This is a genomic window from Streptomyces sp. NPDC004126 (assembly GCF_050275515.1).
Taxonomy (GTDB): Bacteria; Actinomycetota; Actinomycetes; order Streptomycetales; family Streptomycetaceae; genus Streptomyces.
In genome coordinates this window covers 1-41,590 of record NZ_JBNNPF010000036.1, presented here as the reverse complement: position 1 = coordinate 41,590, position 41,590 = coordinate 1, and the positions used below count along the sequence as shown (strand labels likewise).

At 73.7% G+C, this 41,590-nt stretch carries 33 protein-coding genes and 1 pseudogene; 18 read left to right on the top strand and 16 right to left on the bottom strand.

Going from position 1 to position 41,590, the window contains the following annotated elements; translation table 11 throughout:
- Positions 1-135: 135 nt before the first annotated feature.
- From ACQKM2_RS28545 to ACQKM2_RS28535, 3 genes are all read left to right on the top strand, one after another.
- Positions 136-1,173 carry a WxL protein peptidoglycan domain-containing protein gene (locus ACQKM2_RS28545; RefSeq protein WP_427714717.1) on the top strand — a complete coding sequence of 346 codons (1,038 nt, stop codon included), beginning with the start codon at positions 136-138 and terminating at the stop codon, positions 1,171-1,173.
- Between the two features lie 63 nt (positions 1,174-1,236).
- The gene (locus tag ACQKM2_RS28540; protein ID WP_427714715.1) at positions 1,237-2,427 is read left to right on the top strand and encodes a hypothetical protein; all 1,191 of its coding nucleotides are present in this window, start codon (positions 1,237-1,239) and stop codon (positions 2,425-2,427) included.
- Between the two features lie 74 nt (positions 2,428-2,501).
- Positions 2,502-2,735: a hypothetical protein gene (locus ACQKM2_RS28535; RefSeq protein WP_427714714.1), complete on the top strand. Its 234-nt coding sequence runs from the start codon at positions 2,502-2,504 to the stop codon at positions 2,733-2,735.
- A gap of 100 nt (positions 2,736-2,835) precedes the next feature.
- Here ACQKM2_RS28535 and ACQKM2_RS28530 read toward each other — a convergent pair whose 3' ends face one another.
- From ACQKM2_RS28530 to iolC, 4 genes are read right to left on the bottom strand one after another with little or no spacing between them, the layout of a single operon-like run.
- Positions 2,836-4,335: a CoA-acylating methylmalonate-semialdehyde dehydrogenase gene (locus ACQKM2_RS28530; RefSeq protein ID WP_405980625.1), complete on the bottom strand. Its 1,500-nt coding sequence runs from the start codon at positions 4,333-4,335 to the stop codon at positions 2,836-2,838.
- 12 nt (positions 4,336-4,347) lie between these two features.
- Entirely contained in the window at positions 4,348-6,234 is a 1,887-nt protein-coding gene (iolD, locus tag ACQKM2_RS28525) for a 3D-(3,5/4)-trihydroxycyclohexane-1,2-dione acylhydrolase (decyclizing) (RefSeq protein ID WP_427714713.1), read from the bottom strand.
- Positions 6,231-7,181 carry a 5-deoxy-glucuronate isomerase gene (gene iolB, locus ACQKM2_RS28520; protein WP_427714770.1) on the bottom strand — a complete coding sequence of 317 codons (951 nt, stop codon included), beginning with the start codon at positions 7,179-7,181 and terminating at the stop codon, positions 6,231-6,233. The genes iolD and iolB overlap by 4 nt, the downstream gene beginning before the upstream one ends.
- Before the next feature lie 7 nt (positions 7,182-7,188).
- Entirely contained in the window at positions 7,189-8,112 is a 924-nt protein-coding gene (gene iolC, locus ACQKM2_RS28515) for a 5-dehydro-2-deoxygluconokinase (protein ID WP_427714769.1), read from the bottom strand.
- Positions 8,113-8,240: 128 nt separating this feature from the next.
- Between iolC and ACQKM2_RS28510 the strand changes: the two genes are divergently transcribed.
- From ACQKM2_RS28510 to ACQKM2_RS28500, 3 genes are all read left to right on the top strand, one after another.
- Positions 8,241-9,155 (top strand): sugar phosphate isomerase/epimerase family protein, encoded by a 915-nt coding sequence (locus ACQKM2_RS28510; RefSeq protein ID WP_427714712.1) that lies wholly within the window; start codon positions 8,241-8,243, stop codon positions 9,153-9,155.
- A gap of 25 nt (positions 9,156-9,180) precedes the next feature.
- Complete coding sequence (locus tag ACQKM2_RS28505) at positions 9,181-10,194, top strand: Gfo/Idh/MocA family protein (RefSeq protein ID WP_427714710.1); 1,014 nt, start codon at positions 9,181-9,183, stop codon at positions 10,192-10,194.
- A gap of 261 nt (positions 10,195-10,455) precedes the next feature.
- A complete protein-coding gene (locus ACQKM2_RS28500) occupies positions 10,456-10,656 on the top strand; it encodes a helix-turn-helix transcriptional regulator (protein ID WP_042800909.1) in 201 nt (66 codons plus the stop codon).
- 37 nt (positions 10,657-10,693) lie between these two features.
- Here the strand turns inward: ACQKM2_RS28500 and ACQKM2_RS28495 are convergent, their stop codons facing one another.
- Positions 10,694-11,899, bottom strand: a complete 1,206-nt coding sequence (locus ACQKM2_RS28495; protein ID WP_427714709.1) for a cation:proton antiporter — start codon at positions 11,897-11,899, stop codon at positions 10,694-10,696.
- 143 nt (positions 11,900-12,042) lie between these two features.
- On the opposite strand from ACQKM2_RS28495, the gene ACQKM2_RS28490 reads away from it, so the two are divergent.
- Together ACQKM2_RS28490 and ACQKM2_RS28485 are read left to right on the top strand one after the other, a co-directional pair.
- The gene (locus ACQKM2_RS28490; RefSeq protein ID WP_405980620.1) at positions 12,043-12,267 is read left to right on the top strand and encodes a heavy-metal-associated domain-containing protein; all 225 of its coding nucleotides are present in this window, start codon (positions 12,043-12,045) and stop codon (positions 12,265-12,267) included.
- Positions 12,268-12,364: 97 nt separating this feature from the next.
- Positions 12,365-14,644 carry a heavy metal translocating P-type ATPase gene (locus ACQKM2_RS28485; RefSeq protein ID WP_427714707.1) on the top strand — a complete coding sequence of 760 codons (2,280 nt, stop codon included), beginning with the start codon at positions 12,365-12,367 and terminating at the stop codon, positions 14,642-14,644.
- A 355-nt stretch (positions 14,645-14,999) separates the two neighbouring features.
- On the opposite strand, the gene ACQKM2_RS28480 is transcribed toward ACQKM2_RS28485, so the two are convergent.
- Entirely contained in the window at positions 15,000-16,289 is a 1,290-nt protein-coding gene (locus ACQKM2_RS28480; protein WP_125817233.1) for a citrate synthase, read from the bottom strand.
- 183 nt (positions 16,290-16,472) lie between these two features.
- Positions 16,473-18,719, bottom strand: coding sequence for an SF1B family DNA helicase RecD2 (recD2, locus tag ACQKM2_RS28475; RefSeq protein ID WP_427714705.1), 2,247 nt, complete (start codon positions 18,717-18,719; stop codon positions 16,473-16,475).
- A 277-nt stretch (positions 18,720-18,996) separates the two neighbouring features.
- Between recD2 and ACQKM2_RS28470 the strand changes: the two genes are divergently transcribed.
- Positions 18,997-19,503 carry a DUF937 domain-containing protein gene (locus tag ACQKM2_RS28470; RefSeq protein ID WP_427714704.1) on the top strand — a complete coding sequence of 169 codons (507 nt, stop codon included), beginning with the start codon at positions 18,997-18,999 and terminating at the stop codon, positions 19,501-19,503.
- A 61-nt stretch (positions 19,504-19,564) separates the two neighbouring features.
- Positions 19,565-20,062 (top strand): annotated as a pseudogene (locus ACQKM2_RS28465) (GNAT family N-acetyltransferase); the annotation flags it as partial.
- Here ACQKM2_RS28465 and ACQKM2_RS28460 read toward each other — a convergent pair.
- Complete coding sequence (locus ACQKM2_RS28460) at positions 20,013-20,969, bottom strand: EamA family transporter (RefSeq protein ID WP_427714703.1); 957 nt, start codon at positions 20,967-20,969, stop codon at positions 20,013-20,015. The pseudogene ACQKM2_RS28465 and the gene ACQKM2_RS28460 sit on opposite strands and share 50 nt — an antisense overlap.
- Positions 20,970-21,051: 82 nt before the next feature.
- Between ACQKM2_RS28460 and ACQKM2_RS28455 the strand changes: the two genes are divergently transcribed.
- Positions 21,052-21,963 (top strand): LysR substrate-binding domain-containing protein, encoded by a 912-nt coding sequence (locus ACQKM2_RS28455; protein WP_427714702.1) that lies wholly within the window; start codon positions 21,052-21,054, stop codon positions 21,961-21,963.
- A 59-nt stretch (positions 21,964-22,022) separates the two neighbouring features.
- Entirely contained in the window at positions 22,023-23,843 is a 1,821-nt protein-coding gene (locus ACQKM2_RS28450; RefSeq protein WP_427714700.1) for a glycoside hydrolase family 3 protein, read from the top strand.
- A gap of 33 nt (positions 23,844-23,876) precedes the next feature.
- Here ACQKM2_RS28450 and ACQKM2_RS28445 read toward each other — a convergent pair whose 3' ends face one another.
- Entirely contained in the window at positions 23,877-25,352 is a 1,476-nt protein-coding gene (locus ACQKM2_RS28445) for an aminopeptidase (protein WP_427714698.1), read from the bottom strand.
- 85 nt (positions 25,353-25,437) lie between these two features.
- Positions 25,438-25,803 carry a hypothetical protein gene (locus ACQKM2_RS28440; RefSeq protein WP_427714697.1) on the bottom strand — a complete coding sequence of 122 codons (366 nt, stop codon included), beginning with the start codon at positions 25,801-25,803 and terminating at the stop codon, positions 25,438-25,440.
- Positions 25,804-25,957: 154 nt separating this feature from the next.
- On the opposite strand from ACQKM2_RS28440, the gene ACQKM2_RS28435 reads away from it, so the two are divergent.
- A complete protein-coding gene (locus ACQKM2_RS28435) occupies positions 25,958-26,512 on the top strand; it encodes an EF-hand domain-containing protein (RefSeq protein ID WP_427714695.1) in 555 nt (184 codons plus the stop codon).
- Between the two features lie 39 nt (positions 26,513-26,551).
- Here the strand turns inward: ACQKM2_RS28435 and ACQKM2_RS28430 are convergent, their stop codons facing one another.
- From ACQKM2_RS28430 to speB, 3 genes are all read right to left on the bottom strand, one after another.
- The gene (locus tag ACQKM2_RS28430) at positions 26,552-30,322 is read right to left on the bottom strand and encodes an ABC transporter ATP-binding protein (protein ID WP_427714694.1); all 3,771 of its coding nucleotides are present in this window, start codon (positions 30,320-30,322) and stop codon (positions 26,552-26,554) included.
- Between the two features lie 122 nt (positions 30,323-30,444).
- Positions 30,445-32,130 (bottom strand): thiamine pyrophosphate-binding protein, encoded by a 1,686-nt coding sequence (locus ACQKM2_RS28425; RefSeq protein ID WP_427714692.1) that lies wholly within the window; start codon positions 32,128-32,130, stop codon positions 30,445-30,447.
- Positions 32,131-32,174: 44 nt separating this feature from the next.
- On the bottom strand, positions 32,175-33,137 hold the full coding sequence (gene speB, locus ACQKM2_RS28420; RefSeq protein WP_427714690.1) for an agmatinase: 963 nt from the start codon (positions 33,135-33,137) through the stop codon (positions 32,175-32,177).
- 116 nt (positions 33,138-33,253) lie between these two features.
- Here speB and ACQKM2_RS28415 point away from each other — a divergent pair, with 116 nt between their 5' ends.
- On the top strand, positions 33,254-34,714 hold the full coding sequence (locus ACQKM2_RS28415) for a helix-turn-helix domain-containing protein (RefSeq protein ID WP_427714689.1): 1,461 nt from the start codon (positions 33,254-33,256) through the stop codon (positions 34,712-34,714).
- 47 nt (positions 34,715-34,761) lie between these two features.
- On the opposite strand, the gene ACQKM2_RS28410 is transcribed toward ACQKM2_RS28415, so the two are convergent.
- Entirely contained in the window at positions 34,762-36,549 is a 1,788-nt protein-coding gene (locus tag ACQKM2_RS28410) for a caspase family protein (protein ID WP_427714687.1), read from the bottom strand.
- Complete coding sequence (locus ACQKM2_RS28405) at positions 36,546-36,947, bottom strand: effector-associated constant component EACC1 (RefSeq protein ID WP_427714685.1); 402 nt, start codon at positions 36,945-36,947, stop codon at positions 36,546-36,548. Before ACQKM2_RS28405 ends, ACQKM2_RS28410 begins: the two co-directional genes overlap by 4 nt.
- Before the next feature lie 188 nt (positions 36,948-37,135).
- On the opposite strand from ACQKM2_RS28405, the gene ACQKM2_RS28400 reads away from it, so the two are divergent.
- From ACQKM2_RS28400 to ACQKM2_RS28385, 4 genes are read left to right on the top strand one after another with little or no spacing between them, the layout of a single operon-like run.
- A complete protein-coding gene (locus ACQKM2_RS28400; RefSeq protein WP_427714684.1) occupies positions 37,136-38,293 on the top strand; it encodes an acyl-CoA dehydrogenase family protein in 1,158 nt (385 codons plus the stop codon).
- 5 nt (positions 38,294-38,298) lie between these two features.
- On the top strand, positions 38,299-39,189 hold the full coding sequence (gene tesB, locus ACQKM2_RS28395) for an acyl-CoA thioesterase II (RefSeq protein WP_427714682.1): 891 nt from the start codon (positions 38,299-38,301) through the stop codon (positions 39,187-39,189).
- A gap of 19 nt (positions 39,190-39,208) precedes the next feature.
- Positions 39,209-40,216, top strand: coding sequence for a cation diffusion facilitator family transporter (locus ACQKM2_RS28390; protein ID WP_427714680.1), 1,008 nt, complete (start codon positions 39,209-39,211; stop codon positions 40,214-40,216).
- Between the two features lie 4 nt (positions 40,217-40,220).
- A complete protein-coding gene (locus tag ACQKM2_RS28385; RefSeq protein ID WP_385761584.1) occupies positions 40,221-40,628 on the top strand; it encodes a helix-turn-helix domain-containing protein in 408 nt (135 codons plus the stop codon).
- A 3-nt stretch (positions 40,629-40,631) separates the two neighbouring features.
- Here ACQKM2_RS28385 and ACQKM2_RS28380 read toward each other — a convergent pair.
- A partial coding sequence (locus ACQKM2_RS28380) for a DUF4253 domain-containing protein (RefSeq protein ID WP_427714678.1) occupies positions 40,632-41,590 on the bottom strand: 959 nt, incomplete at its 5' end.

The following is a 41,590-nucleotide window of genomic DNA, read 5'->3' as shown; positions in this document are numbered from 1 at the left end:
TCCTCGCTCGCACAAACAACCGCGGGGTCTGTCACATACACACCCCCGCCCCGCCCCCCCCCCCGGGGGGGGGGGGGCCCCCCCCCCCCCCACCACCTTCCCGCATTCCCGCCGCGACCCTGGAGACCGACGCCCATGCGCATCCGCACCGTTGTCCGCCCCCTCCTCCCCGCCCTGTCCGGCGCGCTGGTGCTGCTGGTGCTGCTGCTCCCCGCCGCCCCCGCGAGGGCCGCGGACAACGGCACGTGGGGGGTCTTCCCGACGCCGCCGGCCGGCGCGTCGGTGACCGACCGGGCGTACTTCTTCCACCAGGGCACCGCCGGGACCACCGTCAGCGACAGCGCGACGATCGTGAACTCCTCCGACAGGGAGCTGACCTTCCGGGTCTTCGCCACCGACGCGGTGAACACCCCGTCGGGCGGGGCCTTCGCGCTGCTGCCCGTGCAGACCAAGCCGAAGGACGTCGGCGCCTGGGTCGCGCTGGCGCCGGAGGCGGCGGCCACCGTCACCGTCCCGCCCCGGGGCCGCAAGGACGTCCCCTTCACGGTCAAGGTCCCCCGGGACGCCGTGCCGGGCGACCACGTCGGCGGGATCGTCGCGCTGAACACCGAGGTCGAGGGGGTGCGCAAGGAGGGCAAGGTACAGGTCGGGGTGCAGCGCCAGGTGGGCGCCCGGCTGTACTTCAGGGTGCCCGGCCCGCTGACGCCGGGACTGACCGTGGAGGACGTACGGGTCAACCGGGGCGCCCCGCTGGTGCCGTGGGTCAAGGACGCCCGGGCGACCGTCACGTACACGCTGGTCAACCGGGGCAACGTGGTCGTCGAGCCGAGGGTGGCGGTGTCCGCCGAGGGGCTGTTCGGGCGGCGGGTGCTGAACCGGCCCGCCCGGGACCTGAAGCTCGTGCTGCTGCCCGGCCAGCGCGTCGAGCTGACCGAACCGTGGCCGGACGCGCCGCAGTTGGACTGGGTGTCCGTCAAGGTCCGGGCGGGTGCGGCCGCCTACCCGGACCTCGCTCCGGAAGCCGGCGCGGACTTCGTCGCCGTCCCGTGGCCGGCGGCGGGCGTGCTCCTGGTCCTGGCGGGCGCCGGCACCACCCTCCTGGTGCTGCGCCGGCGGCGCCGCGGAACTCCGGAAGAAGCGCTGAGCGAACCGGACTTGGCGCGGGCCCGCTGACCGGCAAGGGTGTCCCCGGGGTGACGGCATTCGGCCATCACCCGTGACGGGGAGGCAAGACGGATGGAACGAGAGCACAGCGAGCCCGGGTCCGCCGCGCACGCCGCCCGGCCGGTCAGGGGTGTGGGCCTGCTGACCCGCATCGAACGGGCACTGGGCACCGGGACCGCCGCCTACCTGCCCGGGGACGGCTGGATACGGCTCACCCTCCCGCTCGACGACGGCGGCCCGGCGCCCGTCACGGTGGACGTGGTCGCCGACACCGTGCGGGCCCCGCGCGGGATCGCGTACCTGCTGCCGGGCGGTGGCCTGAACTTCGCGGCGGACTTCTTCACCCCGGGCCACGACAACCTGGCCCACCACCTGCTCCGCCGGGGCCTGCTGGTGGTCGGGGTGACCCCGCGCGAGGACGCCGCCCGCCCCGAGGAGGTCACCGCGGACTCCGGACTGGCCGCGCACCGCCGGGACCTGGCGGCCGTGGTGGCCGCGCTGGACTCCGTACTGGGCCTGCCGTACGAGTACGCGGGCCACTCGGCGGGCGCCGTCCTGGCCCTGGACGCGGCCTCGCACGACCCCTCGGAGCGGCTGCGCCGGGTACTGGCCCTGGACACGACGGGCCCGTACGCGGGGGCCCCGGCCGACCGGGCCGCCGAGACCCGGGAGGCGTACGAGGAGCAGCTCGCGCGGGGTGTCCACGCGGCCGACCCGGGCCTCAAGGCGCTGGTCGCCCGGGCGGTCGCGGACCCGGCGGGCGTGTCGGAGGCGCCCTGGCCGCCGGACCCGGCCCGCCGCTTCACGCACGCGGGCCTCGCCCACTTCGCGCTGCTCCGCACCGCCGGCCTGCCCGGTCCGGCGAACTGGATCCACCGGCAGGGCCACGCCGCGGGCGAGTACGCCTTCGGCGCCACCCCGGCCGAGGACCGCTTCACCCTGGCCCACACCCCGCTGGCCGCCTGGCACGCGGCCACGTCGGCGCTGGGCAGCGGGCTGGTCCCGACGGCCCTGATGCGGGACCTCGCGGCGGTGTGGGCGGGCGACGGCAAGGCGTACGGGATCGCGTGGGAGCGGATCCGCTGCGAGGTGGTGTGGGTCAACACCGAGCTGGGCCGGGGGGACGAGCCGCGCGGGGCGGAGCTGATCCGGGCGGCGGGCAACGACCGGGTCCGCTTCGCCGTGGTCCCGGGCTACGGGCACGCCGACGCGGTCTGGTCGCGGACGGCGTCGGCGGACGTCTGGCCGCTCTTCGACGCCTGACGGGTGAGGGGCCCCCGACAGGGCCTCCCCCGAAGGGGCCTCCCCCGGCGGCAGGGTCCGCCGGGGGAGGTTCCGTGACGGTGTGGCACCCGCCGCCCGCCCGGGGCAAGGACGAGGACAAGGGCAGGGCGAAGGGCGGGGCGAAGGAACCCGACCGGAGCAAACGGCTCTCCGACAACCCCGTCAACGAGGTGGCGTTCAGCCCCGACGGCAGGACCCTGGCGGTCGGCACGTCGAAGGGGAGCCCCAAGAACCGCCGCTTCGGCTCCCCGTACGACGACGGCTGCCGGCTGTGGCGGGTGCCCTGACGGCAACGGCGCAGCCCCCGGCCGGTGAGGGTTGGCCGGGGGCTGCTGGTACTGCGGGCGCCGGGCCCGGGCCGGTACCGGCCCGGGGGACGGCCGGGAATCAGTGGTTGCGGGGGAAGCCCAGGTCGACGCCGGCGGGGGCGTCGGCCGGGTCGGGCCAGCGGGTGGTGACGACCTTGCCGCGCGTGTAGAAGTGGATGCCGTCGTTGCCGTAGATGTGGTGGTCGCCGAAGAGCGAGTCCTTCCAGCCGCCGAAGGAGTGGTAGCCCACCGGCACCGGGATCGGCACGTTGACGCCGACCATGCCCGCCTGGATCTCCAGCTGGAAGCGGCGGGCGGCGCCGCCGTCGCGGGTGAAGATCGCGGTGCCGTTGCCGAACGGCGAGGCGTTGATGAGGGCCACGCCCTCCTCGTAGGTCTCGGTGCGCAGCACGCACAGCACCGGGCCGAAGATCTCGTCGCGGTAGGCGTCGGAGTCGGTCTTGACGTTGTCGAGGAGCGAGAGGCCGATCCAGTGGCCGTTCTCGTTGCCCTCGACCGTGTAGCCGGTGCCGTCGAGGACGACGTCGGCGCCCTGGGCGGCGGCGCCCTTGACGTACGAGGCGACCTTGTCGCGGTGGGCGGCGGTGATCAGCGGGCCCATCTCGGAGGTCGGGTCGTTGCCGGGGCCGATCTTGATCTTCTCGGCGCGCTCGCGGATCTTCTCGACCAGCTCGTCGGCGATGGAGCCGACGGCGACGACCGCCGAGATGGCCATGCAGCGCTCGCCTGCCGAACCGTACGCGGCGGACACGGCCGCGTCGGCGGCGGCGTCCAGGTCGGCGTCCGGGAGCACCAGCATGTGGTTCTTGGCGCCGCCCAGCGCCTGCACGCGCTTGCCGTTGGCGGAGGCGGTGGTGTGGATGTGGCGGGCGATCGGCGTGGAGCCGACGAAGGAGACGGCGGAGATGCCGGGGTGGGCGAGGAGGGCGTCGACGGCCACCTTGTCGCCGTGGACGACGTTGAGGACGCCCGCCGGCAGGCCGGCCTCGGTCATCAGCTCGGCCAGCTTGTTGGAGGCCGACGGGTCCTTCTCGCTCGGCTTGAGGATGAAGGTGTTGCCGCAGGCGACGGCCAGCGGGAACATCCACATCGGGACCATCGCCGGGAAGTTGAACGGGGTGATGCCCGCGACCACGCCGAGCGGCTGGCGGATGGCGGAGACGTCCACCCGGTTGGAGACGGACGTGGACAGCTCGCCCTTGAGCTGCGTGGTGATCCCGCAGGCCAGCTCGACGATCTCCAGGCCGCGCGCGACCTCGCCCAGCGCGTCGGAGTGCACCTTGCCGTGCTCGGCGACGATCAGCTCGGCGATGGCGTCGCGGTTGGCGTCCAGCAGGGCGCGGTAGGCGAAGAGCACCTTGGTGCGGGCGGCCAGCGAGGACTGCCCCCAGGACAGGAAGGCCTCCTGGGCGACCTTGACGGCCGCGTCGACCTCCTCGGCGGAGGCCAGGGCGACCTGCGTGGTGACCTCGCCGGTGGCCGGGTCGGTGACCGGGCCGTAGTTGCCCGACGCGCCCTCGACGGTCTTGCCACCGATCCAGTGGTTGACGGTCTTCATTGTGCTGCTCCTTCACAGATGGCGACGTCGCTGCGCGGCTTGCCGGTCGTACTCTTCACGGGCCTGGGCCGCCGACGCACGGGTCGCGGTCTCGGCCACAGGAACATCCCACCACGCCTGTGCCGGGGGCGGGCCCGACACAGTGTCGGGTGTTCGGGTCTGTGCGTAGACACATGTGGGCCGGTCCGACAGGCGGGCCTCGGCCAGGGCTTTTCGCAGGTCACCGATGGTGCGGGTGTGGATCACGGCCATCCCGAGGGAGGCCGCGTTCGCTGCCAGGTCCACCGGAAGGGGGTCCCCGGTGTACGCCCCGCCGGGCGCCCGGAAGCGGTAGGCCGTGCCGAAGCCCTCGCCGCCGACCGCCCCGGAGAGGCCTCCGATGGAGGCGTAGCCGTGGTTGTCGAGGATGACCACCTTGAGGGGGATCCCCTCCTGGACGGCGGTGACGATCTCGGTGGGGTTCATCAGGTACGAGCCGTCGCCGACGAGCGCCCACACCGGCCGGTCCGGGGCGGCGAGGGCCACGCCGAGGGCGCCGGGGATCTCGTAGCCCATGCAGGAGTAGCCGTACTCCACGTGGTACTGGTACGCGGAGCGGGCCCGCCAGAGCCGGTGCAGGTCGCCGGGGAGCGAGCCGGCCGCGTTGACGATCACGTCGGTGTCGTCGACGACGGCGTCGAGGGCGCCGAGCACCTGGGCCTGGGTGGGGACGGCGTTCTCGTCGGAGGCGTGGAAGGCCTGGTCCACCAGGGCCTCCCAGTAGAGCTTGGCCTTCTGGTACGTCCGCTCGTACGCCGGGTCCACGCGGTGGCCCGCGAGCTCCGCGCGCAGCGCGTCCAGGCCCTCGCGGGCGTCGGCGACGAGCGGCAGCGCGGCCTGCTTGTGGGCGTCGTACGGGTCGAGGTTGAGGCCGAGGAAACGGACGCCGGGGTCCTGGAAGAGGGTCGAGGAGGCGGTGGTGAAGTCGGTCAGCCGGGTCCCGGCCGCGATGACCAGGTCGGCGGCGCGGGCCAGGTCGTCGGCGGTGGCGGTGCCGGTGTGTCCGACGGCGCCGACCTCGGCGGGGTGGTCGTGGCGCAGGGCGCCCTTGCCGGCCTGGGTGGCGGCGACGGGGATGCCGGTGGCGTCGGCGAAGGCCCGCAGGGCGTCCTCGGCGCCGCTGTGGCGGATGCCGCCGCCGACGACGAGGAGGGGCCGGCGGGCCGCGCGTACGGCCTCGGCGGCGGTCCGCAGCTCGTCGTTGTCGGGCCGGGGGCGGCGCACCCGCCACACCCGCTCGGCGAAGAACTCCTCGGGCCAGTCGTACGCCTCGGCCTGCACGTCCTGCGGGAGCGCGAGGGTGACGGCGCCGGTCTGCACGGGGTCGGTGAGCACCCGCACCGCCTGGAGGGCGGCCGGGACCAGGGCCTCGGGGCGGGTGATCCGGTCGAAGTGGCGGGACACCGGCCGCAGGGTGTCGTTGACGGAGACGTCGCCGGCCCAGGGCACCTCCAGCTGCTGGAGCACGGGGTCGGCGGGCCGGGTCGCGAAGGTGTCCCCGGGCAGCAGGAGCACCGGGATCCGGTTGATCGTGGCGAGGGCGGCGCCGGTGACGAGGTTGGTGGCGCCGGGCCCGATGGAGGTGGTCACGGCGTGCGCGGAGAGCCGCCCGCGCTGGCGGGCGTACCCGACGGCCGCGTGCACCATGGCCTGCTCGTTGCGCCCCTGGAGGAAGGGCATGGCCTCGGGCCCGCTCTCCAGCAGGGCCTGCCCGATCCCGGCGACGTTCCCGTGCCCGAAGATCCCCCAGGTGGCGGCGATCAGCCGGTGGCGCCGCCCGTCGCGCTCGGTGTACTGCGCGGCGAGGAAGCGCACGAGCGCCTGCGCGGTGGTGAGCCGGACGCTGCGCTGCGCGGTCACGGGGTCTCCTCGGGTCGGGGGAACGGGAGGCGGGGGTCCACGGCCTGGGCGGGCCAGGTGTCGCGGATCCAGGCGTGGTCGGGGTGGTCCCGGATCAGCCACTGGCGCTGCGCGTCCGGGCCGGCCATCACGTTCAGGTAGTACATGTCGTGCCCGGGTGCCGCGATGGAGGGGCCGTGCCAGCCGTCGGGGATCAGGACGACGTCACCGGACCGCACCTCGGCGAGGACGTCGGTCTTCCCGGCGGGCGAGGGCGTCACGCGCTGGTAGCCGACGCCGGGGGTGCCGCCGTGCGGGGCGATCTCGTAGAAGTAGATCTCCTCCAGGCGGGACTCCTCGCCGGGGTGGTGCTCGTCGTGCTTGTGGGGCGGGTACGAGGACCAGTTCCCGCCGGGGGTGAGCACCTCGACGGCGATGAGCCGGTCGCAGTCGAAGGCGTCGGCGGCGGCGAAGTTGTGCACCTGCCGCGAGCACCGGCCGGCGCCGCGCAGCTCGACGGGTACGGCGTCGGCGGGGCCGTAGCGGGGCTCCAGGCGGCGCTCGCAGCGTGCGCCGACGAGCGCGAACCGGCCGCCGGCGGCGGAGGCGATGTCGGCGCGGGCGTCCCGGGGCAGGTACGCGAAGTCGGTGGGCCCGTCGAACACGCTCGCGCGCCCGCGCAGCCGGAAGGTCCCCGCGGGGCCCTCCCCCACCCCGCCCCTTCCCGAAACCATGGCTCCGCTCCCGAACCCCCGCGCCTCAAACGCCGGCGGGGCTGAAAGACCGGGCGCTGCGCGCCCGGTGCGCTCAAACGCCGCGCGGCCCGGGGCCGGATCCGGGGGAGCGTCCGCGCAGTGGACCTCGCAGGAGCCTGCCAGGGGCAGGACGATCCATTCGGCGTCGCCGCAGGCGTGCGCGTACGACTCGCCCGGTGCCAGCTCCAGCACCACCAGCCGGGTGAGTTCCATCCCCGTCTCAGACCGCACCGGCACGCCCCAGCACCTCCTCCACCTCGTGCGGGAACGGCATCGCCGACGAGCACGCCAGCCGCGAGGCCACGATCGCCCCGGCGGCGTTCGCGTACCGCAGCGCCCGCTCCAGGTCCCAGCCGGCGAGCAGCCCGTGGCACAGGGCGCCCCCGAAGGCGTCCCCGGCGCCGAGTCCGTTCACCACCGTCACCGGTACCGGCGGCACCTCCACCCTCGTGCCGTCGCGGTGGACGGCCAGCACCCCTTCCGGCCCCCGCTTGACCACCGCCAGTTCCACCCCGGCCGCGAGCAGCGCCTCCGCGGCCGCGTACGGCTCGCGGAAGCCGGTGGCGACCTCGCACTCCTCGGTGTTGCCCACGGCCACCGTCGCCAGCCCGAGGGCCCGCTCGTACCAGGGCTGCGGCGGTCCGTCCCAGAGCATCGGCCTCCAGTCGAGGTCGAAGACGGTGGTCCCGGACTTCGAGCGGGCCTCCAGCGCGGCCAGGGTCGCGGCGCGGCTCGGCTCGGCGCTCAGACCCGTCCCGGTCATCCAGAACACCCGCGCCGCCCGCACCGCCGCCCGGTCGATCTCGTCCGGCCGGATCTCCAGATCGGGCGCCTTCGGGAGCCGGTAGAAGTAGAGCGGGAAGTGGTCGGGCGGGAAGACCTCGCAGAAGGTGACGGGCGTCGGGTGGGCGGCGACCTCCGCCACCCACCGGTCGTCGACCCCGAACGCCCGCAGTTCGGCGCGCAGATAGGCGCCGAAGGGGTCGGCCCCGGTCCGGGTGATGACGGCCGTGTGCCGCCCCAGCCGGGCGGCGGCGACGGCGACGTTGGTCGGGGAGCCGCCGAGGAACTTGCCGAAGGTGTCGGCCTCGGCGAGCGGTACACCGGTCTTCAGCGGGTAGAGATCCACCCCGATCCGCCCCATCGTGACCAGGTCGTGGACGGCTCCCCCGTCCGACGTCTCCACAGCCGGTTCTCCTCCCGCTCGTTCACCCGCTCGTCCGCCCACTCGTCCTCCCTCTTCGTCGAAGCCCGCACCCTAAGGTGGCCGTCATGACCTCCTCCCCACCCGCGTTGACGCGTATCCGTGTCGGTTCGGCTCCGGACTCCTGGGGTGTCTGGTTTCCGGAGGATCCCCTGCAGATCCCCTGGGAACGGTTCCTCGACGAGGTCGCGGACGCCGGGTACGAGTGGATCGAGCTGGGCCCGTACGGCTATCTGCCCACCGATCCGGCCCGGCTCGCCGACGAGACCGCCAAGCGTGGGCTGCGGGTGTCCGCCGGCACCGTCTTCACCGGACTCCATCACGGCCCCGGCGTCTGGGAGCAGACCTGGGCGCACGTGTCGCGGATCGCCGCGCTGGCCCGGGACACGGGGGCGGAGCACCTCGTCGTGATCCCGTCCTTCTGGCGCGACGACAAGACCGGCGGAATGCTGGAGGACCCGGTCCTGAGCCCCGCCCAGTGGCGTGAACTGACCTCCCAGACCGAGCGCCTGGGCCGGGAGGTGCGGGAGCGGTACGGGCTGCGGATCGTGGTCCACCCGCACGCGGACACGCACATCGACACCCCGCAGAACGTGGCCCGGTTCCTGGACGCCACCGATCCGGCGCTGGTCTCCCTGTGCCTGGACACGGGCCACTACGCGTACTGCGGCGGGGACAGCGTCGAGGCGATCGAGACGTTCGGCGAGCGGATCGGCTACCTGCACCTGAAGCAGGTCGACCCGCGGGTCCTCGCCGAAGTGCGGGCGCAGGGGACGCCCTTCGGCCCGGCGGTGGCGCGCGGGGTGATGTGCGAGCCGCCGTCCGGGGTGCCCGCGCTGGAGCCCGTGCTGGCGGCGGCGCAGCGGCTCGGGGTGGAGCTGTTCGCGATCGTGGAGCAGGACATGTACCCGTGTCCGCCGGAGCGTCCGCTGCCGGTCGCCCGGCGGACCCGCGCCTACCTGCGCTCCTGCGGCGCCCGTTGACGACCCCGAACCTCCAAGGAGAGACATGAGCACGCTCGGCATCGCCGTCATCGGCACCGGCAGGATGGGCGCCGACCACGTCCGCAGGATCGGCGAGGCGGTCGGCGGGGCGCGGGTGGTGGCCCTGGCCGACCCGGACGGGGACCGGGTCAAGGAGGTCGCGGCGGGCCTTGACGGGGTGGGCGCGTACACCGATCCGGCGGCGGCGGTGGCGGCGCCCGGGGTGGACGCCGTACTGATCGCCTCGCCGGGGCCGGCCCACGAGGAAGCGATTCTGCACGCCCTGGGGCGGGAGTTGCCGGTGCTCTGCGAGAAGCCGCTGACGCCGGATCCGGAGGGGGCCCTGCGGGTGCTGGAGGCGGAGCGGCGGCTCGGCCGGCGGCTGGTGCAGGTGGGGTTCATGCGGCGGTTCGACGCCGAGTACGAGCGGCTCAAGGCGCTGCTGGACGCGGGCGGGATCGGCCGGCCGCTGTTCCTGCACTGCCGTCACCGCAACGCCGCCTCGCCGTCCTTCTTCACCAGCGACATGCTGATCAGCGACTCGGTGGTGCACGAGGTGGACGCGGCCCGCTGGCTGCTGGGCCAGGAGGTGACGGCGGTGACGGTGCTGTCGCCCACGCCGTCATCGGCCGCGCCGGAGGGGCTGCGCGATCCCCGGCTGGTGCTGCTGGAGACCTCGGGCGGGGCGGTGGTCGACGTGGAGATCTTCGTGAACTGCGGGTTCGGCTACCAGGTGCAGTGCGAGGCCGTCGGCGAGTCGGGCAGCGCCCGGATCGGCGACGGGCACGCGATGGTCGTCCAGTCGGGCGGCCGCTGGGGCGGTGAGATCACCCAGGACTTCACCACGCGCTTCGCCGACGCCTACGACCGCCAGGTGCGGCGCTGGGTGGCGGCGGCCGCGCGGGGGCGGGTGGACGGCCCCGACGCCTGGGACGGGTACGCGGCCGCCGCCGTGTCGGAGGCCGGGCTGGCGGCCGCGCGCAGTGGCGTACGGACCCCGGTGCGGCTGGCGGAGCGGCCGGAGCTGTACGCCCGCTGATGCCCGGCGGGCCCCGCCGGTGGCGGCCGCGGCGTCGGCCGCCACCGGCGGCTCCTGTGTCACGTACGTCACGGGAGTCGCCGCCGTGTCACACATGTCCGTACTACGCGGGTTTTCCGTCACAGGGAGTCCACAGACGCTCCCCCGCACTCACCGAGCGTCGTTCTCCGGGCACAACCCGAGTGATCGTCAGTGTCCACGCGCCGGCTCCCCCGACGGCCTCCCGGCCGGCCCCGCGCCGTGGACCAGGAGGTGGCGCGCATGAGCGACCGACAGCTGTGGTCCTACAAGGAGATCGCCGCCCATATCCGGGTCCAGCCGGACACCGTGCGCTCCTACCGCAAGCACGGGCTGCTGCCCGCCCCCGACCACGTGGAGGGCGGCAAGCCCTACTGGTACGCCGACACCATCCGGACCTGGGTCTCGCGCCGCCCCGGCAACCGCGGCCGCCGCGAGGAGTGATCCGGCGGTACGGGGGCGGGGCCGGGCCCCGCCCCGGTCACCAGGACTCCTCCCCGGCCCGCCGGCCGCCGCCCGCGGCGTGCCCCCGCAGCCGCAGGGCGACCAGCGGGAAGACCAGCACCGAGACCATGCCGGCCCCGACCAGGGCGGCCGCCTCCCCGGCGCCGAGTTCGCCGTCCTGCACCCCGAGGGTGGTGATCGCCACCACCAGCGGCAGCGCGGTCGACCCGAACAGGACCAGCGCCCCGCGGTCGCGCCGCTCCAGGTCGCGCGGGGCCAGCAGCCAGATCGGCAGCCCGCGCACCAGCAGGAACAGCAGCAGGAACACGGGCAGCAGGAGCAGCTCGCGGCCGCCCGCGAGGAGGGCCTTCAGGTCGAAGTGGATCCCGGTGACCACGTAGAACAACGGGACCAGGAAGCCGAAGCCGATGGCCTCGACCTTCGACAGCACGGCATCGCTGCTCTCGGGCGCCGCCCCGTGCAGCACCAGCCGGGTGACCAGCCCGGCGGCGAAGGCGCCGAGCAGGACGTCGAGCCCCATCAGCTCGGCCAGCCCGAGCATCGCCACGAGCATCAGCGCCACCAGCCGTACGGCGAACTGGGCGCTGCTGTGCAGGGTCCGGGCGATGACCGCGGCGAACCAGGGCGGCTTGGGCCGCATCGCCCAGAAGACCGCCGCCGCCGTCAGGACGGCGAAGGCGGCCAGCAGCACCGCCGAGCGGGCCGGCGCCCGGCCGCTGAGCAGCAGGGCCATCGCGATGATCGGCCCGCACTCGCCGGCGGTGCCCACCGCCATGGTCACCGTCCCGAACCGGCCGCCCAGGTCCCCGGAGTCCCTCAGCATCGGCATGACCGTGCCCAGCGCGGTGCTGGTGAGCGCGGTGCCGACGTAGACGCCCTTGCCGAAGCCGCCGCCGTGGGCGAGGAGGGCGCCGGCGGCCAGCCCGAGGGCGAGGGCGGCCAGCCAGGCCCAGACCGACCGGCGCAGGGTGTCGCCCCTGACCTCGTCGAACTTGATCTCGTACCCGGCCAGGAAGATCAGCATGGCCAGGCCCAGCTGGCTGAGCACGTCGACCACCTCGCCGGTGTGCGCCCAGCCGAGCGCGTCGGGCCCGATGAGGACGCCGAGGAGGATCTCGAAGATCACCAGCGGGACGGAGAGCCAGCGCGCCGCCCCGTAGGCGAGCAGGGGCGCGAGGACCGCGGCGGCCATGATGAGGATGAGCGTCGCAGACTGGGCCATGAGCGCCATTTACGTACGCTCCGGCGGTCCCGGCCACCGGAGGACGGCCGGAGGGCCGCCGGACCCGCGCTCAATGGACACTCAATACCCCCTAGGGGTATAGAGTGGGGAGAGACAGACGTCCCCCGACAGAGGAGAACGACATGACCGCCGTGACGGTAACCGTGTACAAGGTCACCGGGATGACCTGCGGGCACTGCGAGGGCGCGGTGACCGCCGAGCTCACCGCCCTTCCCGGCGTGACCTCGGTCAAGGCCGTCGCCGCCACCGGGGAGGTCACCGTCGAGTCCCAGGCCCCGCTCTCCGAGGACGACGTGCGCGCCGCCGTGGACGAGGCCGGGTACGAGCTCGCCGGCGTGGCGGCCTGAGCCAGGCCCCCGCACCCCTCGCAAGGCAGCACCCGCCGGGCCGCACCCGCCAGCTCATACTGGACCGTACGGCCCGGCCCTCCCCCTGGAGCGGGACATGAGCAGCAGCACAGTGCACGACGGGCCCATAACGGAGGCCCCCGCCTCCGAGGTCGAACTGACGATCGGTGGGATGACCTGCGCCTCCTGCGCGGCCCGCATCGAGAAGAAGCTCAACCGGATGGACGGCGTCAGCGCCACGGTGAACTACGCCACCGAGAAGGCCCGGGTCTCCTACGGCGGCTCGGTCCAGGTGGCCGACCTGATCGCGACCGTGGTCAGGACGGGCTACACCGCCGAGGAACCCCCGCCGCCACGCCCGGAACCGGAGCCGGAAGCGGAGCCCGGGGACACCGCCGCCGCACGCGATCCCGAGCTCGCGGCGCTGCGGCAGCGGCTGCTGGTGTCCGCCGCCCTGGCCCTGCCGGTGGTCCTGCTCTCGATGATCCCCGCCCTCCAGTTCGACAACTGGCAGTGGCTCTGCCTCACCCTCGCCTCGCCCGTGGTGGTGTGGGGCGCCCTGCCCTTCCACCGGGCCGCCTGGACCAACCTCCGGCACGGCGCCGCGACCATGGACACCCTGGTCTCCGTCGGCACGCTGGCCGCCTACGCCTGGTCCCTGTGGGCGCTGTTCTTCGGCCACGCCGGCACGCCCGGCATGCGGCACGGCTTCGACCTCACCGCCGGGCGGACGGACGGCTCCTCCGCCCTCTACCTGGAGGTCGCGGCGGGCGTCGTGACCTTCATCCTGCTCGGCCGCTACCTGGAGGCCCGCTCCAAGCGGAAGGCGGGCGCGGCGCTGCGGGCGCTGATGGAGCTGGGCGCCAGGGACGTGGCCGTACTGCGCGACGGGCGCGAGGTGCGGATCCCCGTCGGCGCGCTCGCGGCCGGGGACCGGTTCGTGGTCCGGCCCGGCGAGAAGATCGCCACCGACGGCACCGTCGTCGAGGGGTCCTCCGCCGTGGACGCCGCCATGCTGACCGGCGAGTCCGTCCCGGTCGACGTCGCCGCGGGGGACGCCGTCACCGGCGCCACCGTGAACGCCTCCGGCCGGCTCGTCGTGGAGGCCACCCGGATCGGGGCCGACACCCAGCTCGCCCGGATGGCCCGCATGGTCGAGGAGGCCCAGAACGGCAAGGCCGAGGTGCAGCGGCTCGCCGACCGGATCTCCGCCGTCTTCGTGCCCGTCGTCCTGCTCCTCGCGCTCGGCACCTGGGTCGTCTGGCTGCTGCTCACCGACGACCCCACCGCCGCGTTCACCGCCGCCGTGGCCGTCCTGATCATCGCCTGCCCCTGCGCCCTGGGCCTGGCCACGCCGACCGCGCTGATGGTGGGCACCGGCCGGGGCGCGCAGCTGGGCATCCTGATCAAGGGGCCGGAGGTGCTGGAGTCCACCCGGCGCGTGGACACCGTCGTGCTCGACAAGACCGGGACGGTCACCACCGGCCGGATGACCCTGACCGGCGTGCACGCCGCCGAGGGCGTGGACGAGGGGGAACTGCTGCGGCTCGCGGGCGCGCTGGAGCACGCCTCCGAGCACCCGGTCGCCCGGGCGATCGCGGCCGGCGCCGCCGGGGCGGGCGGGGAGCTGCCCGCGCCCGCCTCCTTCGAGAACCTCGCCGGGCTCGGCGTCCGGGGCACGGTCGAGGGGCACGAGGTCCTGGTGGGGCGCGAGCGGCTGCTCACGGACCACGGGATCACCCTGCCCGCCCCGCTCGCCGCGGCCAGGTCCGCCGCCGAGGCGGCCGGTGCCACCGTGGTGCTGGCCGCCTGGGACGGCGCGGCCCGCGGGGTGCTGACCGTCGCCGACGCCGTCAAGGCGACCAGCGCCGAGGCCGTGGCCCGGCTGCGGGCGCTCGGCCTCACACCGGTGCTGCTGACCGGCGACAACAAGGCCGTCGCCGAGACGGTGGCCCGCGAGGTGGGCATCGACGAGGTGATCGCGGAGGTGCTCCCGCAGGACAAGGTGGACGTGGTCCGCCGGCTCCAGGCCGAGGGCCGCACGGTCGCCATGGTCGGCGACGGCGTCAACGACGCGGCCGCGCTGGCCCGGGCCGACCTGGGCCTGGCCATGGGCACCGGCACCGACGCGGCCATCGAGGCCGGCGACCTGACCCTCGTACGCGGTGACCTGCGGGTGGCGGCGGACGCGATCCGGCTGTCCCGGCGGACCCTGGCCACCATCAAGGGCAACCTGTTCTGGGCCTTCGGCTACAACGTGGCGGCGCTCCCGCTGGCCGCCGCGGGGCTGCTCAACCCGATGATCGCGGGGGCCGCGATGGCCTTCTCGTCGGTCTTCGTGGTGACCAACAGCCTGCGGCTGCGCTCGTTCCGCTAGAGGATCTCCTCCCCGTTCCCTCCACAGATCCTTCACTGGAGACGCAGATCACAGTGATGACAACGTAACCATCCGGGGTCGTCACAGGTCTAATGGGGCGATGCCGGAAAACGTCTTGGGGGACGTTTCGCGGAGGTCCTTGGGGGGCTTCCGGGCATCCGCCGGCCGGGACGCGTGCCCTCGGGAAGCTTTGAGCGGCCCACCCGACCCGAACGGGTCCCGGCACACACCGACGCCCCGGCGCGGATCCCGTGGGGGGAATCCGCCGCCGGGGAAAAGGGAAGCGCCCCGACCGTCGACCCGTGGGGGGATCGACGGCGGGGCGCTTTCCGCAAACCGGAGCGGCCGGGAGGACCTAGCGGGCCTCGACCGGGACGAACTCGCGAAGGACCTCGCCGGTGTAGATCTGGCGCGGGCGGCCGATGCGGGAGCCGGGCTCCTTGATCATCTCGTGCCACTGCGCGATCCAGCCGGGAAGGCGGCCGAGCGCGAAGAGCACGGTGAACATCTCGGTCGGGAAGCCCATGGCCCGGTAGATCAGACCGGTGTAGAAGTCCACGTTCGGGTAGAGGTTGCGGGCGACGAAGTACTCGTCGGCCAGCGCGTGCTCCTCCAGCTTGAGCGCGATGTCCAGCAGCTCGTCGCTCTTGCCGAGCGCCGAGAGGACGTCGTGCGCCGCCGCCTTGATGATCTTCGCCCGGGGGTCGAAGCTCTTGTAGACGCGGTGCCCGAAGCCCATCAGGCGGACGCCGTCCTCCTTGTTCTTCACCTTGCGGATGAAGGCGTCGACGTCGCCGCCGTCGTTCTTGATGCCCTGCAGCATCTCCAGGACGGACTGGTTGGCGCCACCGTGCAGCGGGCCCCACAGGGCCGAGATGCCGGCGGAGATCGAGGCGAACATGTTCGCCTGCGAGGAGCCGACCAGGCGCACGGTGGAGGTCGAGCAGTTCTGCTCGTGGTCCGCGTGCAGGATCAGCAGCTTGTCGAGCGCGGAGACCACGACCGGGTCCAGGTCGTACTCCTGGGCCGGCACGGAGAAGGTCATGCGCAGGAAGTTCTCGACGTAGCCGAGGTCGTTGCGCGGGTAGACCACCGGGTGGCCGACCGACTTCTTGTACGCGTACGCGGCGATCGTCGGGAGCTTGGCCAGCAGACGGATCGTCGAGAGGTGGCGCTGCTTCTCGTCGAACGGGTTGTGGCTGTCCTGGTAGAACGTCGACAGCGCGCTGACCACGGACGACAGCATGGCCATCGGGTGGGCGTCGCGCGGGAAGCCGTCGTAGAACCGCTTCACGTCCTCGTGGAGCAGCGTGTGCTGGGTGATCTCGTTGCGGAACGACGCGAGCTGGTCGACCGTCGGCAGCTCACCGTTGATCAGCAGGTAGGCGACCTCGATGAAGGTCGAGCGCTCCGCCAGCTGCTCGATCGGGTAGCCGCGGTAACGCAGGATGCCCTGCTCACCGTCGAGGTAGGTGATCGCCGACTTGTAGGCGGCGGTGTTGCCGTAGCCACTGTCCAGCGTGACGAGCCCGGTGTGGGCCCGGAGCTTCGAGATGTCGAAGCCCTGGTCACCGACGGTGCTTTCGACCACCGGGTAGGTGTATTCACCGTCCGCGTACCGGAGTACTACAGAGTTGTCGCTCACGTCATCCCTCACCGACGTAGTGCCTCTTCTTCGAGGTGCCCTGACTGCCTCTACCTTCCCCCATTTGGCGCAGGAGAGTGCACTCGGGGTCGGCCTTTGGTCTCTTTGACGGCACTGAGTGCCTTCAACCTGCTCATCCTGCCCCCTCCGCGCCGCTTGTCGGAACCCCAAATGATCGATCATCTAGGTGATGTTTCCCACCGAGACCCGGCCGGCGAGCCGCGCGGCCACCGCCGTGAACCTCCTGCCTGCGGAAACGGTACGCACCGCCTGCCCGAGAGCCTTGCGGGACCCGACCAGGACGACCAGTTTCTTCGCCCTGGTCACGGCCGTGTAGAGCAGGTTCCGTTGGAGCATCATCCAAGCCCCGGTGGTGACGGGGATCACGACCGCCGGATATTCACTCCCCTGGGAACGGTGGATGGTGACGGCGTACGCGTGCGCCAGCTCGTCCAGCTCGGCGAACTCGTACCCCACCTCCTCGTCCTCCTCTGTACGGACCGTCAAGCGCTGCTCTTCCACGTCCAGAGCGGTGACCACGCCGACGGTGCCGTTGAAGACGCCGTTGGCGCCCTTCTCGTAGTTGTTGCGGATCTGGGTGACCTTGTCGCCCACCCGGAAGACCCGGCCGCCGAACCGCTTCTCGGGCAGGTTCGGCCGGGCCGGGGTGATCGCCTGCTGGAGCAGGCCGTTGAGGTTCCCCGCGCCGGCCGGGCCCCGGTGCATGGGGGCCAGGACCTGCACGTCCCGGCGCGGGTCGAGCCCGAACCGGGCCGGGATCCGGCGGGCGGCCACGTCCACGGCGAGCAGCCCGGCCGCCTCCGTGTCCTCCTCCGGGAAGAGGAAGAAGTCCGGCAGGCCGTCGGTGATGGGAGGCACCCCGGTGTTGATGCGGTGGGCGTTGGTGACGACGCCCGACTGCTGGGCCTGGCGGAAGATCCGGGTCAGCCGGACGGCCGGCACCGGCCCGCCCTCGGCGAGGAGGTCCCGCAGCACCTCGCCGGCGCCGACCGAGGGCAGCTGGTCCACGTCGCCGACCAGCAGCAGGTGCGCTCCCGGCGCCACCGCCTTGACCAGCTTGTTGGCCAGCAGCAGGTCCAGCATCGAGGCCTCGTCGACCACGACCAGGTCGGCGTCCAGCGGCCGGTCCCGGTCGTAGGCCGCGTCCCCGCCGGGCTTGAGCTCCAGCAGCCGGTGCACGGTGGAGGCCTCGGCCCCGGTCAGCTCGGACAGCCGCTTCGCGGCCCGGCCGGTGGGGGCCGCGAGCACCACCTTGGCCTTCTTGGCCCGGGCCAGCTCCACGATGGAGCGCACGGTGAAGGACTTGCCGCAGCCGGGCCCGCCGGTGAGCACCGCCACCCGTCGGGTGAGGGCCAGCCTGACCGCGTCCCGCTGCTCGGGGGCGAGGCTGGCCCCGGTGCGGCCGGCGAGCCAGCCGAGGGCCTTGTCCCAGTCCACGTCCTGGAAGCCGGGCATCCGGTCCTCCTCGGCGTTCAGCAGCCGGCGGACCTGGCCGACCAGCGAGAGCTCCGCCCGGTGGAAGGGGACCAGGTAGACCGCGGTGAGGGGGTCGGGGCCGCCCTGGGGGTCGGGCACGGGCTCCCGTACGACGCCCTCCGGATCGGCGGCCAGTTCGGCCAGGCACTCGATGACCAGCCCGGTGTCCACCTGGAGCAGCTTCACGCCGTCGGCGATGAGGCGCTCCTCGGGGAGGAAGCAGTGCCCCTGGTCGGTGGACTGGGACAGTGCGTACTGGAGGCCGGCCTTGACCCGCTCGGGGCTGTCGTGCGGGATGCCGACGGCCTGGGCGATCCGGTCGGCGGTGAGGAAGCCGATGCCCCAGACGTCGGCGGCGAGCCGGTACGGCTGGTTCTTGACCACCGAGATGGAGGCGTCCCCGTACTTCTTGTAGATGCGGACGGCGATGGAGGTGGAGACGCCGACGCCCTGGAGGAAGACCATGACCTCCTTGATGGCCTTCTGCTCCTCCCAGGCGGCTCCGATCAGCTTCGTCCGCTTGGGGCCGAGGCCGGGGACCTCGATCAGCCGCTTCGGCTCGGCCTCGATGACGTCGAGGGTGTCGAGGCCGAAGTGCTCGACGATGCGGTCGGCGATCCTCGGGCCGATGCCCTTGATGAGGCCGGAGCCGAGGTAGCGGCGGATGCCCTGGATGGTGGCGGGCAGGATCGTCGAGTAGTTCTCGACGCTGAACTGCCTGCCGTACTGCGGGTGCGAGCCCCAGCGGCCCTCCATGCGCAGGGATTCGCCGGGCTGCGCGCCGAGCAGCGAGCCGACGACGGTCAGCAGGTCTCCCGCGCCGCGGCCGGTGTCGACCCGGGCGACCGTGTAGCCGCTCTCCTCGTTGGCGTAGGTGATGCGCTCCAGCACCCCCTCGACCACTGCCGGTTGCACCGCCCCGTTGTTCACCATGGCACGAAGCTACAGTCCGCCGCCGACAGGGCGCCGGGGCCTGTGGACGAACGAAAGGGGGTCCGGCCTCGCGGCCGGACCCCCTCACGGTTACCCCTCCCTCGTCGGACTTCCCGATCCCCCCGGATCCCCACCCGGAAGTCCCGACGCTCCATACGACCCGCGTGGCGCCCGGAGGGTTGCATGCGGAATCACAGCTTTACCTTTCCATTACGTTCAGCCACCCGGGGAGTACTCCGAGGTGCCGTGAAATCACCGCACACGTAGCGTTTCCGGCATGAGCGACTCTTCCTTCGAGGACGACGTACTGGGCGAACTGGGCGATGACAAGCTCCAGGAGATCGCCACCCTGCTCGGCACCGACACCGACGGCGCCCGCGCGACCGTCTCCGAGACCGTCGGGGCGATGACCGGCGGCCTCCAGGAGAAGGCCGACGCCGACGACGACGAGGTCCGCCAGGCCGTGGCCGAGGTGTCCGAGCCTCCCCTCCAGGGCGTGGCCACCCTCGGCGGCCTCGGCGGCCTGCTGAGCGGCGGGATGATGGCCGGGGTGCTCTCCAAGGTGAGCAAACCGGTGGCCAACGCCGTCTCGAAGAAGACCGGCATCCCCGCCCCCACCGTCATGCGCGTCATCGAACTGCTGATCCCGGTGCTGATGGCCGTCTTCGCCAAGCGCGCCGCGGGCAAGGGCGCCCCCACCGCCGGGGCCCCGGGAGCCGCTCCCGCCGGCGCCGGCGGCCTCGGCGACCTGCTGGGCTCGATCCTGGGCGGCGGCAAGAAGTAGCCCGGCCCCGGCGCCCGCCCCCGCGCTATCCTCGGCAGCCATGGAGACTTCCGGCGCGGCGGTGCGGCTGCGGGACCCCGGGCCCGGCGAGCTGGGCTGGATCGTGCAGCGCCACGGCGCGCTCTACGCGGCCGAGTACGGCTGGAACCAGGAGTTCGAGGGCCTGGTGGCCCGGATCGTCGCGGACTTCGCCGAGGACCACGACCCCCACCGGGAGCGGGTCTGGATCGCGGAGCACGAGGGCGAGCCGGTCGGCTCGGTGATGTGCGTGCGCGAGGACGGCTCGCCCGGCACGGCCCGGCTGCGGCTGCTGCTCGTGGACCCGGCCGGGCGCGGCCTCGGGGTGGGCACCCTGCTGGTCGCCGCCGTCGTCGCCTTCGCCCGTTCGGCGGGCTACCGCGAGCTGGTGCTGTGGACCAACGACGTGCTGACCGCGGCCCGTTCGATCTACGAGCGGGCCGGCTTCACCCTGGTCGCCGAGCGCCCGCACCGCTCGTACGGGGTCTCCCTCACGGGGCAGGACTGGCGGCTGCCGCTGCGCGAGGACCCCCCGCGCTGACCGGGTCCGGGGCCGGGTCCGGAGCCGGGACCGGGGCCGTACGGGTCTTCGCGCGTGCCGGGGCCAGCGAGGTCAGGCCCACCCCGCCGACCAGCAGCACCGCCGCCACCCAGCCCGGCCCGGAGACCCCCTCGCCGAGCACCAGAGCGGCCGAGGACATCCCGAACACCGGCACCAGCAGCGAGAACGGCGCCACGGCCGAGGCCGGGTAGCGGCGCAGCAGGTAGGCCCAGGCGCCGAAGCCGAACACCGTGGACACCCAGGCGACGTAGCCGATGACGGCCACCCCGGACCAGTCCAGGGCGCGCAGCGCGGCCAGGTCCCGCTCGGGCCCCTCCAGCAGCAGCGACAGCGCGAACAGCGGGACCACCGGGACGACGCACACCCACACCTGGAAGTTCATGGCGTCGGCCGGGGCCGCCTTGCGGGTGAGCACGTTGGACACGCCCCAGCAGGCGGCGGCCGCGACGACCAGGACGAAGCCGGTGACGGGCCCGGACAGGCCCCGGTCGACGGCGGCCACCCCGATCCCGGCCAGCGCCACGGCCATGCCCAGCAGCCGCACCCGGCCGGGCCGCTCGCGCAGCACGACGGCGGCCAGCAGGGCGGTGAAGACGGCCTGGACCTGGAGCACGAGCGAGGACAGCCCGGCCGGCATCCCGGCGGCCATCCCCGTGAACAGCAGCCCGAACTTGGCGATGCCGAGGGCGGCGCCGACCCCGAGGATCCACTTCCAGGCGACCTTGGGGCGCCCCACGAAGAACACGGCGGGCAGCGCGGCGACGAGGAAGCGCAGCGCGGACAGCAGCAGCGGCGGGAAGTGGCCGAGGCCGATCTCGATGACGACGAAGTTGAACCCCCAGACGGCGGCGACCAGGACGGCGAGTGCGGTGTGTACGGGACGCATGCTTCGAGCATCGACGCCCGAACCATGTAGCACCAGCGCGGATCCCTACCGGGATGGATGAAGCATCGCTTACGATTGGAGGATGCTCGACCTTTCCCGGCTGCGCGCCCTGCACGCCGTCTCCGTCCACGGTTCGGTCGCGGGCGCGGCGGCCGCACTCGGCTACACCCCCTCCGCGGTCTCGCAGCAGATCGCCAAGCTGGAGCGGGAGACCCGCACGACGCTGCTGGAGCGGCGCGGGCGCGGGGTCGCGCTCACCGAGGAGGCCCGGCACCTCGCCGACACCGCCCGCGAGCTGCTGGCGATCGTGGAGCGCGCCGAGACCACCCTGGAGGAGCGGCGCGGCCGGCCGAGCGGCCTGCTGACCGTCGCCGCCTTCGCGTCGGCGGCGCGCGGGCTGCTGCCGGGGGTGCTGGCCGAGCTGGCGGAGCGCCATCCCGCGCTGGACGTGCGCCTCACGGAGGTCGACCCCCACCTGTCGGTGGACCTGGTCGCCCGGGGCGTCACCGACCTGGCGGTGGCCCACGACTGGGACATCGCCCCGCTGCCCGCCCCCGAGGGCGTGGAGCAGGCCGTCATCGGGGACGACCCCTGCGACCTGGTGGTCCCGGCCGGACACCCCTTCACCACCCGGCGGGCGGTGCGCCGGACGGACCTGGGGGGCCAGCGGTGGGTGTGCCAGCCGCCCGGCCGGGTGTGCCACGACTGGCTGGTGCGGACCATGCGCACCGCCGGGCTCGAACCCGACATCGCGCACACCGCCGAGGAGAACCACACCATCGTCGCGCTGGTCGCGGCCGGTCTCGGGATCGCGGTCGTGCCCCGGCTGGGCACGGGCGCGCTGCCGCCGGGCGCGGTGGCGGTACGGCTGGAGCCCGGTCCGGTGCGCAGGCTGTACGCCCTGTGGCGGACGGGAGCGGCCCGCCGGCCCGCGATCACCGAGACCGTACGCACCCTCCAGGAGCACTGGGCGGCCGCCCCGGAGCATCCCTAACGGGCCATTCCCGAGTGTCCGTCAGGCGCGGCGCCGGGTACGGCAGTAGGGTCCCACGGGTGCCGAACCACGCCTCCCGCCGGGCTCTGCTCGCCGCCGCCGCCATGGCCGCCGTCACGGCCGCCGGAGCCGCCGGGGCCGCCTCCACGGCCTCCACCGCCGCCCCCGGGACCCCGGACGACTCCCGCGCCCCCGGCGGGCCGCCGGGGCGCCGCCCGGACCGGGAGCGGCTGCGGGCCGTGGTCTCCGGGCTGGGGCTGCCCGAGCTGGTGGGGCAGCTGTTCGTGTCCCGGGCCTACGGGCATTCGGCGACGGACCCCGACCCGGCGGACGCCGAGCTGAACATGCAGCACTTCGGGGTGCGCACCGCCGCCGAGCTGGTGGCCCGCTACCACCTGGGCGGAGTCGTCTACTTCGCGTGGGCGCACAACACCCGTGACCCGCACCAGATCGCCGCCCTGTCCAACGGGCTCCAGCGGGCCGCCGCGGACTCGGGGGCGGGGATCCCGCTGCTGCTGTCGGTGGACCAGGAGCACGGGGCCGTCGCCCGGATCGGCCGGCCCGCGACCCTGCTGCCGGGGGCGATGGCGCTGGGCGCGGCGGGCTCCGCCGAGGGCGCGCTCCGGGCGGCCCGGGTGGCGGGGACGGAGCTGGCGGCGCTGGGCATCCGGCAGGACTGGGCTCCGGTCGCCGACGTGAACGTCAACCCGGCCAACCCGGTGATCGGCGTACGCTCCTTCGGCTCCGACCCGGCCGCCGTCGCGGCGCTGGCCGCGGCCCAGGTGCGCGGCTACCAGGGGGCGGGGGTGGCGGCCGCGGCGAAGCACTTCCCGGGCCACGGGGACACCGAGACCGACAGCCACGTCGGGCTGCCGGTGATGCGGCACACCCGCGCCCAGTGGGAGGAGCTGGACGCGCCGCCGTTCCGGGCGGCGGTGCGCGCGGGCGTGGACGTGATCATGACGGCGCACATCGTCTTCCCCGCGCTCGACCCCTCGGGGGACCCGGCGACCCTCTCGCGGCCCATCGTGACCGGCCTGCTGCGCGAACGGCTGGGCTTCCGCGGGGTGGTGGTCACCGACGCCCTCGACATGGCGGGGGTCCGGCAGAAGTACGGGAACGACCGGGTGCCGGTGCTGGCGCTGAAGGCGGGCTGCGACCTGCTGCTGAACGCGCCGGACCTGGGGCTCGCGCAGCGCGCCGTGCTGGCGGCGGTTCAGTCGGGCGAGGTGTCGCGCGGCCGGATCGAGGAGTCGGTGCTGCGGGTCCTGGAGCTGAAGGCCCGCCGGGGCCTGTTCGAGGACCCGTACACCTCCGACGCGGCGGTGGACGCGGCGGTGGGGACGGGCGCGCACCTGGCGGCCGCCGACGCGGTCGCGGCGGGTACGACGACGCTGCTGGCCAATCCGCGCGGGCTGCTGCCGCTGGACGCGTCGGCCGGGCCGGAGCTGCTGGTCACCGGCACCGACCCGGTCTCCCCCACGGGCACCACGGGCCCCCCGACGGCGGTGCTGGCGCGCGAGCTGACCTCCCTGGGGTGCCGGGCGCAGGCGCTCCCGTCCGAGCGGGCGGTGGCGGCCGCGCCGGGGCACGCGGCGGTGCTGGTGTGCACGTACAACGTCCCGGAGGGCGAGAGTCCGCAGCGCACGCTGGTGGCGGAGCTGGTCGCCACGGGCGTCCCGGTGGTGCTGGTGGCGGTCCGCAATCCGTACGACCCGGCGCGGCTGCCCGCGTGTGCGGCCGAGGTGGCCACGTACACGTGGACGGACGTGGAGATGCGGGCGGCGGCCCGGGTGCTGACGGGCGCGAGCCGGCCGTCGGGCCGGCTCCCGGTGCCCGTCCCGGGCCGCTACCCGCTGGGCCACGGGCTGTCGTACTGAAGTACCGGAAGTACGACAGCCCGTCGGGGGCCCTTACCGGCGCAGCGACTCGCGGCGCAGGTCGGTCTGGTCGAGCACCGGGTCCGGCGCGGCGAGCGGTGCCGCCGCCTGCGGGGCGGCCCCGTCCGCGCGGAACACGTCGGCGGCGGGGGCCACTCCGGCCCACTGGAGGATCCGCGCGGTCGCGAGGGCCTTCTCGCCGTCCTGGAGCTTGGCGACGTTGGCCCCGTGGTTGGCGCCCGGAGCGGTCATCACGTAGCTGTCGCGCGTCCCGTACCCGAGGTGGAAGGGCTCGGCGCCCCACGGGTCGTTCTGCCCGTACACGAACAGCATCTGGTGGGCGTTGTTGCGGACCCAGGTGTCCACGTCCGCCATGGCCGCCGGCTGGAAGGCCATGGGGATGTCGCGCGGCACGAAGTTGCGCGGCGGCTGGTAGCCGTACCGGCTCAGGCCCTTGAGGTGGGGCTGCTTGATGTCGGGCGAGCCGAGCTGCGTGCCGGCCTGGTAGTAGTACGGCGTGTACGTCTCCAGGCCCTGGTCGGCGTAGGCCGAGAAGCCGGAGATCGTGTCGACCGTGTCCCAGATCTGCTGGTCGGTGGCGGTCTTGGCGTCCGGGATCGTGGCGCAGTCGGCGAGCAGGCTGTACTGCCAGAAGGCCCAGGTGTAGTCGAGGACCACGGCCTCGAAGGCCTTGTCGAGGCTGCCGACGGTGTTGAAGGTCCAGCCGTTCTCGGCTGCGGCGGCCTTGTACTTGGCCTCCAGCGGCTCGCGGCGGATCAGGGCCTCGCGCTGGACGTTGTTCAGCTTGTCGCGGCACTCCTTGGTGCCGACCTTGCCGAAGAACCGGTCGTAGGCCGAGTCCTCCTTGTTGACGACGTCGTTGGGCGCCACGTAGGCGACGACGCCGTCCATGTCGCGCGGGTAGAAGCGCTCGAAGTACGTCGCCGTCATGCCGCCCTTGCTGGCGCCCGTGGACAGCCAGTTCTTGGGGTAGAGCTTCTTCAGGGCGGTGAAGAGGCGGTGCTGGTCGCTGGCGGCCTGCCAGATGTCGAGCTTCGACCAGTCCGCCGGGTCCGGGCGGGACGGGTTGAAGAATCGATACTCCATGGACAGCTGGTTGCCGTCGATGATGGTCGTCGGCTCCGCGCGGCGCGGGTTGGTGTTGACGTTGTAGCCCGAGGTGAAGAACACCGTGGGACGGGAGACGTCCTTGTGCAACAGGGTGATGCGCTGCTTGAAGGTGCCCTTCCACGGCTGCCGGTGGTCGACGGGCTGCTCGTAGTTCAGTACGAAGAACCTGTAGCCGGGGTACGGCTTCTCCTCGATCAGGCTCATGCCCGGGATCGCGAGGATCTGGTCCTTGATGTCCGCTGCGGATCCCTGTCCCGCGGCGGCCTGCGCGGCGGCGGCCGGCTCTGCGGCGGTGGCCGTCTGAGCCGTGAGACCGGCCGTGCCCATGGTGCCGATCAGCACCGCGACGGGCAGTACCCGGCCAAGCGTCTTGCGCATTCACCCTCCCCTTGAGTTCACTGTGGTCGCCCGTGAACCTAGCGGGATCAACGCGTCCGTGAACAGCCCCAGTTGGGACGCGGGCTCAGCACAGGATCCAGCCAGATTCGACGGATCCGGCCGCCATCTCGCCCCTTACATACACACACCGGCTGATCGCGCCCACGGTGACGGGGCCCGCGTAGCGGGTGAATTGCCCCGCATCGCCCACCGGCACCCCGCCGCGCGGCTGAACGCTGACGGCCATGTGGCGGCGCTCCCCCGGCCGCAGGGCCACGGTCATCGCGCAGACCTGGGTCCGGCCCTTGAACACCCGCACCTCGGCGCCGGGCAGCGGCATCGCCTTGACCAGCTCGCCGGCGCAGCCGCCGGACGCCGCCGACGCGGCGGGCGCCGCGAAGACGCCTCCCACCGCGAGCCACAGCGCGCCCCCGAACACCCCCAGGGACACGACCCGTCCCCGACGCCCGCGGTCCTGCCTCATCCTGTCCCCCCGATCGGTCGTACGTAACACGTACGCACGTACGACGCTCAGTCGGCCCGGAAGGTTGCACTACTCTGGGCGATCGACCGGATGCACACCGTAGCCCTGAAAGGCAGCCGACATGACGACCGATCTGCTCGACCGCAAGCTGGAGCGCGCCTTCGCCCACCTGGACGCCGACGACAACGGCGTGATCGACGAGAAGGACATGATCGCGCTCGGGTCGCGGCTGCTGACGGCGCTGTCGGAGCCCGCCGACTCCCCCAAGGCGGCCGAGGTGTTCCGCGGGCTCACCGACTTCTGGGTGGACCTCTTCAACGAGCTCGGCGTCGGCCAGGACCAGAAGCTGACCCCGGTGCAGTACCGGGACGGCATGACCCGCCTGTACAAGGACGGCGGCCCGGCCTACGACAAGTCCTTCCGGCCGATGATGAAGGCGATCCTCACGGTCGTCGACACCAACGGCGACGGGCACATCAGCCCCGAGGAGTTCCACAAGGCGCAGCTGGCCTTCGACACCCGGCTGGAGCCCGCCGACGCGGACACCCTCTTCGCGAAGATCGACAAGAACCACGACGGCTACCTGTCGGTCGACGAACTCCTCGACGCCGTGCGCGAGTACTACACCGGTGACGACGAGGACGCCCCCGGGAACCTGCTCTTCGGCGAGCTCTGATCCCGGGGGCGCCCCTGTCCGGCCGCGGCGGCCCGCCGGCTACGCGGCGGCGGCCGCCTCGCCCTCGCCGGCGAAGGTCCGCCACAGCACCGCGTACCGCCCGCCGCGGGCCAGCAGTTCCGCGTGGCTGCCGTCCTCGACGACCCGGCCCCGGTCCATGACCACCACCCGGTCGGCCCGGGCCGCGGTCGTCAGCCGGTGCGCCACCACGAGGGTGGTCCGCTTGCCCGCGAGGCGCTCGGTGGCCTGGTTGACCTGCGCCTCGGTGGCCAGGTCCAGGGCCGCCGTGGCCTCGTCGAGCAGCAGCACGTCCGGGTCGACCAGCTCGGCGCGGGCCAGCGCGATCAGCTGGCGCTGGCCGGCCGAGAGGTTGCGGCCGCGCTCGGCGACGGCGTGCAGGTAGCCGCCGTCGAGGGTGGCGATCATGTCGTGGGCGCCGACCGCGCGGGCGGCGGCCTCCACCTCGGCGTCGCTCGCCCCGGGCCGGCCGTAGGCGATGGCGTCGCGGACCGTCCCCGGGAAGAGGTACGGCTCCTGGGGGACGACCCCCAGCCGGTGGCGGTACGCCGTCAGGTCCAGCTCCCGCAGGTCGGTGCCGTCGGCGGTGACCCGGCCGGCGGTCGGGTCGTAGAACCGGGCCACCATCTTGACCAGCGTGGACTTGCCCGCCCCGGTCTCGCCGACGAAGGCGACGGTCTGCCCGGCGGGTATCCGCAGGCTGATCCCGGCCAGCGCGTCGCCCTTGGTCCCGCGCTCCTCCGCGGTGCCGTACCGGAACCGCACGCCCTCGAAGGCGATCTCGCCGCGCAGCGCCGTGACCTCGCGGGGCTCGGCCGGGCGCGGGGTGGTGGTGGGCTCGCGCAGCAGGTCCTGGATCCGGCCGAGGGAGACGGTCGCCTGCTGGTACCCGTCGAAGACCTGGGACAGCTGCTGCACCGGCGCGAAGAACAGGTCGATGTACAGCAGGTACGCCACCAGCGCGCCCGTGGTGAGGGTGGCCGCCTCGACCCGGCCCGCGCCGACGATCAGCACGGCCGCCGCCGCGCCCGAGGACAGCAGCTGCACGAAGGGGAAGTAGACCGATATCAGCCACTGGCCGCGCACCCGCGCCTCGCGGTACGCGTCGCTGCGCTCGGCGAACCGGGCCCGGCCCGCCTCCTGCCGGCGGAAGGCCTGCACCAGCCGGATGCCTGCCACGGACTCCTGGAGGTCGGCGTTGACCAGGCCGACCCGGTCGCGCGCCAGCTCGTACGCGGCGACCGACCTGCGGCGGAACACGACAGTGCCGATGACCAGCACGGGCAGGGTGGCGAAGACGATCAGCGCGAGTTCGACGTCGAGGACCAGCAGGGCGACCAGGATGCCGAAGAAGGTCAGGACGGAGACGACGGCGGTGACGAGCCCGGTCTGCAGGAAGCTCGACAGGGAGTCCACGTCGGTGGTCATCCGGGTCATGATCTTGCCGGTGAGCTCGCGCTCGTAGTAGTCCAGGCCGAGCCGCTGGAGCTGCGCGAAGATCTTGACGCGCAGGGAGTAGAGCACGCGCTCGCCGGTGCGCCCGGTCATCCGGGTCTCCGCGAACTGCGCGGCCCACTGCCCGAGGACCACGGCCAGGGCGAACAGGGACGCCGCCCACACCGCGCCCAGCGCGGCCTGCTCCACGCCCTGGTCGATGCCGTGCCGGATCAGGACCGGCAGCAGCAGCCCGGCGCCCGCGTCGACGGCGACCAGGCCGAGGCTGACCGCGAGCGGGGCCCAGAAGCCGGCCAGCAGCCTGCGCAGGCCGTAGCTCTCCTCGGCGGCCGCGGACCGGGCCTCGTCCACGCCCGGCTCGTCGTCGGCGGGCGGCAGCGCGGCCACCTGCGCCAGCAGTTCCGGCGTGGCGCCCGGCGCCGGGTCGGCCTCGGAGCGCTCCTCGCGCCGCCACAGCTCGGGGGTGACCCCGTCGACGACGCGCCGCTTGGCGTTCACCGGCTCGGCGTCGATCTCCGCTTCGAGCTCGATGTCCTTCTCCAGGTCCCGCTCGAACTCCGCCATGGACGGCCCGTCGGGGGTGCGCGGCGAGTGCGCGCCGAGGACCTCGGGGTCGGTGAGCAGCCGCCGGTACAGCGGGGAGCGGCGCTCCAGCTCCTCGTGCGTGCCGATGTCGGCGAGCCGCCCGTGCTCCATGACGGCGATCCGGTCGGCGAGCGCGAGGGTGGAGCGGCGGTGGGCGATCAGCAGGGTGGTGCGGCCGGCCATGACGGCCCGCAGCGCCTCATGGATCTCGTGCTCGACGCGGGCGTCGACGGCCGAGGTGGCGTCGTCCAGGAGGAGCAGGCGGGGGTCGGTGAGGATGGCGCGGGCGAGTGCGACGCGCTGGCGCTGGCCGCCGGAGAGGGTCAGGCCCTGCTCGCCGACCTTGGTGTCGTAGCCGGCGGGGAGGGCCTCGATGAAGCCTTCCGCCTGGGCGGCGCGGGCGGCGGCGCGGACCTCCTCCTCGGAGGCGCCGGGACGCCCGTAGGCGATGTTGGCGCGGATGGTGTCGGAGAAGAGGAAGGAGTCCTCGGGCACCAGGCCGATGGCGCCGCGCAGCGAGTCGTAGGTCAGCTCGCGCACGTCGTGGCCGCCGACGCGGACGGTGCCGCGGTCGGCGTCGTAGAAGCGCGGCAGGAGCAGGGAGACGGTGGACTTGCCGCTGCCGGAGGCACCGACGAGGGCCACGGTCTCGCCCTCGGCGAGGGCGAGGGAGAACCCGTCGAGGACGGGGCGGCCGGGCTCGTACCCGAAGCGGACGTCCTCGAACTCGACGGTGGCGGGCGCGTCGGCGGGGAGTTCCCTCGTCCCCTCCCGGATCTCGGGCTCGGTGTCGACGAGCTCGAAGACCCGCTCCGCGCCGGCCCGGGCCTGCTGGGCGACGGTGAGCACCATGGCGAGCATGCGGACGGGGCCGACGAGCTGGGCCAGGTAGGTGGAGAAGGCGACGAAGGTGCCGAGGGTGACCTGTCCCCGGGTGGCCATCCAGCCGCCGAGGGCCAGGATGGCGACCTGCCCGAGGGCGGGGACGGCCTGGAGGGCGGGGGTGTAGCGGGAGTTCAGGCGGATGGCGCGCATCCGCCCGCCGAAGAGCCGGCGGCCGGCCGCGCGGAGCTTGCCGGTCTCCTGCTCCTCCTGCCCGAAGCCCTTGACGACGCGTACGCCGGTCACCGCGCCGTCGACGACGGATGCGACGGCCGCGGCCTGCTGCTGGGCGTACCAGGTGGCGGGGAAGAGCTTCTTGCGGCTGCGCTTGGCGATGAACCAGAGGGCGGGGGCCATCAGCAGTGCGACGAGGGTCAGCAGCGGGGACAGCCACAGCATGACGCCGAGGGATATTCCGAAGAGGAGGAAGTTCCCGATGGTCATGGGCAGCATGAAGAGCAGCCCCTGGATCAGCTGGAGGTCGCTCGTGGCCCGGCCGACGACCTGCCCGGTGGACAGCTCGTCCTGCCGGCGCCCGTCGAGGCGGGCGATGGTGTCGTACATGTCGGTGCGCAGGTCGTGCTGCACGTCGAGGGCGAGGCGCCCGCCGTAGTACCTGCGTATGTAGGTCAGTACGTAGACCAGCACGGCGGCGCCTATGAGCAGGCCGGCCCAGGGCCCCATCGGCTTGCTCTCGTCGCCGATGACGTCGTCGATGATGACCCGGGTGACGAGGGGGACGAGCGCCATGACGGCCATGCCCGCGAGCGAGGATCCGAGCGCGAGGAGCACGTTGGCCTTGTACCGCCAGGTGTAGGCGGCCAGCCGCCTGCCCCAGCCCTGTTTCTCCCCAGCCTGCGCCGCGGTCACGTGTTCGCCTCCCCGTAGGTCCTGTCCTGCCGCCTGCCCCAACGCCCCCACCGGCGGATTTCATCCCGCTGCAACAATCGCACCGGTGTTCCTGCGGGGCTCGGCGGCTTGGCCCGGACGGGTCAGAGGTGGGTCGGGGCGAACATCTTGAGGGTGGCCGGGAGGACCAGGACCGAGGGGCCCGGGGTCTTCAGGGCCCGGGTGAGGTCCTCGCGGAGGCTGTCCGGGGTGGTGGTGGACGCCGGGACACCGAAGGAGGCCGCCAGGGCGGTGAAGTCCGGGCGGGTCAGTTCGGTGGCCGTCGTGCGGCCGTCGAAGGAGGCCGTCATGTACTCGCGGAGGATGCCGTAGCCGCCGTCGTCGACGATCAGCCAGGTGACGTCCAGGTCGTGTTCCTTCGCGGTGGCCAGCTCCGAGAGGGAGTACATGGCGCCGCCGTCGCCGGAGACCGCGAGGACCGGGGTGCCGGGCTCGGCGACCGCCGCGCCCAGGGCCGCCGGGAAGGCGTAGCCGAGGCCGCCCGCGCCCTGCGCCGAGTGCATGGTGTTCGGGTGCTTCGGGTCGAAGGCGGACCAGGCCCAGTAGGCCAGGATCGTCATGTCCCAGAAGGACGGGGAGCGGGGCGGGAGGGCCTGCCTGATGGAGTCCAGGAGTTCCCGTTCGAGGGTGACGTCCTGCGGGGCGAGGCGGTCCTCGACCGCGGCGAGGAGCGCGCGGACCCGCTCCGGGACCTCGTCGTCCTCACGGGGTTCGACCGTCTCCAGGAGTGCCTGGAGGGCGAGGCGGGCGTCGGCGTGGATGCCGAGGGCCGGGTGGTTGGACTCCAGTTTGCCGAGGTCCGCCTCGATCTGGACGACTCGGCCGGCGGGGAAGAACGTGTGGTAGTTCGAGGACAGCTCGCCCAGGCCGGATCCGACGACGAGGAGGACGTCCGCGTCCTCCAGGAAGTCCGTCGTGTGGCGGTCCTCCAGCCAGGACCGGAGGGAGAGCGGGTGGTTCCAGGGGAAGGCGCCCTTGCCGCCGAAGGTGGTGACCACGGGGGCGTTCAGGCGCTCGGCGAGCTGCCGGAGCTTGCCGGCGGCGTCGGAGCGGACCACGCCGCCGCCCGCGATGATCACGGGGCGGGAGGCCTCCGAGAGCCAGTGCGCGGCCAGCGCGGTGAGCTCCGGGCGCGGGGCCAGCTCGTGCGGGCTCGCGTCCATGCCGGTGACCTGCGGGATCAGCGTCTCGGCGCGCAGCACGTCCTCGGGGATCTCCACCCAGACCGGGCCGTGCGGGGCGGTGAGCGCGGACTCCCAGGCCTCGGCGACCACGGAGGGGATCTGGGAGGGGGTGCGGGCGGTGTGGACGGACTTCACCACGTCGCGGAAGGACGCCGACTGGTCCCGCAGCTCGTGCAGGTGGCCCCGGCGGCCCCCGCCCAGGCCCGCGGTGGGGACCTGGGAGGAGATCGCGAGGACGGGTGCGGAGGCGGCCGCCGCCTCCGCGAGGGCGGGCAGGGACATCAGCGCCCCGGGCCCGGTGGAGAGCAGCAGCGGCACGGCCTCGCCGGTGAGGCGCCCGTACGCGTCGGCGGCGAAGCCCGCGTTGTTCTCCGTGCGCAGGGTGACCAGGCGCAGGTCGGAGCGGCCGACGGCGTCGAAGAGGCCCAGCGCGTGCTGGCCGGGCAGGCCGAAGACGGTGGTGGCGCCGAGCCCGCGCAGCGTCTCCACGACCAGGTCCCCGCCCGTACGGCCCGGCGGCGGGGCCAGGGCGGCCGCCGTCTGGGCCTCGGTGGGACGGAGTACCAGGTCGTGGTCGTGCGTCACGGTGTGTGGCTGCCCTTCGCCGCCGCCCTGTGGATGTGTGCTGATCAGGCCTGCCGGGAGGCGGCGATCTGACGGCTCATGATCGTGGTGAGCTCGTACGCGGTGTGCGAAGCCGCGACCGAGGTGATCTCGGCGTGATCGTACGCCGGGGCGACCTCGACCACGTCGGCGGAAACGAGGTTGCAGGACGACAGGCCGCGCAGGATCTCCAGCAGCTCGCGGGAGGTCATGCCGCCCGCCTCGGGGGTGCCGGTGCCGGGGGCGTGCGCCGGGTCGAGGCAGTCGATGTCGATGGAGATGTACAGCGGGCGGTCGCCGATGCGCTGGCGCAGCTGGTCGGCGACCTCGTCGGCGCCCCGGCGGTAGACGTCGGCGGAGGTGACGATGCCGAAGCCCAGCTTCTCGTCGTCGGTGAGGTCCTGCTTGCCGTACAGCGGGCCGCGGATACCGACGTGGGACAGCGCCTCGGTGTCGAGGATGCCTTCCTCGACGGCGCGGCGGAACGGGGTGCCGTGGGTGTACTCGGCGCCGAAGTAGGTGTCCCAGGTGTCGAGGTGGGCGTCGAAGTGGAGCAGGGCGACCGGGCCGTGCTTCTTGGCGACGGAGCGCAGCAGGGGCAGGGCGATGGTGTGGTCGCCGCCGAGGGTCATCATGCGGGCACCGGTGCCGAGGAGGTCGTCCGCGGCGGCCTCGATGGTCTCGACGGCCTCGTTGATGTTGAACGGGTTGGCGGCGATGTCACCGGCGTCCGCGACCTGCGCGAGGGCGAAGGGCGAGGCGTCCTGGGCCGGGTTGTACGGGCGCAGCAGGCGGGAGGCCTCGCGGATGGCGTTGCCGCCGAAGCGGGCGCCGGGGCGGTAGGAGACACCGGCGTCGAAGGGCACGCCGACCACGGCGACGTCGGCCTTGCCGACCTCGTCGAGGCGGGGCAGCCGGGCGAAGGTGGCCGGGCCCGCGTAGCGCGGGATGCGGGAGGAGTCGACGGGGCCGCGCGGCTGCGTGCTCATGGGGGGTGCCCTTCTGGTGGTCCTGCTGGTGCGGTCCTTCGAGCGTAAGCGTGCCGCGCGGGGGTGGGGAGGGTACGTTTCATCCATCTGGCAGCACTGGAATGTACGGAGTATCCATGTCCGAGGCCCCGGTCACCCCGAACCCCGCCGGTGAGCCGATGACACCGCCCGTGGAGCTGGCGGGGCTGCTCGGCGAGCGGGGGCTCGGGCTGCGGCACCTCGCGGGGCCGGCGGTGGCGGAAGTGCACGGGGTGCACGCCTCCGAGATGGCGGACCCCTCCCCCTACCTGCTGGGCGGCGAGCTCCTGCTGACGGCCGGGGCCGAGCTGACGGAGGCCGGCGCCGCCGCCTACGTCGGCCGGCTGGCCCGCGCCGGGGCCGCCGCGCTCGGCTTCGGCGTGACCCCGGTGCACGAGGTGGTGCCGCCGGGCCTGGCCGAGGCGTGCGAGCGGTACGGGCTCCCGCTGGTCGAGGTCCCGCCCGGGACCCCGTTCACGGCGGTCGCCCGCAGCGTCGGGCGGCTGATGGCGGAGGCGCGCACGCGGGAGCTGCGCCGGGTCGCGGAGGCCCAGCAGGCCCTGGCGGCGGCCGCGGCCCGCCCCGACCCGGTCCCGGCGCTGCTGTCCCGCCTGGCGGCGGCCCTGGGCGGCTGGTCCGCCCTCCTGGCCCCGGGCACCGACCCGGCGGGTGCCGGCGGGCCGGCCGGGGGCCCCGGGACCGACCCGAACGCCGGAACCGCCGGGGGCGTCGTCGCCGCCGGGGCCGTGCCCGGCGCGGAGGTGCTCGGCGCCGTGGCCGCGCTCGTGCGGCGGGTGGCCCCCGGGGCCGCGGCCACCGCCACCGACTCGCTCGGCGCGATGAGCCTGGCCGCGTACGCCGTGGGCGGGGGGCGGGTGCTGGCCCTGGCCACCCCGGGGCGGACCCCCGGCGACCACACCATCGCCTCCATCGCCGCCGTGCTGCTGAGCCTGGTCACCGCCGAGCGCCCCGCCGGGACGGAGGCCGCCGCCCTGACCCGGCTGCTGCTGGACGGGGACCCGGCCGGGGTGCTCGCGCCCGGGCCCTGGTACGCCGTCCACGCCCGGGGCGCCGGGGATCCGCAGGCCCTGGCAGCCGCGCTGGGCACCGTACTGCTGGACCCGGCCGGGCCCGGCGGCGTACGGCTGCTGACCGAGCGGGAGCCGGCCGCGCAGCCCGGCTGGCGGCTGGGCGTCTCCGCCCCGGCCGGCCCGGATTCCCTGGCCACGGCCGACGCCCAGGCCGGCCGGGCCCTGGAACGGGCCGAGGCGGCCCGTACCCCGTTGGCCCGGCACACCGGGGGCGGGCTCGCGGGCCTGGTCGGCGAGGCCGAGGCCCGGGCCCATGCCGAGGCGCTGCTCGGCCCGCTGCCGCCGGGGCTGCGCACGACCCTGCGGGCGTGGCTGGCGCACCACGGGAGCTGGGACCGCACGGCCGCGGCGCTGGACGTCCACCGCAACACGGTCCGCCAGCGCATCGGCCGCTGCGCGGTCCTCCTCGGCCGCGACCTGGACGACCCGGACGTCCGGGCGGAACTGTGGTTCGCGCTGTCCCGCTGACGCTTCCCGGAGCGGGTGGACCCAACGGGTGGGCTCAGCGGCTGGACTCAGCGGGTGAACTCGCCGAGCAGCCGCTTGCTCTCCCGTTCCACCGCGACCCGTCCGTACTTGTTGACCAGCGCGAGGTAGAACAGCCCCGGCGCGGTGGGTGACCACAGGCCGGAGCGTTCGGGGTCGAAGATGAAGCGGATCACCGGCTCGATCTCGAAGTCGACCAGCTCGTGCCGGTCGTGCTCCCACTTGTCGGAGACCCCGCGCGAGCGGCGCTCGACGAACTCCTGCGAGGTCACCCGGCGCAGCCGGGCCAGGAACAGCGCGCCCCACTGGTGGGTGCTCTTGTCGATGGTCAGGGCCAGCATGCTCAGCCGGTACTCGTCCGTGCTGAGTGCCAGTTCCTCGCTGAGGCCCCGGCGGGCCACGTTGAAGATGTTGGGCGCCTGGCGGGCCGCGTTGTCGACCACCCGGGACAGGGCCTCGTTGGCGGAGGAGTTCCAGGTGCCGGGGTGCGAGCCGACCATCTGGCTGCGCCGCGAGACGATCAGCTTCTCGTCGCGGGTGATCACGGCCACGTTGGTGCCGAACGAGGAGCTCATGAACGGCTCGACGTCGAGCGGGTCGTCGTGCGGGTCGATGTAGCGGCTCTTGGGGGTGCTGCCGTCCCGGAACTCCCGGTCAAGCTGCTGGGTGGCCAGGAAGGTGTAGTAGTCGGAGTTCTGGAACTGGATGTAGATCTCCGGGGACTCCGTCTCGGCGACCCGTCCGATGGTGATCCGCTCGACCGCGTAGTTGAGCCCGTTCCAGAAGTACGACCGGCCCGCCGCCTTGAGCCGGTCCTGCTCCGCGGCGATCTCCGCCCGCCATTCGGCGAGTTCCTCCGGCAGCTCCACGTCCTCGTCCACGGCCCGTACGTGCAGGGAGCTCTCGGGGATGACGCTCTCCCCGTCGCCCTCCACGATCAGCAGGTCGGTCCGCATGGGGCCCCAGGTGAACGGCTCCCAGGAGGCGCTGGCCCCGGACGTCGCGGGTGCCGCGGAGGTGGCGGGGGCGGCCGCGGCGGCTCCCGCCACCGGGGCGGCGGGGGCGGCCGGCGTGCCCGCCCGGTTGCGGACGAGGGCCACTTGTCCGCCGAGTGCGTGGTTGTGCCGGTCGGGCTGCGGGAAGCCCTTGGCGACCAGGCCGCTGCTGACCCGGTGGAAGATCGTGTCCATGTCGAGCAGCTCGGCGGCACCGTCGATGCCGGTGTCCAGGGTGCGCACGAGCTCCCCGGTGAACGCGGTGTACTCGGCGTCCGCCGGTGCCTTGGCGAGCGGCCGGCTGGGGCTGGTGGCGGCCCAGACGACCGTGCCCTGAACGTCCGTGTTGAGCGAGCCCATCACGTCGGCCGTGGCCTCGCTGGCGGCCCGTCCGCTGTAGCAGCAGTCGAGGATGATGATCCGCCGGGCGGCCTGGGCCTGCCCGAGCAGGACGGCCCGGCGCACCCACTCGTAGTGGACGGCGTTGTACCGCTCGGAGCCGGGCTTGTGCCGGGTTCCCGTCAGCCCCAGGTAGAGGCCGTCCTCGTCGGCGAAGCCGTGGCCGGCGTAGTAGAAGATCAGGGTGTCGGTGGCCCGGTCGGCGGCCGACTCCAGCGCGGCCATCACCTCGTCGGCGTTGCCCGGGTCGCGGACGACCTGGCAGTGCGCGTCCGGCAGGCCGAGGTGGCCGGGGCTGACCAGGATCCGGTGCAGGGCCCGCAGGTTCGTCTGCACCGACTCCAGGGCGGGGTGGTGGTCGTAGCGGGACACGCCGACGAGCACGGCTCGCGAGCGGGCCACGTCGGGCAGCCTGGAGCTCATCGGCCGCCCTCCCCGGTGTCCTGCGGGGTCCCGCCCGGGGATTCCCCTGGCCCGTCTCCCGGGTTCCCCCCGGGCCCGCCCAGCAGGGCGGCGACCTGGTCGGCGTCGGCGCGGGCCGGCAGTTCCCGCTCCTGGCCGCCGGTGCGCAGCGTGCGGGTCCGGGCGCGGGGGCGGGTGCTCAGCCAGGTGGCGAGCGAGACCGCGAAGCCGCCGACACCGACCGCGTCCGAGAGGATCACGTGGACGGCCTCCAGGACGCCGCCCATGGTCTCGGGCTTCTCGGCCTCCACCAGCCGGATCCGGGCCTCCCGTAATTCCGGGTCCGCCCGGAGCCAGGCCCGCAACGCCCGCAGTTCGGCGTCGTCCCCCGGCCCGGCGCTCACGATCTCGACTTCCATCCGATACCCCCGTGCCCACGAGACCGAACTTCGCGGTGACAGGATTCAAGCCGCCCCCAGCCCCGTCAAGGGCTTTCCGGGCCGAGCGGCCGGCCCGCTATGGACAGCCTCGGTGACCGCCGGGTAACTTAGCTATGAGCAAGCGCTTAGACATGGGCGGCGGACCGCCGCGACGAAGGGAGCCGGCCGTGCGCCGTACGGTGTTCAACGAGGACCACGAGGCGTTCCGCGAGACCCTCCGCGCCTTCATCGAGGCCGAGGTCGTCCCCGTCTACGACGAGTGGTTCCAGGCCGGCCAGGCGCCGCGCGACTTCTACTACAAGCTCGGCGAGCTGGGCATCTTCGGCATCAACGTGCCCGAGGAGTTCGGCGGCGCGGGCCTGGACACCCACAAGTTCGAGGCCGTCCTCTACGAAGAGACCTCCCGCGCGGGCGTCAACTTCGGCGGCTCCGGCGTGCACGTGCTGCTCGCCCTGCCCTACATCAAGATGCTCGCCACCGACGAGCAGAAGAAGCGTTTCCTCCCGAACTTCGTCTCCGGTGAGGAGATGTGGGCCCTCGCGATGACCGAGCCGGGCACCGGCTCCGACGTCGCGGGCATGAAGACCACCGCCAAGCTCTCCGAGGACGGCACCCACTACGTCCTCAACGGCTCCAAGACCTTCATCACCGGCGGCGTGCACGCCGACCGCGTGATCGTCTGCGCCCGCACCTCCGCCCCGTCGGCCGAGGACCGCCGCTTCGGCATCTCCCTCTTCGCCGTGGACACCAAGTCCGAGGGCTACTCGATCGGCCGCAAGCTCGACAAGCTGGGCCTGAAGACCTCCGACACCGCCGAGCTGGCGTTCGTCGACGTCAAGGTCCCGGTCGAGGACCTGCTCGGCGAGGAGGGCAAGGGCTTCTACTACCTCGGCCACAACCTGGCCTCCGAGCGCTGGGGCATCGCCTTCGGCGCCTACGCCCAGGCCGCCGCGGCCGTCCGGTTCGCCCAGCAGTACGTCACCGACCGCACCGTCTTCGGCAAGCCGGTCGCGCACTTCCAGAACACCAAGTTCGAGCTGGCCGCCTGCCAGGCCGAGGTGGACGCGGCCCAGGCCGTCGCCGACCGCGCGCTGGAGGCCCTGGACGCCGGCGAGCTGACCCCGGCCGAGGCCGCCTCCGCGAAGCTCTTCTGCACCGAGGTCGCGCACCGCGTCATCGACCGCTGCCTCCAGCTGCACGGCGGCTACGGCTACATGAACGAGTACCCGATCGCCCGCCTGTACGCCGACAACCGCGTCAACCGCATCTACGGCGGCACCAGCGAGATCATGAAGTCGATCATCGCCAAGGCGATGGGGCTGTAACCCACTTGGCCGCGTTCGAAGAAGACCCGGCGCTGACGGACCTCCTCGATCTGCTCGACCTGGAGCAGATCGAGGAGAACATCTTCCGCGGCACGAGCCGCACCTCCCTGGTGCCGCGCGTGTTCGGCGGCCAGGTCGCGGCCCAGGCACTGGTCGCGGCCGGCCGCACGGTGCCCGCGGACCGGCTGCCGCACTCGCTCCACTCGTACTTCCTGCGCACCGGCGACTCCGGCGCGCCGATCGTGTACTCCGTGGACCGGATCCGCGACGGGCGGTCCTTCACCACCCGCCGCGTGGTCGCCGTCCAGCACGGACAGCCGATCTTCCACCTCTCCGCGTCCTTCCAGACGTACGAGGAGGGCTTGGAGCACCAGGCCGAGATGCCGGCCGCGCCGGACCCCGAGTCCCTGCCGACGGCCGCCGAGGCGCTGCCCGCCTACCGGGAGACCTTCCGGGACCCCGGCACGGTCGAGCGGCTGCTGGAGGCGCGCGGCGCCGTGGACCTGCGGTACGCGACCACCCCGCCGTGGGGCTCGGTCGGCGAGCCGCTGGAGCCCCGCTCCCAGGTCTGGTTCCGCACCCAGGGCAAGCTCGCGGCCGACCCGCTGCTGCACATCTGCCTGGCCACCTACGTGTCCGACATGACCCTGCTGGACTCGGTGCTGCTCGCGCACGGCCGGGGCGGCTGGGCCGTCGGCGACGTGGTCGGCGCCTCCCTGGACCACGCGATGTGGTTCCACCGGCCCTTCCGCGCAGACGAGTGGCTCCTGTACGACCAGGAGTCCCCCTCGGCGTCCGCCGGCCGGGGCCTGGGACAGGCCCGCATCTGGACCCAGGACGGCCGCCTGGCGGTCACCGTCATCCAGGAAGGTGTCGTGCGCGTCCCGCGCGGCTGAGCGGACATAACGTCGCCCCATGCCGGTCGAAGCCGAAACCCCGGGTACGGGGGCGGGATCCGAGAGCGTCGCCACCGTCGTCGTCGCCGTGGTCACCAACCTGGCCATCGCCGCCGCGAAGGCCGTCGCCGGGATCGTCAGCGGGTCCAGCGCGATGCTGTCCGAAGCCGCGCACTCGGTGGCCGACACGGTCACCGAGGTGCTGCTGCTGGCCTCCCTCAAACGCAGCGCCCGCCCCGCCGACGAGGCGCACCCGCTGGGGTACGGGCCCGAGCGCTACATCTGGGCGCTGCTCGCCTCGATCGCCACGTTCGCGGGCGGTGCGGTCTTCGCCGTCTACGACGGGATCCACACCCTGGTGCACGGCGAGGATCCCGGCGACCCCGTGTTCTCGTACGCGGTCCTCGCGGTCGCGTTCGTCCTGGAGGGGTACTCGCTGCTGGTGGCCTGGCGGCAGGTGACGGGCGAGGCGGCGCGGATGCGGGCGCCGCTGGGGCTGTACGTGAAGCACACCCCGGACACGGCGGTGAAGGCGGTCCTGCTGGAGAACGCCGCCGCGCTGGTCGGCCTCGCGCTGGCGGCGGGCGGGCTGCTGGGGGCGCAGCTGACGGGGTCCGGCGTCTACGACGGGGTGGCCTCACTGCTGATCGGGGTGCTGCTGGTGGCGGTGGCGTGGGAGCTGGGGCGCTCGAACGCGCAGTACCTGATCGGGCGGCCGCTGCCCGCGGCGATGCGGGCGGAGGTGCGCGAGGAGCTGCTGTCGGTCCCGCACATCGAGGCGGTGCTGGAGCTGACCACCCTGGTGCAGGGGCCGGACGAGGTGCTGATCGCGGCGAAGGTGGACTTCCACGACCTGGCGTCGGCCCGGCAGGTGGAGGCGGCCTGCGAGGACGCGGAGGACCAGCTGCAGGAGCGGTGGCCGGCCGTCCGCCGGGTCTACCTGGACCCGACGCCGACCCCGCCGCCCGCGTCCGCGCCCGCGTCCCCCGCGGAACCTTCGGTACCGCCCGGTCCTGTGCAAGGCTGAACGGGTGAACCTGGAGGACCTCGCCCGGCTGCGCCGGGCCCGCGACCTGATGGACCGCAACTACGCGGAGCCGCTCGACGTCACCGCGCTGGCCCAGGTCGCGCTGATGTCGGCGGGGCACTTCTCGCGCAGCTTCCGCGCCGCCTACGGGGAGACCCCGTACAGCTACCTGATGACCCGCCGGATCGAGCGGGCCAAGGCGCTGCTGCGGCGCGGCGACCAGTCGGTGACGGAGGTGTGCTTCGCGGTGGGCTGTACCTCGCTGGGGTCGTTCAGCTCGCGGTTCACGGAGCTGGTGGGCGAGAGCCCGAGCGCGTACCGGGCCCGCGACCACGAGGCGGACGCGGCCCTGCCGGCCTGCGTCTCGAAGATCCACACCCGGCCGGTCAGGAACGGCCCCAACGCCGGCTGACGGTCAGTCCCACCAGAACGACCAGTGGGCCGCGCCCACCAGCGCCTCCGCGGCGTAGTCGCGGACCGTGCCGGAGCCCTGCCGGACGTTGTCGGGACAGAACGCGAAGTGCTCGGCGGCGACCGGGAGGGCCTCGGCGAGCGTGCGGGGCGGAGCCGCCACCGACAGGTCGAGGGTGGCGAAGCCGAGCGCGAGGACGCGGGCGCCGAAGCGGTCCTCCCAGGAGCGCAGGACCGCGCTGATGCGGGCGGTGTCGTTCTCGTGGTTGAGCGGGCCGCTCCAGCCGATCGCGGCCGGCACGTCGGCCCCGCGCCGGGCGGGGGCCAGGGCCAGCCGGGGGCTGCCGCCCAGCCACCCCCGCGCGAGCAGCTCCCCCGCGACGGCGGCCGCGGCCGCCCCGGGCTCCGCCGTCGGGGTCCCGTCCCAGGCGGTGCCGGGCCAGATCCGGTCGAAGGGGGCGATCAGCTCCGCGCCCTCGGCGCCCTCCTCGCGGTCGGGGACGACCGCGTCCCAGAACTCGCGCAGCACGGTCTCGCCGTCGTGGTCGTCGGGGTCGGAGCAGCGGTCGGGGTCCACGTAGTCCTCGTCCCGCCACCACTCCTGCGGCCCGTGCCGGTCGTGCAGCAGTACGGGCAGCAGCCCGGCGGGGGCCGGGTACGCGGCGGCCGGGGCGTCCACCGGCCCGTCGGAGAGCCACAGCAGCGGCTCCCTGCGCGTCCGCCGCAGCCGTCCGCGCACCGCGCGGGTGATCAGCCGGCCCGGCGGCAGCCCGGGAAAACCGCCGGGGGCGTCGAGCACGGAGAGCGGGTTCGGGGCGTCGGTCATGCCGGCGAACGTACCGGCCCCCGCTGACAACCGGCGGGGGGTGCGGACGCTGATCTCGTGCAGGGCCTGCGCCTCCTGGCGCACGTACTCCTGGGCGGCACCGCGGCCCTCCCAGACGCCCGCGATCGCCAGGCCCA

Coding starts and splice junctions, on each gene's coding strand:
- ACQKM2_RS28545 (WP_427714717.1), top strand. CDS start 136: ATGCGCATCCGCACCGTTGTCCGCCCCCTCCTCCCCGCCCTGTCCGGC.
- ACQKM2_RS28540 (WP_427714715.1), top strand. CDS start 1,237: ATGGAACGAGAGCACAGCGAGCCCGGGTCCGCCGCGCACGCCGCCCGG.
- ACQKM2_RS28530 (WP_405980625.1), bottom strand. CDS start 4,335: ATGAAGACCGTCAACCACTGGATCGGTGGCAAGACCGTCGAGGGCGCG.
- iolB (WP_427714770.1), bottom strand. CDS start 7,181: ATGGAACTCACCCGGCTGGTGGTGCTGGAGCTGGCACCGGGCGAGTCG.
- iolC (WP_427714769.1), bottom strand. CDS start 8,112: ATGGGGCGGATCGGGGTGGATCTCTACCCGCTGAAGACCGGTGTACCG.
- ACQKM2_RS28510 (WP_427714712.1), top strand. CDS start 8,241: ATGACCTCCTCCCCACCCGCGTTGACGCGTATCCGTGTCGGTTCGGCT.
- ACQKM2_RS28505 (WP_427714710.1), top strand. CDS start 9,181: ATGAGCACGCTCGGCATCGCCGTCATCGGCACCGGCAGGATGGGCGCC.
- ACQKM2_RS28500 (WP_042800909.1), top strand. CDS start 10,456: ATGAGCGACCGACAGCTGTGGTCCTACAAGGAGATCGCCGCCCATATC.
- ACQKM2_RS28495 (WP_427714709.1), bottom strand. CDS start 11,899: ATGGCCCAGTCTGCGACGCTCATCCTCATCATGGCCGCCGCGGTCCTC.
- ACQKM2_RS28490 (WP_405980620.1), top strand. CDS start 12,043: ATGACCGCCGTGACGGTAACCGTGTACAAGGTCACCGGGATGACCTGC.
- ACQKM2_RS28485 (WP_427714707.1), top strand. CDS start 12,365: ATGAGCAGCAGCACAGTGCACGACGGGCCCATAACGGAGGCCCCCGCC.
- recD2 (WP_427714705.1), bottom strand. CDS start 18,719: ATGGTGAACAACGGGGCGGTGCAACCGGCAGTGGTCGAGGGGGTGCTG.
- ACQKM2_RS28470 (WP_427714704.1), top strand. CDS start 18,997: ATGAGCGACTCTTCCTTCGAGGACGACGTACTGGGCGAACTGGGCGAT.
- ACQKM2_RS28460 (WP_427714703.1), bottom strand. CDS start 20,969: ATGCGTCCCGTACACACCGCACTCGCCGTCCTGGTCGCCGCCGTCTGG.
- ACQKM2_RS28455 (WP_427714702.1), top strand. CDS start 21,052: ATGCTCGACCTTTCCCGGCTGCGCGCCCTGCACGCCGTCTCCGTCCAC.
- ACQKM2_RS28445 (WP_427714698.1), bottom strand. CDS start 25,352: ATGCGCAAGACGCTTGGCCGGGTACTGCCCGTCGCGGTGCTGATCGGC.
- ACQKM2_RS28435 (WP_427714695.1), top strand. CDS start 25,958: ATGACGACCGATCTGCTCGACCGCAAGCTGGAGCGCGCCTTCGCCCAC.
- speB (WP_427714690.1), bottom strand. CDS start 33,137: ATGAGCACGCAGCCGCGCGGCCCCGTCGACTCCTCCCGCATCCCGCGC.
- ACQKM2_RS28415 (WP_427714689.1), top strand. CDS start 33,254: ATGTCCGAGGCCCCGGTCACCCCGAACCCCGCCGGTGAGCCGATGACA.
- ACQKM2_RS28410 (WP_427714687.1), bottom strand. CDS start 36,549: ATGAGCTCCAGGCTGCCCGACGTGGCCCGCTCGCGAGCCGTGCTCGTC.
- ACQKM2_RS28405 (WP_427714685.1), bottom strand. CDS start 36,947: ATGGAAGTCGAGATCGTGAGCGCCGGGCCGGGGGACGACGCCGAACTG.
- ACQKM2_RS28390 (WP_427714680.1), top strand. CDS start 39,209: ATGCCGGTCGAAGCCGAAACCCCGGGTACGGGGGCGGGATCCGAGAGC.